The 57671-nt window shown below is 42.1% G+C and carries 45 protein-coding genes and 1 riboswitch (1 of these 46 running past the window's edge); of the genes, 23 read left to right on the top strand and 22 right to left on the bottom strand.

Annotated elements, in window-relative coordinates; translation table 11 throughout:
- The 5 genes from ACMHKH_RS05955 to ACMHKH_RS05935 form a co-directional block, all read right to left on the bottom strand.
- On the bottom strand, positions 1 to 1153 hold the 5' portion of the coding sequence (locus ACMHKH_RS05955; protein WP_413519725.1) for a flavin monoamine oxidase family protein. Its footprint begins 449 nt before the window's first position; 1153 of the gene's 1602 nt are visible here — the first part of the coding sequence; the start codon lies at positions 1151 to 1153; its stop codon lies off the left edge, out of view.
- A 224-nt stretch (positions 1154 to 1377) separates the two neighbouring features.
- Positions 1378 to 2817, bottom strand: a complete 1440-nt coding sequence (locus tag ACMHKH_RS05950) for a cytochrome c (protein ID WP_413519724.1) — start codon at positions 2815 to 2817, stop codon at positions 1378 to 1380.
- 836 nt (positions 2818 to 3653) lie between these two features.
- Entirely contained in the window at positions 3654 to 4292 is a 639-nt protein-coding gene (locus ACMHKH_RS05945) for a flavodoxin family protein (RefSeq protein ID WP_413519723.1), read from the bottom strand.
- A gap of 116 nt (positions 4293 to 4408) precedes the next feature.
- Entirely contained in the window at positions 4409 to 5371 is a 963-nt protein-coding gene (locus ACMHKH_RS05940; RefSeq protein ID WP_413519722.1) for a polyphenol oxidase family protein, read from the bottom strand.
- A 52-nt stretch (positions 5372 to 5423) separates the two neighbouring features.
- Complete coding sequence (locus ACMHKH_RS05935; protein ID WP_413519721.1) at positions 5424 to 6626, bottom strand: RluA family pseudouridine synthase; 1203 nt, start codon at positions 6624 to 6626, stop codon at positions 5424 to 5426.
- A 657-nt stretch (positions 6627 to 7283) separates the two neighbouring features.
- Here ACMHKH_RS05935 and ACMHKH_RS05930 point away from each other — a divergent pair.
- The 12 genes from ACMHKH_RS05930 (at position 7284) to yfaE (ending at position 22484) form a co-directional block, all read left to right on the top strand.
- The gene (locus tag ACMHKH_RS05930) at positions 7284 to 8366 is read left to right on the top strand and encodes an outer membrane protein assembly factor BamD (RefSeq protein WP_413519720.1); all 1083 of its coding nucleotides are present in this window, start codon (positions 7284 to 7286) and stop codon (positions 8364 to 8366) included.
- 176 nt (positions 8367 to 8542) lie between these two features.
- Complete coding sequence (locus ACMHKH_RS05925) at positions 8543 to 10696, top strand: DNA primase (RefSeq protein ID WP_413519719.1); 2154 nt, start codon at positions 8543 to 8545, stop codon at positions 10694 to 10696.
- A 546-nt stretch (positions 10697 to 11242) separates the two neighbouring features.
- Positions 11243 to 13162 carry an RNA polymerase sigma factor RpoD gene (gene rpoD, locus ACMHKH_RS05920; protein WP_413519718.1) on the top strand — a complete coding sequence of 640 codons (1920 nt, stop codon included), beginning with the start codon at positions 11243 to 11245 and terminating at the stop codon, positions 13160 to 13162.
- Between the two features lie 225 nt (positions 13163 to 13387).
- Positions 13388 to 13526: riboswitch (TPP riboswitch) on the top strand.
- Between the two features lie 134 nt (positions 13527 to 13660).
- Positions 13661 to 14308: a thiaminase II gene (tenA, locus tag ACMHKH_RS05915; RefSeq protein ID WP_413519717.1), complete on the top strand. Its 648-nt coding sequence runs from the start codon at positions 13661 to 13663 to the stop codon at positions 14306 to 14308.
- Between the two features lie 248 nt (positions 14309 to 14556).
- Positions 14557 to 15255 (top strand): class I SAM-dependent DNA methyltransferase, encoded by a 699-nt coding sequence (locus ACMHKH_RS05910; RefSeq protein ID WP_413519716.1) that lies wholly within the window; start codon positions 14557 to 14559, stop codon positions 15253 to 15255.
- A 349-nt stretch (positions 15256 to 15604) separates the two neighbouring features.
- Positions 15605 to 15925: a YbeD family protein gene (locus ACMHKH_RS05905; RefSeq protein WP_413519767.1), complete on the top strand. Its 321-nt coding sequence runs from the start codon at positions 15605 to 15607 to the stop codon at positions 15923 to 15925.
- Positions 15926 to 16482: 557 nt separating this feature from the next.
- Positions 16483 to 18759, top strand: a complete 2277-nt coding sequence (gene nrdA, locus ACMHKH_RS05900) for a class 1a ribonucleoside-diphosphate reductase subunit alpha (RefSeq protein ID WP_413519715.1) — start codon at positions 16483 to 16485, stop codon at positions 18757 to 18759.
- A 321-nt stretch (positions 18760 to 19080) separates the two neighbouring features.
- Positions 19081 to 19308, top strand: a complete 228-nt coding sequence (locus ACMHKH_RS05895) for a hypothetical protein (protein ID WP_413519714.1) — start codon at positions 19081 to 19083, stop codon at positions 19306 to 19308.
- A gap of 87 nt (positions 19309 to 19395) precedes the next feature.
- Positions 19396 to 20283: a hypothetical protein gene (locus ACMHKH_RS05890; protein WP_413519713.1), complete on the top strand. Its 888-nt coding sequence runs from the start codon at positions 19396 to 19398 to the stop codon at positions 20281 to 20283.
- Between the two features lie 153 nt (positions 20284 to 20436).
- The gene (locus tag ACMHKH_RS05885; RefSeq protein ID WP_413519712.1) at positions 20437 to 20784 is read left to right on the top strand and encodes a hypothetical protein; all 348 of its coding nucleotides are present in this window, start codon (positions 20437 to 20439) and stop codon (positions 20782 to 20784) included.
- A 103-nt stretch (positions 20785 to 20887) separates the two neighbouring features.
- Complete coding sequence (nrdB, locus tag ACMHKH_RS05880; RefSeq protein WP_413519711.1) at positions 20888 to 22021, top strand: class Ia ribonucleoside-diphosphate reductase subunit beta; 1134 nt, start codon at positions 20888 to 20890, stop codon at positions 22019 to 22021.
- 196 nt (positions 22022 to 22217) lie between these two features.
- Positions 22218 to 22484: a class I ribonucleotide reductase maintenance protein YfaE gene (gene yfaE, locus ACMHKH_RS05875; RefSeq protein WP_413519710.1), complete on the top strand. Its 267-nt coding sequence runs from the start codon at positions 22218 to 22220 to the stop codon at positions 22482 to 22484.
- Positions 22485 to 22597: 113 nt separating this feature from the next.
- Here the strand turns inward: yfaE and ACMHKH_RS05870 are convergent, their stop codons facing one another.
- Positions 22598 to 23926, bottom strand: coding sequence for a S1C family serine protease (locus ACMHKH_RS05870; protein WP_413519709.1), 1329 nt, complete (start codon positions 23924 to 23926; stop codon positions 22598 to 22600).
- A gap of 260 nt (positions 23927 to 24186) precedes the next feature.
- On the opposite strand from ACMHKH_RS05870, the gene ACMHKH_RS05865 reads away from it, so the two are divergent.
- Together ACMHKH_RS05865 and ACMHKH_RS05860 are read left to right on the top strand one after the other, a co-directional pair.
- A complete protein-coding gene (locus ACMHKH_RS05865) occupies positions 24187 to 25059 on the top strand; it encodes a Nif3-like dinuclear metal center hexameric protein (protein WP_413519708.1) in 873 nt (290 codons plus the stop codon).
- A gap of 1007 nt (positions 25060 to 26066) precedes the next feature.
- Complete coding sequence (locus ACMHKH_RS05860) at positions 26067 to 27275, top strand: transglycosylase SLT domain-containing protein (RefSeq protein ID WP_413519707.1); 1209 nt, start codon at positions 26067 to 26069, stop codon at positions 27273 to 27275.
- 92 nt (positions 27276 to 27367) lie between these two features.
- Here ACMHKH_RS05860 and ACMHKH_RS05855 read toward each other — a convergent pair whose 3' ends face one another.
- The 3 genes from ACMHKH_RS05855 to ACMHKH_RS05845 form a co-directional block, all read right to left on the bottom strand.
- Positions 27368 to 30442 (bottom strand): LysM peptidoglycan-binding domain-containing protein, encoded by a 3075-nt coding sequence (locus tag ACMHKH_RS05855; protein ID WP_413519706.1) that lies wholly within the window; start codon positions 30440 to 30442, stop codon positions 27368 to 27370.
- A gap of 181 nt (positions 30443 to 30623) precedes the next feature.
- Positions 30624 to 31118 (bottom strand): hypothetical protein, encoded by a 495-nt coding sequence (locus ACMHKH_RS05850; protein WP_413519705.1) that lies wholly within the window; start codon positions 31116 to 31118, stop codon positions 30624 to 30626.
- A 308-nt stretch (positions 31119 to 31426) separates the two neighbouring features.
- Positions 31427 to 32704 carry a CNNM domain-containing protein gene (locus tag ACMHKH_RS05845; protein WP_413519766.1) on the bottom strand — a complete coding sequence of 426 codons (1278 nt, stop codon included), beginning with the start codon at positions 32702 to 32704 and terminating at the stop codon, positions 31427 to 31429.
- Positions 32705 to 33155: 451 nt separating this feature from the next.
- Here ACMHKH_RS05845 and yajC point away from each other — a divergent pair, with 451 nt between their 5' ends.
- The 6 genes from yajC (at position 33156) to ACMHKH_RS05815 (ending at position 39704) form a co-directional block, all read left to right on the top strand.
- Positions 33156 to 33434, top strand: coding sequence for a preprotein translocase subunit YajC (gene yajC / locus ACMHKH_RS05840; protein WP_413519704.1), 279 nt, complete (start codon positions 33156 to 33158; stop codon positions 33432 to 33434).
- A gap of 305 nt (positions 33435 to 33739) precedes the next feature.
- Positions 33740 to 35617, top strand: coding sequence for a protein translocase subunit SecD (secD, locus tag ACMHKH_RS05835; protein WP_413519703.1), 1878 nt, complete (start codon positions 33740 to 33742; stop codon positions 35615 to 35617).
- A 9-nt stretch (positions 35618 to 35626) separates the two neighbouring features.
- The gene (secF, locus tag ACMHKH_RS05830) at positions 35627 to 36874 is read left to right on the top strand and encodes a protein translocase subunit SecF (protein ID WP_413519702.1); all 1248 of its coding nucleotides are present in this window, start codon (positions 35627 to 35629) and stop codon (positions 36872 to 36874) included.
- A 237-nt stretch (positions 36875 to 37111) separates the two neighbouring features.
- Positions 37112 to 38542 (top strand): MATE family efflux transporter, encoded by a 1431-nt coding sequence (locus ACMHKH_RS05825; RefSeq protein ID WP_413519701.1) that lies wholly within the window; start codon positions 37112 to 37114, stop codon positions 38540 to 38542.
- Between the two features lie 81 nt (positions 38543 to 38623).
- Positions 38624 to 39352, top strand: a complete 729-nt coding sequence (locus tag ACMHKH_RS05820) for an AzlC family ABC transporter permease (protein ID WP_413519700.1) — start codon at positions 38624 to 38626, stop codon at positions 39350 to 39352.
- On the top strand, positions 39345 to 39704 hold the full coding sequence (locus tag ACMHKH_RS05815; protein ID WP_413519699.1) for an AzlD domain-containing protein: 360 nt from the start codon (positions 39345 to 39347) through the stop codon (positions 39702 to 39704). The genes ACMHKH_RS05820 and ACMHKH_RS05815 overlap by 8 nt, the downstream gene beginning before the upstream one ends.
- A 102-nt stretch (positions 39705 to 39806) precedes the next feature.
- Here ACMHKH_RS05815 and purF read toward each other — a convergent pair whose 3' ends face one another.
- The 11 genes from purF to ACMHKH_RS05760 form a co-directional block, all read right to left on the bottom strand.
- The gene (gene purF / locus ACMHKH_RS05810; RefSeq protein ID WP_413519698.1) at positions 39807 to 41333 is read right to left on the bottom strand and encodes an amidophosphoribosyltransferase; all 1527 of its coding nucleotides are present in this window, start codon (positions 41331 to 41333) and stop codon (positions 39807 to 39809) included.
- Between the two features lie 242 nt (positions 41334 to 41575).
- Positions 41576 to 42073: a CvpA family protein gene (locus ACMHKH_RS05805; RefSeq protein ID WP_413519697.1), complete on the bottom strand. Its 498-nt coding sequence runs from the start codon at positions 42071 to 42073 to the stop codon at positions 41576 to 41578.
- Positions 42074 to 42186: 113 nt separating this feature from the next.
- The gene (locus ACMHKH_RS05800) at positions 42187 to 43221 is read right to left on the bottom strand and encodes a quinone-dependent dihydroorotate dehydrogenase (RefSeq protein ID WP_413519696.1); all 1035 of its coding nucleotides are present in this window, start codon (positions 43219 to 43221) and stop codon (positions 42187 to 42189) included.
- Between the two features lie 184 nt (positions 43222 to 43405).
- The gene (locus ACMHKH_RS05795; RefSeq protein ID WP_413519695.1) at positions 43406 to 43810 is read right to left on the bottom strand and encodes a DUF4870 family protein; all 405 of its coding nucleotides are present in this window, start codon (positions 43808 to 43810) and stop codon (positions 43406 to 43408) included.
- Between the two features lie 222 nt (positions 43811 to 44032).
- On the bottom strand, positions 44033 to 44605 hold the full coding sequence (gspM, locus tag ACMHKH_RS05790; protein ID WP_413519694.1) for a type II secretion system protein GspM: 573 nt from the start codon (positions 44603 to 44605) through the stop codon (positions 44033 to 44035).
- 2 nt (positions 44606 to 44607) lie between these two features.
- On the bottom strand, positions 44608 to 45942 hold the full coding sequence (gene gspL / locus ACMHKH_RS05785; RefSeq protein WP_413519693.1) for a type II secretion system protein GspL: 1335 nt from the start codon (positions 45940 to 45942) through the stop codon (positions 44608 to 44610).
- A 176-nt stretch (positions 45943 to 46118) separates the two neighbouring features.
- Positions 46119 to 46577 (bottom strand): phosphohistidine phosphatase SixA, encoded by a 459-nt coding sequence (sixA, locus tag ACMHKH_RS05780; protein WP_413519692.1) that lies wholly within the window; start codon positions 46575 to 46577, stop codon positions 46119 to 46121.
- A gap of 55 nt (positions 46578 to 46632) precedes the next feature.
- Positions 46633 to 47928 (bottom strand): NAD(P)H-dependent glycerol-3-phosphate dehydrogenase, encoded by a 1296-nt coding sequence (locus ACMHKH_RS05775; protein ID WP_413519691.1) that lies wholly within the window; start codon positions 47926 to 47928, stop codon positions 46633 to 46635.
- 207 nt (positions 47929 to 48135) lie between these two features.
- A complete protein-coding gene (locus ACMHKH_RS05770) occupies positions 48136 to 48795 on the bottom strand; it encodes a nitroreductase (RefSeq protein WP_413519690.1) in 660 nt (219 codons plus the stop codon).
- 233 nt (positions 48796 to 49028) lie between these two features.
- Complete coding sequence (zapE, locus tag ACMHKH_RS05765) at positions 49029 to 50135, bottom strand: cell division protein ZapE (RefSeq protein WP_413519689.1); 1107 nt, start codon at positions 50133 to 50135, stop codon at positions 49029 to 49031.
- 233 nt (positions 50136 to 50368) lie between these two features.
- The gene (locus ACMHKH_RS05760; protein ID WP_413519688.1) at positions 50369 to 51028 is read right to left on the bottom strand and encodes an alpha/beta hydrolase; all 660 of its coding nucleotides are present in this window, start codon (positions 51026 to 51028) and stop codon (positions 50369 to 50371) included.
- A 450-nt stretch (positions 51029 to 51478) separates the two neighbouring features.
- On the opposite strand from ACMHKH_RS05760, the gene ACMHKH_RS05755 reads away from it, so the two are divergent.
- The 3 genes from ACMHKH_RS05755 to xseB all read left to right on the top strand — a co-directional run bounded on the left by ACMHKH_RS05755 (position 51479) and on the right by xseB (position 53972).
- A complete protein-coding gene (locus tag ACMHKH_RS05755) occupies positions 51479 to 51847 on the top strand; it encodes a hypothetical protein (protein ID WP_413519687.1) in 369 nt (122 codons plus the stop codon).
- 237 nt (positions 51848 to 52084) lie between these two features.
- Positions 52085 to 53644 (top strand): exodeoxyribonuclease VII large subunit, encoded by a 1560-nt coding sequence (gene xseA / locus ACMHKH_RS05750; RefSeq protein ID WP_413519686.1) that lies wholly within the window; start codon positions 52085 to 52087, stop codon positions 53642 to 53644.
- Between the two features lie 82 nt (positions 53645 to 53726).
- Positions 53727 to 53972, top strand: coding sequence for an exodeoxyribonuclease VII small subunit (xseB, locus tag ACMHKH_RS05745; RefSeq protein ID WP_413519685.1), 246 nt, complete (start codon positions 53727 to 53729; stop codon positions 53970 to 53972).
- 38 nt (positions 53973 to 54010) lie between these two features.
- Here the strand turns inward: xseB and pncB are convergent, their stop codons facing one another.
- Both pncB and msrAB read right to left on the bottom strand, forming a co-directional pair.
- A complete protein-coding gene (gene pncB, locus ACMHKH_RS05740; protein ID WP_413519684.1) occupies positions 54011 to 55258 on the bottom strand; it encodes a nicotinate phosphoribosyltransferase in 1248 nt (415 codons plus the stop codon).
- 311 nt (positions 55259 to 55569) lie between these two features.
- On the bottom strand, positions 55570 to 57396 hold the full coding sequence (gene msrAB / locus ACMHKH_RS05735; protein WP_413519683.1) for a bifunctional peptide-methionine (S)-S-oxide reductase MsrA/peptide-methionine (R)-S-oxide reductase MsrB: 1827 nt from the start codon (positions 57394 to 57396) through the stop codon (positions 55570 to 55572).
- Positions 57397 to 57671: the final 275 nt, after the last annotated feature.

The raw sequence follows: 57671 nt of genomic DNA, 5'->3' as shown, positions 1-57671 counted from the left end.
CCTCTTCCCAAAAGCGGCGATTAAACTCTAAGCCCACTTTAAAGGAAGTCTCATAAGGAATTGCTGCCATGGCCTGTTTCATGGGTTTCGAGACATTAATATCTAGTTGCGTTAGTACTGACAGCGGGATGTTACACACGCACCAATCAGCACGGATAGTTTTGGTCGAGCCATCTGGGCTGTTGCTATCGACATAATTAACCGTCACACCGCTTTCATCTTGATGAATCTTAGTGACTTTGGCATTAAACTCAATCATGTCGCGGCATTCACGGGTGAAAGCATCACCGATTTTACCCATACCACCAACAGGCTGAAACATCGTTGGTTGATGGACATAAATATTATGGTTGCTATAAATATCGGACCACATACCAGAATTCAACAGCTCATTCATCGGCAAAACTTTTGAGGGTTTTGCATTGGGCATCAACCCACCCCCTGGAAGCACGCTAAAACCACGATGCCCACTGGTTTCATGACTGGTCCTATAACGATAGTCTTTATCAAGAGCACCCCAACCTTTTAAGCCTTCGAGCAGTTTTTCTTTATCTTCCTTATTAACAGAACGATCAAGACTACCGACGTTCACAGCTTTTGATAGCAGTTCTGATACATGTCCTTGAATATCGTTTTTTACATCGCCCAAGCGCTGAGGGACGCCACCGAAATGGTTGGCACGGTGCAAATATGCTCGATCATTGGTTTGAATAAACGGTTGCATCTCGACGCCGAACTGTTTGCAATAATGGAAGACAGCGTAATGATGACTTGGCAAACGCCACGGTCCACCATTGAAATAATTACCCTCTTCGAAATCACAAGTGACTTCTCCGCCACCAAGCTCGGTATATTTATCACCGCTGTTGAGCGTCCAACTACGACCGCCACCACGGTTTTGAAACTCGAGTACTTTGACATTGTAGCCGGCTTTGCGTAATTCATAAGCAGCAGTCAATCCGCCAAGACCAGCACCTAGTACAATAATGCTAGCGCCGGGAGGTGCGCCCTTAAGGTCCATAGTTTCTTTAAAACTGGATTCTGAAGCAAACCCTAACGTAGTCATTGCTTGATACATTGCGGTTGCGCCCGCTGTTTTACCAATCATGGAGAGCAGTTGACGCCGCGTAGGTGATTGAAGTATGTCTGTCATAATAATGTCCTTAAAGTAGACGTTGGTGCGCGATGGTAGACGCTTATTTTATTAACCTGCTTGGCTTGTATTCTCTATTTAGCCACCAAGCTGTCGCGCTCTACCATACTTGCCCTTAATCCTTGTCTTGTAATAAGCCTCTAAAACGTATTTATAAGAATAATAGTTCGTGGAGCAATGGCGGTTATATTGATTGTAATTAACCGCATAATCGCCAGTAGCGACTAACGACGGCGCTTAGAACGTAATATTGCTCTTATAATAAATACAATGATAATGATAGCTACGATAATGCCTATTATCGCAAGTAAGCCGGCATACTTAATTAAGAAAGGCTTCTCTACCCCTGTTGTGGCTATACGATCGACATCAGCAGCACTAACTTCACTGCTAGTAAGCCCAGCAAAATTAACACGTACGTAGTTAGTAATCCCAGCAATTTGCTCGCTATCAAGCTGATCTGAAAACCCTGGCATAATAGGTGAGGTATTAGTAGCGCCATCTACCCCATGAAGAATCATATTAACCAATGCATCTGGTTTTTCACGGCGAATACTGCTCAGTCCAACGATAGGTGCATAGCGCGCATCAGGCTGACCATAACCATTTACACCATGACAGCTACCACAAGCTGCTAAATATAGAGATTCAGGTGAGTTGCTGCCATTACTAACCCGTTTTTTCGCTTGCTCTAAAGAGTCTTTTTGGGCAATCAAATCATGAGTAATAGACTCATTGATTGGCGACGGTAAGCGCGAAACGTTGACGGCGGCTACCTTATCCTCTGTTTTTACAGCGGGTACCGCTTTTAGATAAGAGGCAATGGCATTTAAGTCCTCATTTTTTAGATAACGAGTACTGTGCGCAACTGCCTCACCCATGGGTCCACCCGCATAAGCACGCTGATCGAGCTCACCGGTACGTAGATAAGTGACAATATCTTGCTCACTCCAGCTACCGATACCGCTTGGCTCATCCGGTGTGATGTTTGGCGCGTGCCAATTTCCAAGCGGCGCACCTGATAAGTACATCTTTTTATCAAAACCCATGGTGCTGTTACGCGGTGTATGACATGTGCCACAGTGTTCTAAATTATTAACGAGATATTCACCACGTTGCTGCGTTTTAGTTAGTCCGTCACGCTTTTCTGACGACGGAATATTAATCGCATTCCAGCCCTTCATCAGAATGCGAAAATTAAAGGGAAACGGTAGTTTCGTTTCGTATTTTGCTGGCTCATCAACTGCAGGTACCGTTTGTAGATAGGCAAATAATGCGTCAATGTCTTCATCAGTCATGCCACTATAGGAAGGATATGGCATTGCAGGATAAAGCATACCCTCGGGGGCACGCCCTTTGCGAAGAACATTCTTTAGATCGTCTTTGGTATAATCACCGATACCATAGCGCTTTGATGGGGTAATATTGGTTGAATAAATATCGCCCATCGGCGTGGCAATCGGTGAATCACCTGTATAATCTTCGCCATGGCAGGCCATACAGTCAGCGGCACGAGCAATATATGCACCGCGGTTAACAAGCTCGCTATTGGCTGGACTTACATTAGGTAAGCTAGCATCGGGAAGGTTAGCACCTTCAGCCATCGCGGCGCTGGAGCTAATACCAATGGCAAGCATCGATAAAATCACAGAAAGTGGCTTCATAATATCCTCATATAGCTGGCACCTAGGGTGTTTTAATGATTGTTAAAACGTAACATTCCATGTTGAGCTAAACTTTTATGACTATCTGCTTTTACCACTCGATTTATAGGGGACTAAAGGAGCTAATAAACCTCTAGTAAAAAACACTGAATATAAATAGTTGCTAAAGAATGTCTACTCACCTCACTAATGTAAAACTATTTCGCCACTATTACTTAAATAGTAACTCATTACCCTCATTTTTTTACAAAATTTAAAGAACATGTTTACTTATACTGCTTATTAGTAATTTACTATATATTTTTATATTATAAATATCTTTAATATAATAAAATCCTTAGAAATCAATCGTTAAGAGAATAAACATCATCTATTTAGGCTTTATAATCATTATGCAGATACAGATAACTATAAAGAATTTCGCCAATTTCCTATTACGATTGCTTTCGAATGTACATAATAGATACATATTCGACTATCAGAATTTATAATTTTTCTAGCACTGTCTTTGCATTACTAGATAAAGAAGCTATTGCGCAACCTCTTAATTTGTTTATGATAGATGCTATTTTCACCTTGCTTACTGCCTTTTGAGATACCACTATGAAGTTGTTATCGCTTACTTATTTATTAACCGTTACCCTATTAATGACTGGTTGCCAATCGTTTCAATTTGTCGATAGCCCCATTCCTGTCAGAAACATACCTATTCCTGCAACAACTGTTTCAGTACAAAATAATGCCCTTTAAAATAAATAAAAAAAAGCAGATATCGGTTTGATATCTGCTTTTTGATGTTTAATAACTAACTATTAATGACTTATAAGCTACTTGTACTAGCTTTCTGAAGAGACTAGCTTATGTTGGGGCTGATGCTTAATAATGGTCTTTGCTAGATGATCACCAAACCAAATTGCTGTATTAATATCCCCTGCGCCTGGTGTTTCTTCAGGTGGACCATCTAGCGACTGGGTCATCAAGCCCAAATTACTTGATAAACGGTTTAAGTCATGTGGCTCATGGCCAGTCGGTCTAAGCGGCAATCCAATCCAGTTCATGCCATGCTGCATGCTATACAAACAAATTTGCTGTAATACGGCAAGCTTATCGCCGCTAAGCCCACCTGAATTGGCAAAGCCTGCTGCCCACTTACCTTGCCACTTAGCGTGATACCAACGCTTCGATGTCGCGTCCATAAAAGTCTTAAAGCCTGCTGTCACGCTACCCATGTACACCGCACTACCAAAAACCAAGAGATCGGCTTGATCTAAAAAATCCCAGTCGACATCATTGACATCAATGGCTCTGGCTTGTGCTTCAGGTAATTGCTGACGAGCGCCTTTCACTATTGCTTCGGCGACACGCTGGGTATGACCATAGTTACTATGGTAAATAACGGCCATTGAAACATTAGACATACTAAGAGAGGCGTCATCATGAGGTGATACGATAGACGGTGTAACAGATGTATTCATATAAACTCTAATAATAACTGTAAATAAAAAATAAGGAAGCAGATTAGGCTTATGATTATTAATGATAGGAAATTATTATGTGACAGTTGCTATTTTAAATAATCATGCTTTAGTTACTATATAGAAGCACTGCGCGTAATAATCAAGGCCATCCGCCCTGTCGCAGGCTGCTGCAAATGAGTCTGACGCCGATAAGAATAGTAACTGCCATCTGCATAACTACAAGGAATAGATGACTGATTGCAAACAACTATTCCTGCTGCTATTAATTGATCTGCCGCAATTTTTGGCAAGTTTATTTTAATTTTATTGGCATTAGCTGGCGCATTATCTGATATCGTATCTGCTGTACTAAGCGCACCTGAGTTGCTAGTAGCTGATGCTATTACATAGCGCTCATCAAAATAACTCAGAGCATCTGTCGCCAAAGAACTATTTTCAATACAACCTGCCAATAACTTATCTCGGACTTGGCTGCCCACTTCATAATTTTCCTGACTGATACAAACACCTATCCATGCCATTATTTGTCCACTATCGCTAAAGCGTTCAGCTGTCGCTTTAATCACGCCACAAGCCAACCCTTGCCAGCCTGCATGAATAGCCGCTATTTGCTCAGTTGCCGGCTGATAAAAAACTATCGGCACACAGTCTGCCGTCATTATCGCAAGCCCAACACTACCCTGATTGCTAACCATTGCATCAGCTGCCATGGGTACCATACTGAGCGCTGTTGCGTCAATATCATGGATATGATTACCATGGACTTGATTGACCCAGTGTAGTGCTTTGACAGGCACGCTATGAATAGGTAGATTTTTCTGCTCGCTCAACTGCTCATTGATAGCAGCAAGCACACGCATTCGATTGTCTAATACTGCGCTTGCATGATCATTTACATGCAAGCCTAAATTCAGCTCACCATAACTTGCCTGATGCTGCTTTTGATAAAGGAGCTGATTGCTTTCACATCCACCTTTATCAACATCTACATATTCGGACGCACAAAAAGCGGCTGTTTGAAATACAGCTATATCATCAAGCTCTACCAACAATGTCATGGGAAGCGTATTTTTCATAGCGGATTTACCGTTTTAATGAAACGTCTTTGTAGCGTTTATTTATCAGCGCTTATTCTTCGTCATAGCCATCACTCAATACTGCCATTAGCTGCTGCATATCTTCAGGCATTGGCGTAGTGACTTCAATATCTTCACCAGTCGTTGGATGAACAAAACCCAATGTATAAGCATGGAGTGCTTGACGTGGGAAGTTGTTAATCGCTTGACGCTGCGCTTCTGTTAGACCTGCACGTAGTTGACGACGACCGCCGTAGACTCTATCACCAACGATCGGATAGGTAATATGACTTAAATGTACACGAATCTGATGCGTACGCCCTGTCTCAAGCCCAATATCAAGCAAACAATAGTTACCATTAAGTGCAGTTACATTCAATAAATGAGTCACAGCTTCGCGTCCTGCCGTCATCACTGTCATTTTGGTACGCTGATTACGATGGCGTCCGATTGGGGCGTCAATACGGCGATGACGAGATAGACTCGCTGCATCCCCTGCGACCACACATTGATAATGACGATAAACTGATTTGTCTTTTAACTGCTCCATTAGGGCAAGCTGTGCGGGCTTGGTTTTGCCAATCAGCAATAGCCCTGAAGTATCTTTATCAATACGATGTACTAATCCCGCCCGCGGCAAATGGTGCTGTTGCGGATAGTGATATAGCAATGCATTGACCAAAGTGCCGGTTTGGTTGCCAGCACCCGGATGTACCACCATGCCGACTGGTTTGTTAATGACCAATACGTCATCATCTTCATAAACCACATCAATGGCGATATTTTCTGGCTGATCTTCACTATGCTGCTCTAAAGTCGTCGTTAAATGCAGCACGTCACCAGCTTTAACTCGAATTTTCGGCTTTTGGGCGCTACCGTTATAAAGCAGGCTACCATCAGTGATCCAGCCTTGTAACTGCACACGTGAAAAATCAGTAAATATTTTTGATGCTATCTTATCAATACGCAAACCAGCTTCGTCTTCTACAACCGTATGCGTCATATCAATCAAAACAGGCACAGCTTGCCCTGCAACCGAGACCTCATCATCGCCATGCTCGTCTTCATCATCAAGCAGTTCATCGTCTAACAAATCATCGGACACATGCTCGTCGTCCATGTGCTCGTCAAATTGCTCATTGGCAGTTAATAATTCATTGGGTATCGTTGATTCTGGCACAGGTGAACCTTGGGTTGATGAGTCTGTCATTAATGAATCTTCAGTAGATTGATTGGCGGATAAGTTGGTAGTCATAGCATTATGTATTCATAGCAGATTTATATATGGCAAAGCCTCTGGCGGTTTTTAGACGGAGGACTTCATAAGAAAACCGGGCGGCATTTTTTGACCATGAAAATAGTCATACTCAAAAAATGCTCATAATATCGTCTTAGTGTAACATGCTGAGCGTTTAAGCCCTATAGAAGCCGTCTGTTATCTGGCAATTTATAGTAGTCATTAACTCTCTAAAATATAACATGGCTGTAATTTACTGTATATTTGTCGCTATCGGCACGTTTGGATGTCGCCCGCAATAATTGCTCATGCTAAACTAGCGAGCGCAAAGCTTCATCTGATAAAATAAGCAAATGATGCAGCTCAGCACAAAATAGATAACTAAAAAATGGACGCAGCAGTGGTTATTCTATAAAGTAGGCCATGTTTTGCTGTATGCTATTGCACTGTATGATAAGTAGAATGCTTGCTATAGAAGCATTGTATTTAATACACGGCTTATTGCAAAACGATTTATTTATACAGCCATTTGTTATAACAACAACAAGTATGCTCAGTGATTGGCATGCAAAATGACATACCTTTATCGATGCCTTTAGCATCGTTTTAATCATCAATTTACTAAATAGTATGATAGCCTCACTGCTATTATACGTCTTGTGTCGGAGAAGAAGCATGCAAGCTGTTGGCAATACGTTTATCAAGCTGTCCTCAATCACCTTACTTGCCGTAAGTGTCAACTTAGTGGGTTGTCAAACCTTTAAAAATCTAACCGGCGGTAAAGATGTGGATACGGTTGCTACTGCTGAGAAATCAGAGCTAGCGTACTATAATGACGCCATTGCTCAGATTGACAAAGGGCGCTATACCCAAGCGGTTGAAGATTTGACCAACTTGCGTACCTTTTACCCAACTGGGCAGTATGCAGAGCAAGCATTGCTCGATATGATGTATGCACAGTATGCAAGTGGTAAATATGAGAACGCCGCTGCCAGTGCTGAGCAGTTCATTCGCCTATACCCGTCTAACCCACAGGTCAGCTATGCTTACTATGTGCGCGGCGTTGCCAATATGCAAGGCTCATCTGAAGGTATAAAACTGCTTAAGCTTAATCAAGCAGAACGCGATACTGCTTATTACCGTATTGCTTTTGCTAATTTCCAAGAGCTTCTAAACAAATATCCAAACAGCCCCTATGCTCCTGATGCCGCTCAGCGCATGACCTTTATTTATAATCAGTTTGCTGAAAGTGAAATGAGTGCGGCTAACTGGTATATCGAGCGTGAAGCTTATGTCGCGGCTGTCAACCGTGCAAAATGGGTCTTCCAATACTATCCGCTAAGCGAATCTGTGCCAGATGCGATTGCCGTCCTTACTTATAGTCATGAAAAACTGGGTCTTAATGATTTGGCAAAAGAGTATAAAACGCTATTGCAAATTAACTACCCAAACATGCTAACTGCTGATGGACGCGTGAAGCTCAACACCAAGCGTGAGCGTACCTTGTTTAATAAATTGACCTTTGGGCAGTTGAGCCGTTTTAATAAAGACACTTCAGTTGCGACAGGCGATTATAACGGTGCTACCAAAACTCAGGTTATTAATAATGCCAATCAATTAAGATTGCCAAGCGATAATGCTGCTGCCAATACAACGGCGCCAAGCAATACTTCTCCGCTACGTCTGACTGAGGAAAATCGCCGTGTACGCTTAGGTGCGGTTGAAGCAGATAGCGTTGATATGACCGATAGCAATTAATCGTATTCTGCTATAATAAATTAAGAGCGTTTATGCGCTTTTAATCGATAGCGCTGTCATGGCGATAGACGTCACTAAAAATAAGGTCAACGACATAGTTGGCCTTATTTTTTCTGTTTTGTTTTGCCTTATTTTGAGCTTCAACAATATTACACCTATGGTAAACTATTTTTCGCATGAGTATCCCAAATCACATTCTTGAGCAATTAAATAGCCAAGCTGACTTAATCAGTATCATTGGGCGTCATACCACGCTTAAACGTGCGGGCAGTGAATATAAAGGCTGCTGCCCTTTTCATGGTGAAAAGTCGCCATCTTTTTATGTCAACCCACAAAAAAATATCTACCACTGCTTTGGCTGTAGTGTCGGTGGTAATGCCATCAGTTTTTTACGTGATTATGAAAATCTCACCTTTATCGAAGCGGTCAATGAGCTGTCAAAGCAGACAGGTATTGAAGTGCCAAAAGAAGAGCAGCAAAACGTCAGCTATCAGCGTAGTAAAAAGCAGCCAACGGTCAAGCCGATAATAGCGACAACTCAAACACCAAAAAAACATTCAAACGCTGAGCAAGTAGCTGCAGATACGCCATCAGGTCATGTGCAACCGCATTATAAAGATAGTAATTATAATAATAGCAATAGCTATGAAAACTACCCGCCACTAGAGTCCTATGACTCTATACCTTATATGGCGGATGATTACGGTTCAGATGCTTATAATACAGAGTATCAAGCTGATAATGGCTATCCGCCTTCGTGGCTGATAGCCAGCGGTGACAACACACCAGTGCACGATATGAGCGGTAATGCGGATAAGGACGGCAACCTCTATGAGCTGCTAGAGCAGATACAACAGTTTTATCAGCACAATCTCACCATTCACCCTCATGCTAAGCATTACTTTTTATCACGTGGCATCACAGAAGATATTTTTGAGACCTTTGGTCTCGGTTACGCTCCCTTTGGTTGGCAACATCTTGAGCACCAGTTTCCGCAAGACATCGAAGGTCTAAAAGCACTGGGTTTAGTACGCAAATCAGAATCTGGACGCGATTATGATTTGCTTCGTGATCGGGTTATTTTCCCCATTCGTGATAATCAAGGTCGCACGATTGGCTTCGGTGGTCGGGCGCTTGACGATGAGGTAAAGCCCAAATATATCAACTCCTCTGACTCGCCCGTTTTCCATAAGCAGCACGTGCTGTACGGCTATTACGAATCACGCCAAAAACGCGCAAATGACTGGCTAGTAGTCGAAGGCTATATGGATGTCATCGCCCTTTATCAAGCGGGTATCTATGGTGCTATTGCGTCGATGGGTACAGCGATTAATGAAAGCCAAATTTCTCGACTTTTAACTTTAAATCCAACGCTGACATTGAGCTTTGATGGTGATAGTGCTGGACAAAAAGCCGCGTGGCGCACCCTTGAATTGGCTTTGCCCGTACTGGCTGATGACAAAGAATTGCGCTTTTTGACCCTGCCAAACAATCATGACCCTGATACCTTTATCAAAAGTAATGGCGCGGATGCGATGCGTGAGCAAATCGCGAATGCCATGCCGTTATCACAGTATATTTTTGCCTATTTAAGTGAGCGTTATGATTTAACCTTGGTAGAAGGTAAAGCCAAGCTCATGTCGCAAGTTCGCGCCTTGACTACTGCATTACCTAAAGGTAGTAGTTTTCGTTATCTACTCAACAATGATATCTATCAAAAGCTTGGCGGCAAACGCAATCAGAACAAAGATGCTAAAGATGCGCTGTTAGATTTTGATGGTGAGATGACCATCAGCCAGCAGCTACAACTGTGCTTTGTGTTTCAGCCCCGCGCCTTAATTGATGATCCTATCGAATCTATCTGGCAACAGGCAGGTATTAATGAGTTGCATTTGCCCGCTCATCTTAAGCAAAGAGCCTCTGTTGATATAATGCGTCCGCTTGCTTGGGAAGATATGCAGGACGGAGCTCTACTTGATGTCGTCAGCACTATCAAGCGCTGTCTTAATCATTTGCCAAAAGATGCCAATGCCGCGGCACACTTTATCTTATCTAATGTTAAGCCTTTGACTCAAGAAACACTTAGCCGTGATTGGGGCAGCTTTTATAAAGCCTTGACCAGTCGTAATATCTTGAGCCTTGATGGTTTAGTAGAAGAGTTGGTCAGCCAACTGATTGAACGTCATATAAGAAAGAAGATACAAGATTTGATTAAAAATCCTGACAATATTAAACTGGCAATTGTTCGCAAACAGTCCCAGTTATTAAATGACTGGCTACGTGCGCAGCAAGCAGAACAATCAGCTCAGATGGCAACGGTCAAATCTTAATATGCTCATTGGATTTTATTTATAAAACAGCTGCCCTTTAAAAGTGTGATGGCCATCCCCACTATTAATGATTATGCACTGTTGTCTAAGCCGACCTTAAAAGAATGTTAAACATTCAACTGATGGTAAAAAACAGTCGGTAGATATCACTAGCTCGTGCTTGATTACCATGGTCTGTGTTAAACTATGTCGCTAACTATTTATAGCATGGCTCAATGCATGAGATGCACGACAAAAAATGACCAGACGATCGCATTTTGAGCATGATTTTAACTAGCATTTCTGAGAAATTATTTTAAATAAGGTATTTTTTAAGCAGCATTTTTTAGGTAATACTATTTTGAAGTCTTTTGAGCGCGACCAATTTCCAGCAGTTTTGTAGCATTGTAATTGTAGTATTTTAGCCTTTATTCATATCCACTCATTTTTGATATTATTGACACCCTTTACGCCCTATTTTGATCAATCGATTGATAAGATCAACGCACTCAGCAAGCGATAGCGAGTCACAATATAAAAATGTCCGATGCAAGTAAGCGAGTATTTATGAACGATAAGTCAGTTTCTAAGTCCACATCTCAACTGGCCACCTTAATCCAAATGGGTAAAGAGCAAGGGTATTTAACCTATGCTGAGGTGAATGACCAACTGCCCGACTCTATTACCGAAAGCGATCAGATCGAAGATATTGTACAAATGCTAACCGACGTTGGTATCAAAATCTTTGAATCTGCGCCCGATGCCGATGACATCTTGATGAACGATGAGTCAAGTGATGATGAGTCGGCAGCCGATGAGGCAGCCGCGGTATTAGCAGCGGTTGAAACCGATCCAGGTCGCACTACTGACCCTGTGCGTATGTATATGCGTGAAATGGGTACAGTCGATTTGCTGACCCGCGAAGGCGAGATTGCCATTGCTAAGCGTATCGAAGAAGGTATTCGTGACGTGCAGCATGCTATGTCTTACTGGCCGGGTACGGTACAATTTGTCCTTGATGAGTATCAAAAAGTACAAGATGGCGAGAAAAAACTTTCTGACGTCATTACCGGTTTCTTAGATCCTGAAACCGAAGCAGACAAAATCGCCGCGCAAGAAGCCAAAGAAGCGGCAAAAGAAGAGCGTGAGCGTATTAAAGAAGAGAAAGAAAACCCGCCTGTCATCAAAGCAAAAGTCAAAGCAAAAGACGGTCTTGATGATGACGACGAGGACGAAGAAGAAGTTGAAGAGGACGCTGAAGAAGAAACTACTGGTATTGATCCAGAAGAAGTACGCTTACGTCTAGAAGAGATTGAGCATTTATTTATCAAAGCCAAACAAGCATTGCTTGATTATGGTCGTGGTAGCGCACAAGCCAATGAAGCTTATGAGCAGCTTGCCAGCCGCTTTATGATGCTAAAGCTTAACAATCGTCTATCTGACCAAGTCATGGCAATTATGCACGACGTCTATGATGACGTGCGTAAGCAAGAGCGTCAAATCATGCGTTTGGTGATTCGCCGTGGTCGTATGCCGCGTGAAGAGTTTCGTAAGACTTTTCCAAGTAATGAGACCAACGTTGATTGGTTGATTGAGCGCATTAAAGGTAAGCCTGCTTTTGCTGCGACCTTAGAGAAAGTCACCGATGATGTGATTCTTTTACAACGTGCTATCCGTGATTACGAGCATAGGCTCGAGATGGAAATCCACGATATGAAAGATGTGGCGCGCCGTATGGCTATTGGTGAAGCCAAAGCCCGCCGTGCCAAAAAAGAGATGGTTGAAGCTAACTTACGTCTCGTTATCTCTATTGCCAAAAAATATACCAACCGTGGTCTACAGTTCTTGGATTTGATTCAAGAAGGTAACATTGGCTTGATGAAAGCGGTCGATAAATTTGAATATCGCCGTGGTTATAAGTTCTCAACTTATGCCACATGGTGGATTCGTCAGGCGATTACCCGCTCTATCGCTGACCAAGCACGTACTATCCGTATTCCTGTGCATATGATTGAGACGATTAATAAAATCAACCGTGTCTCTCGTCAGTTATTACAAGAGATGGGACGCGAGCCGACGCCAGAAGAGTTAGGCGAACGCTTAGAGATGGACGAAGCCAAAGTCCGTAAAGTGCTAAAAATCGCTAAAGAGCCTATCTCGATGGAGACGCCAATCGGTGATGATGAAGACTCACACCTAGGTGACTTCATTGAAGATGGGACAATTTCAAGTCCTGTTGACGATGCGACGGCAGCTGGTCTGCGTGAAGCCACTCGTGATGTACTAGGTAACTTGACTGAACGTGAAGCACGTGTGCTTAAAATGCGTTTTGGTATCGATATGCCAACCGACCATACCTTGGAAGAAGTTGGTAAACAGTTCGATGTAACACGTGAGCGTATTCGTCAGATTGAAGCCAAAGCTTTGCGTAAATTACGTCATCCATCACGTTCTGAGCACTTGCGTTCATTCCTTGAAAATGACTAATTTTTAGCGTATAGACTGAATATATGAACTTTTAAAAAATAAAAAAAGCTGAGAGTACTCAGCTTTTTTTGTGTCTGTAAACTATACTTCTATAACTATCTTTATTTCCGTCTATTTGCTAGTCGCTTGCTAATGGTGGCTGAGTTCGTCTATGATAGAGTTCGATTGGCAACCTATCGCCTCTCATATTTATTCAGCAGAAATATTTACTGCTAAGAATACAAATAAACCTTGTCGGGGTGCTTTGATTTTATATTTTATTGACTGACTGTATTGCGTCTATTGAAATTTAACATCCTAGCTGAGAGTTACCCGCGAACCTGATGCAGTTAGCACTGACGTAGGAAACAAGCGTGGCATACAACACCCTTCTTAAGATTATGTGGTCAAGCAAACCTTGCGCATTTATTTATTTAAACGCGTAAGGTTTTTTTGTGCCTGCTCACTTATTGTTTTCTACCCTTTGCTTACTCGCCTTTTAAATAAGTAAGTGAAACTATGAATTATCAAACGCTACGTCATAACTGTCCAACATGGAACGACTATATTCAGCATGACTTTGTCAAACAGCTAGCAGCAGGTACCCTCGCAGCTGACAGCTTTCGCCACTATCTCGTACAAGATTATTTATATCTGATTCACTATACCCGCGTGATGGCATTGAGCGTGTATAAAAGCGACACGCTAGCTCAAATGCGCGTGGGTCAAGCAGGTATCAACGCCATGCTCGATATGGAAATCGGTATGTACTTGGATTTCTGTCTTGACTGGAATATACCACTTGAGCAAGTAGAAAGCGCTCCTGAATCTGCCGTAACTATCGCTTATAGCCGCTATATATTAGACGCCGCAATGTCAGGCTCGCTGGCAGAGCTATATGCGGCGATTGCCCCTTGCTTGATGGGCTATGGTGAAATTGGTCAGCGTATCAAAGAACAAGGATTTATCGCAGACAATCCGTATCAGCCATGGATTGATGTGTTTTCTAGCGATGCATTTCAAGCGATTACCGCGCAGAATGAAGCACAAATCAACGAGCTATTAGCACAAGCCAGCCCTACTCAAGCAGATAAATTCCAACGCTTATTTAATACCGCCGCACGTATGGAAGTTAATTTTTGGCAGCAAGCATTGGATTTGTCTTAGCACCTACTCTTTAGTAAACATGTTTATAGAACATCTTTCTTATAAGCAGTATTTAAATTTACCGATTTTTCAATATAGTCGATTCAATTTAAAAACAATAAAGTGTTACTGCTATAAATTTTTCGCAGCCTCTGTCACGCCTGCGAACAGCAAGCAAGAAAAAATTATAGCAGCGACGCATTAATGTGAATAAATATTTTTATGTAGAGCAAACTATACAACAACGAACGTACTCAAGGAGAGACACCATGGCAGCATTCGATGAACACGCCAGCGCATATGACAGCTGGTTCTTTGACAACCAAAACTTACTGAGCAGCGAGCTAAAATTGGTCGCGCATTTTCTGGACACAGAAAGCCAGATACTGTCTATTGGCTGTGGTAGTGGACTGTTTGAATCACTTTTAGCAAAGGATTACGATATTCATATCAAGCATGGTATTGAACCATCAAAAGACATGGCGGCAATCGCCGAAAAACGCGGTATGCAAGTCGATATCAGTCCTGCTGAAACCTGTGAGATTGAAGCTGATAAGTTTCATATCATCTTATTTAATGGTAGTGTTAGTTATATCAGTGATTTAGATGTTTGTATAAAAAAAGCATTTGACGCTCTGAAAACTGGCGGTAAACTGATTCTTATCGATGTGCCAAAAGAGAGTGGCTTTGCCAGCTTATACAATCTAGCCAGCTCATTAGATACTTGGGAGCATCCATTGCTTGAGCATATCTCCCCTGCCGACCCTTATCCTATCGAGCTGGTTAAATCCGCAAATTGGCGCACCTCCGATGAAAAGATTGCGCTGATGAAAGACAACGGCTTTGTCGATTTTGTATATGCGCAAACCTTATTGACCCATCCTATGTATGCCAATGATAAGGTACAAGAAGTCATCGAAGGCTATGACCGCGGTGATTATGTGGCAATTTGCGGTTATAAAAAGTGAGTAAGTTATTGTTTATATTGATGATTTTCCATCTCTGTCATTAGTATGGCAGAGTGTATTGAAGGCTGCACTTGCCTCCTTCAAAACCTATCAACATCTAAACGATTAATATCTATCATTAGCCGACGCCATTTAAAAAACCGTGCTAGTGCCTTAACAACCCATTTGCATAGCACTTGAATAATCAAATAGCTGCCACTATAAATAGTGAATACCAAGACTATTCTTATAAAAGCGAGACAAATCTATGAGTGATGCTGCAAAAGATACGGCTAATCAAAATTCTAGCAATCGGAACAATAGCCAAAATAAGAACCAATCAGAGCAAACGACTAAACAAGAGGTCAATATAGCCGAATTGGAGAACAGTACCGATAACTTAAAAGTCAAAAAGACCGACATTCAAAATCCTGAATTGTGGGATTTTCCGATGGATTACCCGATGAGTATCATCGGTCATGAAGGTGAGCATGAGAGCTTACTGAATGAAGTCAAACTTATTTTGGGCAGCCAGTTTCCTGATTTTGACTTAGCGTCGATGCAAGTCAAACCTTCAAAAACAGGACGCTTTCATTCGATACGGGTGAGCTTGTATTTAACGACTGCTGAGCAAGTGAATACCCTTTACGCATCATTAGACACCGCTAAAACCGTACGCCTTGTGATGTAACTCATCGTAAGGTTAGTGATATCTTGATGGTATCTATCCAGCCTTACCATTATGAGTGCAAATTCACTCAAGATAGTCCAAATCGTCACTCTTATGGGTGGCGATTTTTTGTTGTCTAGGGTACAATCATCCCCCGAAATATACCTAACACCATAGCGCTGATTTGTGATTAATCGACCAAACTATAAAAAATAAATTCATGTGATTTTTTACAAAACTTTTATTATTTTTGCTATTACTGTCTAAGCCTTACCCCATCGTCCTTTGCCCATCTTTGGACACGCTTCACCCTCTCAGCAACATAGTTTGACCCTAAAATCAATATAGCATTTTCAAAATTTTCCCGCTATATTGTGCCCATCTACTAACAAAAACGCTATATGTAGTGCTCAGTGATTTTATTCATCACCATGAGCAGCGGCATCTTTTTGCCTAAAAAAACACTCTGCCGTGACAGAATGTTATAGCGTGATAAAGAATGACTACCAGCTATATAACCGTGCAGCATCACTATAAATCATTAAATAATCACCAAGCAATCAACTTACGAGGTCAGCATGACACATATCGATAAAATCCAAGTAACCAAACGTGATGGACGTTTAGAGCCTATCGAGTTAGATAAAATTCACAAGGTTATCGAGTGGGCAGCTCACGGTTTAGATAATGTGTCGGTGTCACAAGTGGAGCTAAAGTCGCACATTCAGTTTTATGAAGGTATCAAAACTCGTGATATTCACGAAACCATCATTAAATCTGCCGCTGATCTTATTTCTGAAACCACGCCTGATTATCAGTATTTAGCCGCGCGCTTGGCGATCTTCCATTTGCGTAAGATTGCTTATAATAAATTCACCCCGCCGCACCTGTATGATCATGTTAAAAAACTGACTGATGCGGGTAAATATGACGCGCATATCCTAGCCGATTATAGCCGTGCGGAATTTGATGAATTAGAAGAGTACCTTGACCATTGGCGCGATATGAATCTTGCCTATGCTGCTGTAGAGCAAATGGCGGGTAAATATCTGGTACAAGACCGTGTCAGCAAGACCGTATTCGAGAGCCCGCAGTTCTTATATATGCTCGTTGGTATGTGTCTGTTTGCCAGCTATGACAAGTCAGAACGTCTCGACTATGTGAAGCGCTTTTATGATGCGACCTCAGAATTCAAAATCTCTCTACCTACGCCTATTATGTCAGGCGTACGTACACCATCACGTCAGTTCAGCTCATGCGTCTTGATTGAATGCGGTGACAACCTAGATTCTATCAATGCCACCACCAGCGCCATCGTCCGTTATGTGTCACAGCGTGCTGGTATCGGCATCAATGCCGGTCGTATCCGCGCCCTTGGTAGCCCTATTCGCGGCGGTGAAGCGCAACATACTGGCTGTGTACCGTTTTATAAACTCTTCCAAACGGCAGTCAAATGCTGCTCACAAGGCGGCGTCCGTGGCGGTGCCGCGACGTTATTTTACCCATTATGGCATTTAGAAGTTGAGTCGTTATTGGTTCTGAAAAACAATCGCGGCGTCGAAGACAACCGTGTCCGTCATATGGATTATGGTGTCCAGTTAAATAAAACCATGTACACGCGTCTAATTAAAGGGCAAGATATTAGCTTGTTCTCACCTTCTGATGTCCCAGGCTTATACGACGCTTTCTTCGAAGATCAAGACAAGTTTGAAGAGCTATATACTAAATACGAGAACGACCCAAGCATTCGCAGCCGTCAAATCCCAGCGACAGAATTGTTTAGCCTAATGATGCAAGAGCGTGCTAGCACCGGTCGTATTTATATCCAAAACGTCGATCATTGCAATACTCATAGTCCGTTTGACCCAAGCGTTGCGCCGATTCGTCAATCAAACCTCTGTATGGAAATTGCGCTACCGACTAAGCCACTTGATAATATCAATGACGAAGCAGGCGAGATTGCCCTTTGTACGCTATCAGCGGTCAACTTAGGTAAAGTTGAGCACGTCAGCGATATCGAAGAGCCAGCGGAACTTATCGTCCGTGCGCTTGATGCCCTGCTCGATTATCAAGACTATCCAGTCAAAGCCGCTGAAAACGGTAGTATGCGTCGCCGTACCTTAGGTGTTGGCGTGATTAACTATGCATATTACCTTGCGAAAAATGGTGTCCGCTATTCAGACGATAGTGCGCTTGGTCTAACGCATCAAACCTTTGAAGCGTTGCAATTTTATCTCTTGAAAGCCTCAAATAAATTGGCAAAAGAGCAAGGCGCGTGTCCAGCATTCAATGAAACCACCTACTCGCAAGGTATCTTGCCGATTGATACGTATAAGAAAGATTTGGATAAGATTTGCCAAGAGCCGCTACATCTCGATTGGGAAACGCTACGTACTGAAATCACCACTCACGGTCTGCGCAACTCTACCCTAACTGCTTTGATGCCGTCTGAGACCTCTAGTCAGATTGCCAATGCGACCAACGGTATCGAGCCACCACGCGGTCTGGTGTCTATCAAAGCGTCAAAGGACGGCATCTTAAAGCAAGTCGTGCCTGAGATTGATAAGCTAAAAAATCAGTATGAGCTACTATGGCAAATGCCGAACAATGACGGTTACATAAAGCTGGTCGCTATCATGCAGAAGTTCGTCGATCAAAGTATCTCTGCCAATACCAACTACGATCCTGTTCGTTATGAAGGTGGTCGTGTACCAATGAAGATATTGCTAAAAGATCTGCTAAACGCGTATAAGCTGGGCGTGAAGACGTTGTATTATCACAATACACGTGATGGTGCGAACGATGCCCAAGCGGATATGGAAGATGATTGTGCTGGCGGGGCTTGTAAGATTTAAGCTATTGATGGATGGCGGGTTTGGCTTTTGGGTTAAGCTCGTTATCCACCACTGATATATATTTGAAAAGTTTTAAAATTTGTTTGGTACTACAAGTATCAGGCAATAAAAATGGCAAAGACGATTTCTCATCTTTGCCATTAGAGATATTAAATATTGGCGTATTTAATATCAGGGAGTTAAGACTATTGACTTCCACAAGTGGTAAGAAAATAGAGTAGTACTCCACATACAGGTTGCTATTCTAATTTAAAACTTACCCCTTGTCCAAAGAAACCGTGAATTGATAGTCGCAAATGTTTCAGCTCAGGAGAAATGAGCATGGAAAAATATCGTGATATCGGTGGTAACTCTGGAATAAGCGCATATGAAGTCGGTGACGATTTCATAATTGTGCGTTTTAAGAAAGGCGGTATGTATCTGTACAACTATTCAATAACTGGTTCTAGTCATGTTAACAAAATGGTAGAGCTAGCTAGAATAGGAAATGGACTTAACGGATACATGAACTTAAACATTGAACACGCTAGTGCTAGAAAAATAGCATAGGTGTTTAGTCTGACCTAAATGGTTTAGTGTTGAGGTATTTCCGCGCCTTGACACTATTAAGTATAAGTTGGCGAGAGGAATAAAAATTTGAATACTTCAATTAGTAAAAAGCCTTTTGTGAGAATTACTACTGGGGATGATATTTTTAAAATGAGTGGATATATTGACTCATTAGATCCTAAGAAGGAAAAATTAAAGCAAGTCATTAATAGATATGAACTTCCAAACAAGGTTAGATGCGGTTTATCAAATTGTCGTATACCTCATAATATTGGATGTATTGTTGAAACTGAGTCTGGAAGACTGACTAATTTGGGAAATGACTGTGGTAGGAAGTATTTTGGAGAAAACTTCACGTCTTTGAGTAACAAACTTAGTAAAGAGATTGATTATTTTAACAAAGTCGAGAATATAAAATTAGCGAAATCGAATATTACTGATACATACAAAGAATTAAAGGAAATAGAAGCTAATTGGAAAAAGATTGAAACCGTTTATAGAACTATAAAATCTGAAGGTCTTGATGGACTGTATGGTAAATTAGAACAAATGAAGCATAGTAAGAGTTCCATCATTTCAATACAGCGCATAGCTACAGAATCTGAAATTGAATTTGAAGAGGTTAGAATAGGAAAAGACATTCAAAATCCTTTTTATATTTCTGAGGATTTAGGTAATTTGAAGGGTCTAAGCTATCTTATTGATAGAGTTAAAATTAATGCTATGCTTCAAAGCAATAGTGCAATTCTTGAAAGTTTAGATAATTTTGATGAAAGTAATACAGTATTTAAAGACCTAAATAGGATGGTAAAAGATATTGAACATTTACAAGATAGTGTTCGTGAAGCTCGTAGTATTATTATAGAAGGTTTCAAGTTATTTGAATTAGATAATATGAGACAATTTACGCCTTTGATAAGTAGTAAAAGGCATAGAAAATTGAAAAGATTTTTAAGTTATTGCTTTGAAAGCTAATTAAGCGAAGGTCATTTAGCTTCGATTCTGCTGGCGTTTTAGATATAAGCGTTAGGCAGGCTTACTACTTATAATCCTACTATTAAACGAAAACCCTTTAGCTTTACCGCTATAATTGAAACACCTAGACAGAATAAAAATGACGGAGGTCATGTGCAATATACCGCAATCATCAAAGACGGTGGTTTGTTTATCCCTAACGTATTTTCAGACCTAAACGATGGTCAATCCTACATCGTCCAAGTCACCGTTGATATCGACGACGCTCGCCAGCAGCTAAGTGGTCATAGCGCAGCAAAAAAAGAATCTATAAAGCCAGCCGTAAAAAAGACGGTGAAAAGACCGCTGAAAAAAGAAGCACTAGACGTTGATTTTGAGACACTGCGTAAGAGTGCTGTCGATGAGCTAGAAGGCTTAGACGATGTCGAGCTTAGCGAGATATTTAAAGCCTATATGAATGATGGTCACGCACCGACACAGATATCATTAGAGAATTTATGATAGAGAGCCTATAACCCAGTTTGCTGATATTTTAGAACTGTATTTTTGAAACCACATATCCAATTTTAGATTAATAATTTGCATAACTTATAAAGGTAGCACGATGACTTACTCAATTTTTTCCCAAAAGCCAAATAATGCTTTGCTCGAGCCGATGTTCTTTGGTAATCCGGTCAACGTGGCGCGTTATGATCAGCAAAAGCACCCTATCTTTGAGCAGTTAATCGAAAAGCAGTTGTCGTTCTTTTGGCGTCCAGAAGAAGTCGATGTCTCACGTGACCGTATGGATTATGGCAATCTGTCGTCACATGAGCAGCATATCTTTATCAGTAACCTAAAATATCAGACCCTGCTCGACTCTATCCAAGGTCGTAGCCCAAACGTGGTGCTGTTGCCATTAGTTTCTATTCCTGAGCTTGAGACCTGGATTGAGACCTGGACGTTTTCTGAGACCATTCACTCGCGTAGCTACACCCATATCATCCGTAATATCGTCAATGACCCTGCCATTATCTTTGATGACATCATGTACAACGAGCACATTTTAGAACGTGCCTCTGACATTGCTAAGTACTACGATGACTTATATTACAGCTCATCGCTATACAACTTGTATGGCGCAGGTACGCATATAATCAATGGTAAGGAAATTATCGTTGATTTAAAATCATTGAAAAAGCAGCTTTATTTGTGCTTGATGGCGGTCAACGTCTTAGAAGCTATTCGTTTTTATGTGTCATTTGCTTGCTCGTTTGCCTTTGCCGAGCGTAAGCTGATGGAAGGTAACGCTAAGATTATTAAATTAATCGCCCGTGATGAAGCGCTACATTTAACCGGTACGCAGCATATTTTGAATCTTATGCGTATCGGACGTGATGATCCAGAGATGGTTGATATCGCCAAAGAGTGCTATGAAGAAAGCATTGAGATATTCCGTAAAGCGGCTGAGCAAGAAAAAGAATGGGCAGGCTATTTGTTCAAAGACGGCTCAATGATTGGTCTTAATAAAGACATTCTTTGCCAATATATTGAATATATCACCAATTTACGTATGGAAGCAGTTGGCTTGCCAGTGGCATTCCCGAAATCTAAATCAAATCCTATTCCGTGGATTAATACCTGGTTGTCTTCTGACAATGTACAAGTTGCCCCACAAGAAACGGAAATCAGCTCGTATTTGGTCGGTCAGATTGACTCAGACTTATCAGACAGCGACTTTGATGACTTTGAGCTATAGAAAATAGGTTTTCAAATTGAGCTTTTAATATAGTCGATTCATCATAGAGTAAATGCCGTGCTACTGGAACAAGTTTTGCGCAGCCTCTGTCTGCGTAGGCACAGCAAGCAAGTAAAATTTGTCCCCGTAGCACGTTATAATACTTGTGCTTATTTTATTTAGGATTGAATATATTATAAAAAGGTAGGGTACAACGATGACTTGGGTAATGACGAGTAAGAAGAAATTTTACTTGCATGACGATGAAAGTCTGCTTGATGGCTTGCTACGTACCGGACATGATATCAATTATCAATGTAAGGAAGGCTACTGTGGCAGCTGCCGAATCAAGCGTATCGCCAGCTCACATGTCGTGGATTATCCGTTTGAGCCGCTTGCTATGATTGAAGAGGATGAAATCCTACCGTGTTGCTGTAGAGTGCGCGGCGTGATTTATGTCAATCATGAGCTGACAAAAAAGTAGCTGGTAAAGTTATAAATTACTTAAAAAAGTGTACTAAAAAAGCGCGCTATCTTTAAACCTTAAAGATAGCGCGCTTTTTATTAGCAGTTAATCAATAGTCTAAAATACCCTAATTATAAAGGGGCACCATCTCTATCAAACAATTTTAACAGCTCTTCACGCATACGGTCGCGCTCAGCTTCCGACATCATAGGAATATTTTCCTGTGGAGCTTCTACGCGTGGTGGCTGAGCACCGTCAAGTGTCTCATCCTGAATCACGACAGGCACAGGAACTACCTCTTCAACCGGACGTTCCTCTAACAATATCTTCACCTGTGCATTTCTACCTTTACGCAAGATTTGAGCGTGCAATGTAGTATTAGGCGCTTTACGTGCGACATACTGAATCAAGGTATTGGCATCAGTCATCTCAACACCATCAATGGTCAAGATAATATCACCAATTTTAAGACCACTCTTAGCAGCAGGGCTTTTAGGTACTACGTTCATTACTTCAACGCCTGTCGAGCTTTCAAGCTGTGTTGGATCTCGTAGCTGCGACTGTATCTCGATACCGAGCCAACCACGACTGACCTTGCCATCTTTGATAAGTGCGTTCATCACTTGCTCAACGATCGCAGTAGGGATAGCAAAACCAATACCCATAGAGCCGCCCGAGCGAGAGTAGATAGCAGTGTTGATACCAATCAGCTCACCACGTGCATCGACCAAGGCACCACCAGAGTTACCAGGGTTAATCGCAGCATCAGTTTGAATAAAGTCTTCAAACTTATTGACACCAAGCCCTGTCCGTCCGGTCGCTGAAATAATACCTTGAGTAACGGTCTGACCAACACCAAATGGATTACCAATCGCTAGCGCAACATCGCCGACAAGCGTTGGTTTTTCACGGAAACCGAGTGGTGTCAGACCAGTCATATCGACTTTAATCACCGCCAAATCACTGTCTGGATCGGTACCAATTAATTTTGCACGGCTTTTACGACCGTCATTGAAAGCAACGGTTATCTCATCAGCTTTTTCGATAACATGGGCATTGGTCACGATATAACCATCGTCTGATACGATGACGCCTGAGCCTAAGTTAGTATTACCCTGCTCTTCTGATGGTCCACCATGGAATTCAAAGAAACGGCGTAATACCGGATCGTTCATATAAGGGTGTTCTGCCATCGTTTGGGTGGTATAAATATTGACTACCGACTGTGAGGCACGAGCCACGCCATTATGATAGGAGGCGATAGGTGTTGGCGTATCTGATATCGGCTCAGAAGCCTTTTGCTCGGCTGCGGTGGTCTTTGGCGGCTCCCATTTTGCCTCTGATGCTGTCTTCATACTCGCAAATAGCCAAATAAAGGCAGCAGTAACCACCAGCAATAAAATCCAAGGCAACCATTTCACTAGACCAGCCTTGTTATTGGCATTCGGGGATGACGACATATAAAAACCTCTATAGTTTCACATAGACAATCGGTAGTAAATCATATCAGGCGCACGCCTTAATATGAGGCACTTTCACATGTGTAAATTATAACTGTCCTCATAATACAATGGTAGCGCATCGTGTACCGTTTCAGTTATTAAGCTTGTCTATTCTTTTACCGCATCATGTTAAAATGGCTATTATGCAAGAATAATCCATTATCTATAAATATTTGAGTTACTTTAACTATTAGCTGCACCTATTATAAGGAAATACCATGAGCACCCATCACGATTTAACCGATCATTCAAACCCTAATATTTTAGAAGTTGATTTCTCAGACACAGTCATTACTGCCCAAACATTAACTAAATTTTGTGACAGCTACTTATCAGCAACTGCCTTTCAAGATTATGCGCCCAATGGTCTACAAGTAGATGGTGGTCGACCTATTCAGCGTATAGTGACAGGTGTGACGGCTTGTGAAGCATTGATTGATGCTGCTATTGCTGATAACGCTGATGCAATTATCGTGCATCATGGTTATTTTTGGAAAGGTGAACCTGCGCCATTGACTGGTATGAAAGGTCAACGTATTCGTAAGCTTATGCAGCATGGTATCTCTTTGATTGGCTATCACCTACCACTCGATGCCCATCCTGTCATTGGTAATAACGCTAAATTAGCTGAATCATTAGACATGACCATCATCGGCGCACTCTATCCTGCTGAGACCCATCCCGTTGGCAATATTGCGATTTGCACAGCGCACACTGCTCAAAGCCTTATCGCGCAAATTACCCAAGCTTTGGGACGTATCCCACTGCATATTTCCGCAGAATATAACGTTGATAGCAGTGTTAATGCCAATACTAATAACAGTACAAACCATAGATTGATTGAACGGGTTGGTATCTGTACCGGCGGCGCCCAAGATATGATTGAGCAAGCGGCATTGATGGGCTGTGATGCGTTTATTTCTGGTGAAATATCGGAGCGCACTACTCATATTGCCCGTGAGCTTGGCATTGACTATTTTGCCTGTGGTCATCATGCGACAGAACGCGGCGGCATTGAAGCATTAGGTCATACCATTGCTCAGCAGTTTGGCTTGCCAGTGACGTTTATTGATATCGATAACCCCGCTTAAGCAGTAAAACTTAAGGAGTAAAAACAGTATTCTTTATTTGAAAGGCGGTTAAACCAATCAATAAATAGTTGAATAATTGCTTTTCTAGTATTAACATAACGAAATTATATTCATATAAAAGAATATATTACAGGAAATTGGCTCAATTATTACCGTCTATAGTGCTATTGTTAAGTTTTATCGTAGTTTTCTTAACCACACTTGAATAATCCCATCAATATCTTCATATTAGCACCTGAAGAAAGAATGTCTTGTCATGAGACTCCCCATTACTATAGCTTCCGGTTATGGCGCTAAAATCATGTTTACTATCCGCAATCCTGTCATATTTACTTTTTTGATAAAGTTCTAGGCAGTAAGCAATGCAATATCAGTGCTGCTTATAAGTTTTCAAGCAATGCGATATTCTCTATTTTAGAGTCGCAGTAACGATACAGCACATTGGCTTAATGGTTTTTAACTATTGCCTTTGATTAATATGTTTTATCTATTCGACAGATTAACTTGCTTATCCTTATTGCTGGAAAAACGGTATGACATATTATTTACTTTAAAAACAAAGAGTATTTAACTATCTATACCAGCGTAGTGATTCTTGAGCATATTCATATATTGCTCCTTGCTCACGCCATGTTTTTCCAATAATTTATTCATGACCTTACCGATTTTTATAAGATCGTTTAAATATTTTAAGTTAACAACCAAGTCTATCATTGATGAAGGAATCATCTGATTAAGCACCTTCACGGTGTTTTGCAGCTTTTTTTAGCAATGATGTTTTGAGTGCTATTTTATGCCCTCAAACTTTATGCTCTCAAACCATGAGCTATAAGATTACAGACTGAAATTGTACGGCTATATTTAAACGAGATATTGTGACTTTTATGCGATTAATAGCTGTGTAAATATTATAATATTTAAAATGTACAACTCTTTATGCTACTGATATTGGCATAAATGAGCATGCATTTTATGGTAAGTAGGATGGCTGAAATCAGGAGACATCCATGCAGCGAATTACTTATCGTGCGAAAGCATCTGCGCGCGAGGCTAAACGCCGTATATCATATGTACTGCGTCCCTCTAAACGCTTGCTCAGCACCGAAAGTAACATCGTTCCAGTTATTGTGCCCATCAAAATTACACGTTTCGCCAAAACCAAGAAGTTGGCGCAAATATCTAGCATAGCTCTACTCTCACTGCCTGCTGAGAGTCTGACAACCATGAACACCCAAATACCAGCTTATGACCATGTCATGCTGCAGAAGACTTTAACTATCGCTGCGGTGCCAGGTGATAGTACCTATTTTGCGACAGATGGTTTCCAACATGGCTTTGGCTACGATTTAGTGCGTAACTATGCCGATGAGCTTGGGGTAAAAGTGACGCTCAAAGCCTACGCGGATGAAGAAGCAGCACTTAGAGCGTTACAGTCAGGCGATGCTGATATGGCATTGACCACCGCCAGCACTCAATTAAAGAGCCAGCTTAACCTATCGTCTATCAACATCAGCTGCGGCTATGATGCCAGCTTAACCAAAAATGGCTTACATCCTAAAGTAAGTTGGACGTTTAATTCTGCTAACGATCCATTATCACAAAAAGCCAGCTATTTTTTATGTGATAGTATCAAGCTTGATAATACCCAAAAGCTCGCCGCCTTTTATAATCAGGACTTGTTAAAAGACGCTTACAGTCAAGACCACTTTAAAAAGACCCTGACAGAAAAGCTACCTGATTATCGCTCTTCGTTTGAACAGCAGGCGCGTCACTATAACCATGATTGGGAGCTGTTGGTGGCGATGGGCTATCAAGAGTCACATTTGGATGCTAATGCTGTCTCTCCGACAGGTGTTCGCGGTCTTATGATGCTAACCAATAGTACTGCAAAAGCTATGGGGGTCTCAGACCGTGTTGACCCTTATCAAAGTATCGGTGGCGGCGCGCGTTACTTAGAGCAGATGAAAGATGATTTTGCTGATGTACCAAAAACAGATCGTATTTGGTTTGCGCTTGCCGCTTATAACATGGGTCCAAATGCCGTTAAAGGTATTCAGCGCAAATTAAGCAGCCAAGGTATTGACGATAAAAGCTGGGCAAATATTTATGCCTATTTATCTGATAATCAAGCGTCAAATAGCCGTTATGGTCAAGCGATGCATTATGTGAGTAATATCAGAAGCTATCTTGAAACGATAAAAACTACCACGGTTTAATCAGATTCAGATATTGATACTGACATAAAAAAAGCTGCTCTTATTTAAAGAGCAGCTTTTTTATTATCATTCCTAACGTAAAAGCTGTTAGATTAGCGATTAGGCACTGTTAAACGTTGACCACGTTGTAGCATAGTATTTTCTGCAATATTATTCATATCAGCAAGCTCTTTGGTTGAAACACCATATTTACGTGCCAAGCCAATCAAGCTATCGCCTGAGCCAACCGTATAGCTGACCGTTGCTTTTGGTACTTTAATGGTTTGTCCACGCTGTAGCTGGGCATTGGTTGCAATATCATTAGTAGCAGCCAAATCTTCAACTGAAATACCAAACTGACGTGCTAACGCAATCAGACCATCGCCAGATTTGACTTTGTAGCTCTCAGTATTACCAAGCTTTTTACCACTGCTAGTACTACTAGCTGCTGGTGTCTCAACTTTGGCAGACGTTTCTTTAACAACTGCAGGGCTGGTTTTACTGGTATTTGCTGTACTGCTCGTAGTAGAGACACTGACGCTGCCTTTGGCAGGAATGGTAATCGTACGACCCAGTATCAAATTAGCATTGGTCGTGAGATTGTTGGCTGCTGCCAAATCACTCAAGCCAATATTGTAACGCTGAGCAACACCTGTCAAAGTATCTCCTGATTTTACCTTATAGCTAATAGCTTCATCGTTTAGCTTACGATTAACCAACTCTTTTGATACCGGTACTTTTATAGTTTGACCACGTTGCAGACGCACTTTGGCATCGAAGTTGCTATTTACCGCGGCAATATCTTCAGCACTAACGCCAATACTATTAGCAATACCAATCAAGGTATCACCTGATTTGACTTTATAATTGGTCGTCGGTACAGAGCTTGAGCTACTGGTTTTAGTAGACGTGCTACTAGCGGTAACCGCTTGCGTACTAGGCGCACTGCTCACAGGCGTAAAGTCTACGCTAGAAGGTACTTTTAAGGTTTGTCCGACATATAGTGAATCTGTTGTACCTATATTGTTGAGGCTCGCCAATGTCTCAGTCGTTATATTAAATTGGCGGGCAAGCGCAATCAAACCATCACCCGCTTTTACTTTATAGTTTTTGGTCGCAGTCGATGACTTACTTGGTTTGGTCGATGGCGCAGCAGGTGTGCTGACTGGCGCTATTACTTTACCAGGAATAAGCCAGAGCTTTTGACCTCTCAATAAGTCAGCACGGCTACTTAAATTATTATAAGTTGCCAGCTGAGTGACTGATAAACCAAAGCGATTGGCAGTTCCTATTAAGGTATCACCACCTTGTACCACATAGCTTTCTGGCTGACTTGCTGCTATATTACTGGCGTTATTTAGTGGCTCAATAGATTTGGCGTTATATAAATATAAAGTACTGCCGGCTAACAGATTAGCACTAGCATCTATCTGGTTCCATTCAGCAATATCACGCCAGCTTACACCAGAGCGACTGGCAATATTAGCTAACGTATCGCCACGTTTTACCGTATAAGTAGTACGTGTGCCTTGTGGTTTTGGCTTACTAACTGAGGTTTTCGGAAAACTTAGTTTTTTCTCTTTTCCCGTCGCTTCTAAGACAGACTGCTGCGTCTGTACAGCGGACAGATTGATATTACCATCGGCATTAATAACATTGGTTTCAGGCGTATTAATACGAATTTGACTGGCAATAAAATCACGCTCCGCTTTACTTAGCGGCGGCTCTTGAATGATGGTATTATTTTGAGTAATTTGCGCCGAGGTAGTCGGTAAACTGTTACTACTCTTTAGCTCCGCATTGATTTTATTGGTTTCTGCTGAGCTTAAAGGTGGTTCCGTACGTACTGAGGCACTGCCACTATAAACTGAGCTGCTGGTCGTTGATGACGATGGCGGAATGTAGCTGGTAGTTTGCTGCGGTACACTAGCACTTGCTGCATAATCAGCAAGACCTTTACCAGTAGAGGGCAATGTGGTGCTACCAGTATAAGGCTTATTGTTATAACTCGGTGTCGTCGAGCCAGAATAGCTTGGCGTAGTGCTAATGCTTGTATTGCTAGAAGCTAAGATGTTACTACTGCCGTTACCTCTGAGGGCGCTAAGCTTAGTATCAGTCGTGAGACTGACATCATTAGGAATGATAATACGCTGCGGACCTGATGAATCGATACGTGCTGATGTCAGCGCTGTATTTAGTCTTTCTAGCTCATCGTAGCTAACGCCAGTGACTTGTGATACTTCGGCTAAGCTAACGCCATAATTCACTGGCACACTACGGAAATGTTGGCGGTTAGCGATAGCAGGTAGATAAACGCCATATTGCTCAGGCTTGGCGACGATTTCGGCAACGGCTAAAAAGCGCGGCACATAGTTCATGGTCTCAGTCGGCAATCTTAGTGACCAGTAATCGGTAGGTAAACCTTGGGCTCTATTTGCATCAATGGCTTTTTGCACACGACCAGGACCGGCGTTATAAGCTGCCAATGCCAGCTCCCATGAGCCAAACTGATTATGCAGAGCGGTCAAAAAGTCATAAGCGGCACGGGTTGACTCGATGACATCACGGCGACCGTCGTAAGTGCTGCTTTGATTAAGACCGTAGATACGACCGGTACTTGGGATAAATTGCCATAAACCCGCCGCCGCTGCACTACTGGTACCACTTGGATCGTAAGAGCTCTCAATCACAGGTAGCAAGGCAAGCTCGGTTGGAATATTACGACGTTCAGCTTCTCGTACTGTATGGTAAATATAGCGACTGGCACGCGCGGTTAAACGATTTAGATAGTCTTGACGACTGGTAAACCAGCCTTTTTGTGCTTCAATACGCTGATTATAAACTGCTTGTCCACCGTTCATACGATAACCGGCACGCAAGCGATTCCATAAATCACCATATTGTTGAATGGCAAGCTGATTGCCTTCAACCATGGTCATGTCAGTGGCTTCTAATAAGTCAGCAAGCTCATCCAAGCTTTCAGCATCCAAAAATGCAGTTGAATAGTCTGCATTTCCCGCCGGCTGCACTTGGGTTGTCGGGCGTTTAGTAACCACAGCTGTGCTACCAGTCGTACCCGTCTTCTTCACCGCTGATGTATTACTACAAGCACTGATAAGTAGAGTCGACACCGCAAGCGTCAGTGGTAAAGCGATAAATGAGCGATAGTTTGATGACACAGTAGACATGATAGTAAACGTTTCCTAACAACAAGAAGTGATAAAATAAAGTTGATTGACAGTATAGTACGCAATATCAAACAAAGACCAGCTCAATATAAAAGATAATGCCCAAAATCTAAGCTAATTTATCTTTTACCAGCCTTATAAGCGCAGCATTTGATTAAGCGGGTGTGTTTATTTTCAGCGATTAATTAATAGCAACTTGTGACACAGCACGCAAAAGCACCGCATTACCAGTAGATAAAGTCAGCGTTACCCTTGATGTGGTAACAAATGAGACTCTCTGACCATCTTTGACCCAACTCTCATTGGTAGTCACATTGGCTTTTGCTTGCCCACCGGTAATGACAACATTATCGACATTGATATCGTAGCGATAATTTGAGGTATTACTCCAACTATTCTGCAGTAGCTTTAGATAAGCGTCTTTGTCTAAGCTAGTAGACTTACCCTTTCTTGACATTGAAATTAGCGCATCATCAGAAACCAAGCGCGCCACCTGATTAATATTTTGGCTATTAGCAGAGGCTTTCATGGCAGCAGCATAATTCTGTACCAATGCTTCCGTCATATCTGCAGCTTGCGCACTGATACTTACAGTACTAGCAGTCGCCACGACTGCCGTTATGCCAACGCTCTTTAGCAATAGAGCCAATAGCCCTGTTCCCCAAAATTGTTTCATGATATTCCTTAGTGATAGCACATTATTGTCATGGATTCACAATAGTCTGCTACTAGTAAATTATAAAATGCTGCTTATATTTTATTAACGTCATGTCTATCAAAATATTAATAGTTTGTTAGCTACTTATGTTTTTAATATGATTTTGAATGTATGCCGTTTTAATCAATATGTCTAACAAGTGCTTTATATTAGAATTTTAGCAGCCTTTTGTTAGGATAGTTTTAGCCTATCACTTAATTCTCACAGCCATGTGACACCCTGTGTAATTATTGCGATAAATACAACAGGGCATACTTTTAAGTTAACTATGACTCATTATTATCAGATGTATACTCTTCATAGTGCTCATCATCACTTAGCTTCATGCCCAAACGCTCTACGCGTTTGTCCATCATTTGCCGCGCAAGTGCCTGCATGTCTTCAACACGGTCTATCTCATCAACAATCTCAAGACCCAACAGTGTCTCAAACACATCTTCTAAAGTAACTAAGCCTTTGACTTCACCATACTCACCGACCGTAATCGCAATATGGAGACGGTTTTTGAGCATCAGCTCCAGCAAATCAAACAGTTTCATCTTTGAAAATACAAAGGTGATGTCGCGTTTAAACTCCGTCAACGGCTTATCAACAGCATTATTCACTTTTGCTAGTAGCATGTCTGTTTTTAATACAAAGCCTGTAATATTATCTAAATCACCATCATAAATCGGTAATCTTGAAAAGGTTAGCTTTGGGCGATCAACCAATAACTCTGCTACGGTTTTATTTTCCTCAAAAGCCAACATCACTGAGCGCGGGGTCATAATATCTTCAACCTTAATGGCACCAAATGCCAATAAGTTGCGGATAATACGTGACTCTAATGGATCAATCTGCCCTGCCTCTTCACCAATACTGGCAAGCGCTGCAAACTCACGACGACTGAAGGTTTGCGGCTCTTTACCACGTACCAGTAGCTTAGTGAGCTTCTCTGATATCCAAATGAGTGGATAAAGCAGTAAAATAATACCTCGTACAAAATAGGCGACCATGCCACTGAGCTGACGCCAATACATGGTACCGAGTGTTTTTGGCATGATTTCGGACAAGAACAAAATAGCCAATGTCATGACCGCAGAAAATAGACCAAACCAAGCACTACCAAATACAATCGTTGCCTGTGCACCAGCACCGATAGAGCCCAAGGTATGCGCCACTGTGTTTAGTGTCAAGATAGCGGCCAAAGACTGATCAATATTATCAATCTTTAAACGTCTTAGCATGGCTGCTTTTTTGGGATTACGCTCTTGAAGATCCGCGATATAAGACGGTGTCATCGTTAGGAGTGCTGACTCTGCTAATGAACAGATAAATGAGATACCAATCGCCACTACGACAAATAAGATGAGCAGTAGGACGCTGGTTGCGCTTGGGTCCGCCAATGCTTCAGCTGCCCAAACCGTTTGCGGCAATAGTATTATTCCAAATAACACCAAAAATGATGTGATACTCAATCGAGTATCGCCACGCATCGTCGGGGGAGGTTTAGCAGAGGCGTCTTTACGACAAGCACGCGAACGATGCAAACGAGGTACAGACATAAAAGAGGTGAGCAAGTTAGGTAACCTAAATAAAAAAGTAAAAGGAGGTCACAATATATCATGAGCAGGCGTCAGCAGATACAAAATAATAGCCACTAAACACTGAGCTTTTGATATATCAATGAGCAAATAGCACTTATTACAGTCCAGAAAACTAAGGTAAAGACTGATGATCATTGGCTTTGAATAGTAGCATTGATGGGTTTATTTCACAATAAAGCGCTTTTATTTCAATAAGCATAATACATTTAATATAAGTCTTGTTTTATCGGTTACTAGCTTCCATCTATCCTAGGTAGTTTAAAAAGATGCATATAGGCAATAGTACGCTATTAACTTGTATATAAGGTAATAAAAACTCAACCAGCTTATGATTAACAGTTACCAAGTCTGGGATTTTTTGCTACTATGCGTCTAAATTTAATATTATCTATAATTTATTGAGAGAGATATGGAACAGTTCGGTCAATTTTTATTACCAGTTGCGTTTTTTGCGATTTTTTACTTCTTAGTGATTCGCCCACAATCAAAACGTACCAAAGAGCATCGCGCGATGGTTAATGCGTTGAGCGTTGGTAGTGAAATCATATTTGCTGGTGGTTTGATGGGTCGTATCAAACATTTAGAAGGCGATTATGCAGTGGTCAGCTTAAATAACAATACTGATATTAAGGTACAACGTGCCTCTGTTATTTCAGTATTACCAGCTGGTACCATCGAAAGCGTATAATTATCATTGACAGCTTTGATAATTGATTACTGTGACGGTTAATAATAGTCAACAAGATAATAACTGGCTATTACTGTTTCGGTATCAATTAACAGTTGTAATGATTACAAAATGACCGTACATTATTTACGGTCATTTTTGACTTTACCGTTTTATGTTTTACTATCATCGCGGATGATCGCAGTGGTGTACTATTATGGCTGCTATAGCAGCTTCATGAGCACTTCACCATTGTTATCGCTAACTTCCCATCGGCTAACTTGTGACCTGCGTCGCCAGTAGTTTATCAACTTAAAGAAGTGATTATGCAATATCCCGCTTGGAAATACCTACTCATCATCGTCGTACTAATCATTGCCGGTCTATACGCTGCTCCTAACTTATATCCTGACGAACCTGCCGTACAGATCACCAGTGCCGCAGCAGGCACGCAGTTGTCTGAAGGCATCTTGACCGAGTCGCAAGGCTTGTTAAAAGAAGCCGGTCTAAAATACCATGATGGTACTTTTATAGGCAACAGTGCGCTAGTACGTCTGGACAATCCAGTCGATCAGCTCAAAGCTCAGGAAGTATTGAGAAAAAACTTGGGCGAGAACTATGTAGTCGCACTGAACTTAGCACAGACGACGCCGCAGTGGTTACGTGATATCGGTGCCAAACCGATGAAGCTTGGTCTTGATTTACGTGGTGGCGTACGTTTTGTCTTAGAAGTGGATATGGACAAGGCGCTCGAGCAACGCTTGAGCAGTGCCAGTCGTGATATCCGCCGTGACCTAAGAGCTGAGCGTATTGCTATTAAAGGGATCAAAAACGACAAACGTAGCGTGGTATTGCATTTTTCTGATACGGATGCTCGTAACCGTGCACAAAACGTGTTGCAAAACTCAATGGGTAACACGTTTGCCCTGCAATCTTCTATCGATGAGCAAGGCCCTGCCCTAATTCTGGCATATAACGATGCAACGCTTGATGAAATCAATAGCTATGCGGTCAATCAGAACTTAAATACCCTACGCAATCGTATTGCTGAGCTTGGGGTAACAGAAGCCTTGGTACAATCGCAAGGTGCTAGCCGTATCGTCGTTGAGCTACCTGGCGTACAAGATACTGCTGAGGCAAAACGTGTTCTTGGTCGTACTGCCAATCTCGAATTCCGTATGGTCGCTGAAGGTGCAGAAAACTATACAGGCGGTATCCCACCTGCTGGTACTGAAGCGTTCCCATTCAATACCCTTGATGGTCCGCCAGTACTATTAGAGCGTCAAGCAATTGTCACCGGTGATAAAGTTACCAATGCTCAAACCGGTATTGATGAAAGCGGTTCACCTGAAGTTAGTATTACCTTAGACAGCGCTGGCGGTAAGCTGATGCAAAACGCTACCCGTACAGCAGTTGGCAAACAAATGGCAGTATTGTTTATCGAAAATAAACAACGCATTGCTTATGAAGAAGATCCAGTAACTGGCGAGACGGTAGAAGTACGCACGCCTTACGCTGAAACAAAAGTCATTAACCGTGCCAATATTCAAGCGGTACTTGGCTCATCATTCCGTATTACCGGTCTTGATAGTAGTGCTGAAGCGGCTGAGCTTGCGCTGTTACTACGCTCAGGTGCATTAGCAGCTCCGATGTATTTTGTGGAAGAACGCACCATTGGTCCGTCACTGGGTCAAGAAAACATCGATAAAGGCTTATTCTCTACGCAGGTTGGTTATTTATTAGTCTTTGCGTTTATGATTATCTTCTATCGCTTATTTGGGGTGATTGCGAATATCGCTCTAGCGGTTAACGTTGTTATTATCATCTCTGTTATGTCAATTCTAGGCTCATCACTGACCTTGCCTGGTATTGCCGGTATCGTCTTGACTATTGGTATGGCAGTCGATGCCAACGTGCTGATTTTTGAGCGTATCCGTGAAGAGCTAGCGAACGGCGTCAGACCAAAATCCGCTATCGTGGCAGGTTTTGACCGCGCTTATAGTAGTATTTTCGATGCCAATATCACCACTTTACTGGTCGCCTTTATCTTGTTTGCGATTGGTACAGGTCCGATTAAAGGCTTTGCGATTACCTTAGCTATTGGTATTGTCAGCTCGCTATTTACCGCCATTTTGGTAACGCGTGCGCTGATACAAATTGCTTACGGTAAGCGTAAATCTATCAAACGTCTGAGCATCGGTTAGGAGAAAACTATGGCCATCGATAATAACAACCCTTTAGAACAACAGAATAATCCTGAACCGAACGGCTCAAATGGCGAAGCTAATACACGTCGCCGTAAGAAACCGCGCCGTGATGGTAAAGGTAGCAATACCCAAACCAATCATACTACTACCAAGACATCAGGAAGCAAGACTCGGCGTGGTGGCAAAGGCGCTGATAAAGGTAATCAAGCACTTGCTACTCAAGCGACTGATCCTAACTTAGCATTAGGTGACTTAGGCGATGCTGCTGATGATGCAGCGGCCTATGCTGAAGGCGGCATTAAAGCCATTGGTGATCAGCGCATCATTCCTTTTATGAAAATAGAAAAGCCAATGGCCATTCTATCCATCCTTTTAGTGATTGGTAGTATTATTGCCATTGCGATCAATGGTCTAAATCTTGGTCTTGATTTCACCGGTGGTGTTTCAGCTGATGTGCGTTATGAGCAATCGGTTGAGCAAACTGATGTGGTCAATGCCTTAGCTGAAAATGGCTTTAATGATGCAGTCGTACAGTATTTAGGCACCTCTCAAGAGCTGCTAATACGCTTACCGCCACAGTCTGACAACGTTGATGGCTTGAACGCCAGTCTGAGTGAAGCTTTGGCACTGCCTAATAACAATGTTGAAATCAGCAACGTTAATATTATTGGTAGTCAAGTTGGTAATGAAATCTATTTAAGTTCAGTCATGTCGATTGTGCTTGCACTAGCCTGTATGCTTGGCTATGTCGCTCTACGCTTCCAATTCAAATTGGCGCTTGGTGCAGTATTATCCTTGTTCCATGATGCTATCGTAACCATCGGTGTTTTTGCTTTATTTGGCTTCCCGTTTGATTTAACAGTACTGGCGGCTATCTTGGCATTGATCGGTTATTCATTGAACGATACGATCGTTGTCTATGACCGTATTCGTGAAAACTTCCGCCGTGTTCGTGGTATCACGCCTGTACAGACGATTGATTTGTCATTAACAGAGACACTACGCCGTACCATTATGACTATCTCAACCGTGCTCTTAGTAGTATTAGCAATGCTGTTCTTGGGCGGCGATGGCTTATTCTGGTTCTCGGCTGCGCTCTTCATCGGCTTAATTGCTGGTACTTACTCATCTACCTATATCGCCAGCTCGATTCCTCTAGCGATGGGTCTGTCACGTGATGACTTTATCGTTAAGGTAAAACCTGAGTTTGAAGAAGAAATCGTAACCTTTAATGACCCAAAGATGTTTGAATAAGATTAATAATGGCTCCTCTGCTTATCTATTAAGTTCTTTAATGAATGAGTAAATCAGCGTTATTATGACAAAAGCACCTAGACTCTAGGTGCTTTTGTCTATGCATTAGGGTGAAAATCAAACCTATCCTTAAATCGGTACTTAAATAAGTGTCTAAAAAATCGAATGCGGCTATAAAACCTTATCATTAATATTATCTACAAATATGCTTAACCTGCCTATCTAAGCGATTGCCTTATGTCATCTACCCTACCGTCAAGTGCTATGCCGCCTATTGATACTCGCTATGCCCGTATTATCGCTATTGCCTTGCCGGTATTATTGGCAAATCTTGCTATGCCGCTGCAAAGTGTGATTGATACGGCGATTATTGGCAATATGAATGACACCGCTAAGCTTGCCGGCATAGGTCTCGCCGTCCAATTACTGTCTTTGTTGCTCGTCAGTTTTAACTTTTTGCAATACGCCTCCTCTGGACTTTCGGCTCAGGCTTTAGGGCAATTAGACAATAAAAGTATTACTCATAACGATACGCTAAAAGATAGCCATAGTAGCAACCGTAATCAGCAATCACCGCTACTATCTATTTTACAGCGTGCTTTGGTTTTAGCGTTTGTCATCGGTGAAATTTTACTACTGGCAAAACCTTGGCTGATTGATTTTGGTCTGCAAGCGCTCTCCGCCAATCCTGCTAGCGGCGCTGCGGCAAAGACCTATTTGGATGTGCGCTTTTGGGGGGTGATAGCTGAGCTGATGAATTTTGCCTTTATTGGCTGGTTTGCTGGTCAAGGTAAGACCCGCTATATGCTATATCAGCAAGGCTTTATCGCCATACTCAATATTATTCTAACGCTGTTCTTTGTTTTTGCCATGGATATGGGTTTGGTCGGTGTTGCACTAGGTACGGCGATTGCCTTTTGGCTTGGCGTGGTATTGGCTTTATGGCTCAGTCGTCAGCATTTAAAAATCTCTTGGCTTGCGTTATTTACTGCTGATCCGCAGCATTTTAGTAAAGATAAGATGCTTAGGCTATTTTCCTTAAATAAAGATATTTTTATCCGTACACTTATCTTAACCTTAAGCTTTGCTTGGATTACGCGCCTCTCTGCCCAAAGCGGCGACGTCATCCTGGCAGCCAACGCTATTTTATTACAAGTACTAAGCATTTCAGCCTTTGCCCTTGACGGCGTTGCGGTATCCGCTGAAACCTTAAGCGGACAAGCAGCGGGACGGCGCGATTGGACAAGATTCCGTATTATTGTCAAGCGTACTGCGGTGGTAAGCTATGGTCTTGCTATCATGCTAAGCGCAATATGGTGGCTGGCAATGCCTACTTATTTGCAATTTATGACCAATATTGAACCTGTCTTTACCCTTGCCTACAACTATCATCTATACGCTGTTTTGCTGCCACTTGTCGGAGTTGGCGCTTATTGGTTGGATGGGATATTTTTTGGTTTAACGGCAGGCAGTGTCATTCGTAATGCTGCTCTTATATTAGCAGCTGTCTTTTTTCCACTCAGCTGGCTGTTTTATCAGCAGTGGGATATGACCGGTATCTGGCTTAGCGTGTGGTGCTTGTTATTATTAAGATTGATTATTCTTGGTGGATTTTTATACCGTGCTTATCAAACCGGTAATTATGAAAAACTACAACTTGAGCACTGATAATGAGTAAGTAAGTATCAGGCGATGCAGCCACTTATAGTTTTTAATGACAGTCAAAAACAGTAAACACTAGGACGTTACGTGAATAGCCAATCAAAAGAGATTCATCAAAATCATACACAGGGCTATGACTGGGCAGAAGGCTTTAGAAAGAGTCTGCCAGTCGCCATGGGTTATCTGCCAGCAGGCATCGCCTTTGGTGTGCTTGCACAAGTTGCTGGTATACCAGTATGGGCAACGATTATGCTTAGCATCGTCTTATATGCAGGCGCGGCGCAATATGCCTGTCTACCCATGTTAAGTGCTGGATTACCTATTAGTAGTATCGCGACTAACATCGCTGCGATTAACTTGCGTCATGTATTTTATGGTATGCCATTATTGCAATCTCTACCAAAAAATAAAATAGCTAAAACTTATTGTTTATTCGCCCTCACCGATGAGACTTTTTCGGTAATGACCAGTTTACCTAATGAATCAAGGCAGGCACTGATACTGCCCATCAGTCTATTCAACCAAAGCTGGTGGGTCCTTGCTAGTGCCATTGGCGTCTTTATCGGTAGTGCGCTGAGTGATTTGATACCGCATTTAGACTTCGCCTTGGTTTGTTTATTTGCAATTTTGGCGTATGAGCAATTTCAAAGCATTAAACGTTATTTCCCGATTGGTATCGCTATTATTGCTTTGCTTATCGCCTCGATGTTTACCAGTGATTGGTTATTACTGGTAGCCATTACTATCTGTATGCTGATGATTTTAGCACGGGGTTTTTGGACAAAACCGAGCACGGTAGGAGGTAACCATGAATAGTAGTTATCTAATTATGGCAACGTTTGCGATGGCAGCGGTGACCTTTGTAACGCGCGCCCTACCGGCTTTGATACCCAAAAAATTGCTGGATACACCGTGGCTACACAGGCTAAATGAAAGTTTACCGCTGTCTGTGATGGTACTATTAATTTTGACCAGTTTATCCTATCAAGGAATGTCACAAAATATAGCTTTGAGCAGCCCAGCGCTGCATTTATTAATGGCACAAATTGGCGCCTTATTATTGGTGTTGCTTATCTATCATATTAGCCGTCAATTACTGGTTAGCATGGTGGTCGGTATCGCGGCGATTAATGGCTTTTTATGGTTATTTAATACGTTTTTAATTTAATACACTTTTAAAAACACATATTTCGATTATAAAAAAGGCTGAATTCTTAATGAATCCAGCCTTTTTATTTTTTAATGACTTTATTTTAAAATATTGAAACGCTTATAGTTCTTCTACACCCATCATATCTACTGGCGTATCAGCTACTACTTGCACGTTTTTTTTAGCAGTGTCATTACGCTGCTCTTGCAGATGTTCAAGATAGGCTTCGTTGATTTGTCCGGTGATATAACAGCCATTAAATACGGCGCAATCAAAACCTTCAACCTTACTGTGCTTAGTATCTTTTACCGCTTCAATCAAATCATCTAAATCTTGGAAAATTAAGCGGTCCGCACCGATGATTTCACGCACTTCTTCGACGCTATGACCTGACGCGATAAGCTCACTACGCACTGGCATATCAATACCATAAACGTTTGGATACTTAACCGGTGGCGCTGCACTAGCGAAGAATACTTTACGCGCGCCTGCATCACGTGCCATTTGGATAATCTCGTGGCAAGTGGTACCGCGAACGATAGAGTCATCGACCAATAACACATTCTTACCTTTGAACTCTAACGGTACTGCACTTAGCTTTTGACGGACTGATTTTTTACGCTGCTGCTGACCTGGCATGATAAAGGTACGACCGATATAGCGGTTTTTCATAAAGCCTTCACGGTACTTGATATTCATCTTTAGCGCCAACTCCATCGCTGAGGTACGTGAGGTATCAGGGATAGGAATGACCACATCGATATCGTGATCCTCACCCCATTCAGCAAGGATTTTATCAGCCAATTTTTCGCCCATACGTAAGCGCGATTTATAGACAGAGATATTATCCATAATAGAATCTGGACGGGCAAAATAGACGTACTCAAAGATACAAGGCGTGTATTCTTTTGGCTCGACACACTGATGAGTGTGTAGCTTATGGTCTAAATCAATAAAGATAGCTTCACCGGGCTTCACATCACGAACGATACTGAAACCTGAACCGGTTAAAGCGACTGATTCCGAAGCTACCATGTATTCTGTACCGCCATTAGGCGCCATACGCTTACCAAAGATAAGCGGGCGAATACCGTTTGGATCGCGAAATGCTAGCAAACCATTACCGGTAATTAAAGCGACTACTCCATAAGCGCCTTCAATACGGCTATAAACTGCTGTTACTGCCTCAAATATATCGGCAGGCGTTGGATGGGTTTTGTCGATGCTTTGCATCTCATGTGCCAACACATTGAGTAAAACCTCAGAATCTGAGTCAGTATTTAGATGACGACGATCTTCTTGATAAAGCGTCTTTGCTAAGCTCTCAGCATTGGTCAAATTGCCATTATGTGCCAGCGTAATACCATAAGGCGAGTTGACATAAAAAGGCTGTGCTTCGGCGCTGCTTGACGTTCCGGCGGTTGGATAACGTACATGACCGATACCAAATTTACCGACCAGCTTCAACATATGGCGATTCATAAAAACGTCACGAACCATGCCGTTTTCTTTACGTAAGTATAAACGTCCATCTTGTAAAGTCACAATACCTGCCGCATCTTGCCCGCGATGCTGCAACATGGTTAAAGCATCATACAAAATTTGGTTGACCGGCTCATGAGCTGCGACCCCAACGACTCCACACATAGTTATATCCTATTTTGAATTTGAACCACACATTGAAAACACAATAACGGCATCGGTATTGATAGGCTAGTATTGAACTAATGCCTATCATATGCCATAAAGCTGATGATGTTTGCTGAGACTAAAATCTTAACGATAACAAGCGCTATCGATAAGCAAAACGATTGAGGATTGAACATCAATAATTGATGGATGGTATTTTACGAATATTAGATGCGGTTGGATAGCTTTTTATTCAAGCTTTACGATTGATTGACTTGATCCCAAGCCATCCCGAACATATCTGAGACTAACGCTTTGCCAACGGGCGCATAAGGTAACAGCTCAGGTGCCAGTACGGATGTCTGCCACTGCGGCATTTGTACCAATAGTGGCGCACTAATGCTAAGAATCACCAGCACCATCAGCACATTTTTAGCAGCACCTAATATGCCACCTGCCATCTTATCAAGCACGCCCAAACGCAAGGTTTTTAGAACACCTGAAAACACAAAAGCAACCAAATGCATGATAGCCAATATGGCAATCACTACTAATAAAAAAGCACCCGCCATCTGCAACACAGGGTTCTCGATAATACCTGATAGCTGCGGTGCTACTGAAGCGGCCAATCGACTTGCTGCAATAAGCGCGATAAACCAACCGACCAAACCAACTGCCGTCTTAATTAAACCTACTTGAAAGCCGCGCCATAAGCCTATGAGCACCACAACAGCAATCACAATGTCTAAACCACTCATGTCTACCGCCTCGTTACTTTATCTCTGTCGTATCAAATGCTGGATTAAGTATTAAATAAAAATGCATTACATTTTTAACTTAATCCACATAGCTTAACTTAGTTCAGTTTAGCTTAACTTTCCATGGCGTCATAATAGCCGCCAATGGATTGAATGCAAGACTGTACAAGCCCAGGTCCTTTATAAATAAGCCCTGAATAAAGCTGAATCATATCTGCGCCTGCTTCGATTTTTTTGACTGCTTTGGCACCGCTATCGATACCACCTACTCCAATCAACGCTACTTTATCATCTAGCTGATCAGAGAATTGTTGTAAAATCTGCGTACTAATGTGGCTGACTGGTCGACCTGATAAACCGCCTGCTTGGTCACCATCAGGTAAGTCTTCAACGCCAACTCGGCTCAACGTGGTATTGGTCGCAATCAAACCGTCAATTTCGAAATCAAGTAGTTGCTGAGAGATATAATCCACCTGTAACGGGTCTAAATCAGGCGCAACTTTTAGCACTAGTGGCACATAAAAGCCGTATTCTGTCGCTAACTGACTATGACGGTTTTTGATTGCATCTAACAAATGGGTTAACGCTTCCCCGCTCTGCAGGTCACGTAAATTTGCGGTATTTGGTGAGGAAATATTAACAGTAATATAAGAGGCATGCGGATAGACACGCTCTAAGCAATAGACATAGTCGTCAGCTGCCTGTTCAACTGGCGTCGCAGCATTTTTACCGATATTAATACCGATATTGCCTTTATATTTACAGCGCTTCACGTTTTCAATCAGGTAATCGACCCCTTCGTTATTAAAACCCATTCGGTTAATAATGGCGTCTGCTTGCTTGATTCTAAACATGCGCGGTTTGTCATTACCAGCTTGCGGCTTGGGCGTCACCGTTCCTACTTCTATAAAACCAAAACCAAGCTCTGCTAAAGCATCAATATAATCGCCGTTTTTATCCAGTCCGGCTGCGAGCCCAACAGGGTTAGAAAACTGCAAACCCATGCAATCGGTCGGCTGCATAGATTGACCATAAACCAAACCTAAAACACGCGCTTTATGAGCTTTATCCAATAACGATAAGGTCATCTCGTGCGCGTGTTCAGGGTCCATATTAAACAAAAAAGGGCGAAGTAAGGCGTAAGACATAGTAATGACAGACCCTGCTTGAAAGTGAAAATGAATAGAAAAACCAATATGGTCAAGCGCAGCGATTATATCAGCTTAGTCGAAATAAGACCAAAGTTTCATCAGCCAATTTTGACTATAAAATCTCGATAGAAAAGCCTAAACCACAGCTTAGTTAAGATAATACCACTGTCTATTTGCTATCTTAAGGAACAGGTCGCCCATCCGCCAAAGCAATCCAACCACGCACAATACGGTATAAATGCCAAATAAAAGTCACACCCATAATGATAAAACCAAGGCTTGCTAGTAATACTGAACCAACAGCAATATTGCCACTGTCCGCCATCATACTGACGCCAAAGCTACCAAGCGCAAAGGTGATGATACCAACGCCAACGACGAACCATACAATACTGTACCAAAATGTTTTAATCTGCCAGTCAAAATGCGTAGCAAGCCACGTTCCATCAGCTTCACGGCGTTTGGCATAATTCATAAAAATAGGCACAATCCACAATAAGCCCGCCGTAAAATAACTGAGTACATATAATAAATAGGTGATGTGATTATAAGTCACTAAAGAACTGCGCTGATTATTGTTATTCATATTGTCACCCATGCGTTATTTTTCCAATCATCTCTTATAGGCTATGACCATTATTCTGGTACTCTATCCATAGATGAGGTATTTTTAAAGGGTAGTGTTTGTTATAGCTATTTTATTTATTGTGTCTAACAAACACTTTTTCAATAAATATTGCTTTGCATGCCTTTTAATTCATATAAAAGCTATCGATTACCTTTGAGCCAATCTCATATCAAAATAATTTTATGACGAAGTAACGGTCGCCTGTACTTGAATCGCTTTACTGACCATATCTTGTTGCATAGACAACTGGGTGAACTGCCAACCTTGTTGTTCAAGTTTACCAAGCGCACCGCTCACCACTGCTTGACTGGCGTGATTAAAGCTCAGTTGTACCGCATCGCCAGCTGCTATGACTTGCGCATCTATAATACCTGAGTTATTGAGCAAGTCATTAATACGACTAGCAGACGGCAGCGTAGCAGCGCCATCAGCAGTATTAACTGCTAAAGCATTGGTATCGATATTACCTGCTTGGGCACGTAGCCAAAAATAATCAGCAACCTGCTCTTGATACTCGCTTTTACTCTTATTGGCTGCCTGATGAACACTATAGCCGCCATAACCTCCAATAAACAATAGTAAAAAAGCGGACAATAATAGCAAAGCCAGCTGGTCGCGCGGCGATAATGCTTGCCAACGGGCAGACAGCAGGTTTTGATAGCGTAGCATTTGCCCTGATAATGGTTTTGGTGGCAGTATAGCGTTGCTAGTTTTGACTAGATTTAGCTTGGCGCGGCGCTGTAGTATTTTCATAGTTACCCTTTATTGCCTACGCTACTGTTGTTTTCTATCACATCGACCGTAATTTGACCGCTAAACTGCCCTTGCTCATTACCATTTACTTGCTCAAGCTTTGCAGCCAAGCCTTGGGCGACAAGCGTACTGGTAAATTGATCAAGGCTGCCGCGGTCTGGCGCTATTAAGGTAAAGCTAAGCGCTGACGGCTGCATGACCAATGCTTGCGCCTTTAACGACGACTGCTTAATCAAAGGTGATATCCGCGAAAGTACTGCCATATGTGACGATGATGCTTGACCATCGCTACGAAGTTTTGGTTGTAATTGCACTTGTAGCTTGGTGCGTGTACTGATCGGCTCATTTGGAAACCAAGACTGATATTGGGTGGCAATTTCAGTCTTGGTCTGAGCTGTTGCTTCATTATATTGATACCACTGCACCGCATTGGTCGCCATTTGTAATACCAGTGCTGATAACGCTACCATCATTGCTACGCGAAGATAAGGCGATAATTGCGAATCTGTTGACTTCACAAAAAAATTCAGCGCATGACGCTCAGGATTATCTAATGGCAGTGGCGTAGCAGCAAGTGTTGTGAGTAACAGTTGCTGCTCCGCTATCATTGCTGCTGTGATAGCAGTAAAACTGGTATCTGCTGTCGGCGCTGCTACATTGATATTATCAGCAAGCGTTATATCATCTATGATTTCAGTATCAAGGCTCTCAGTATGAAGAACATCCCTAGCTAAATCATTATTAACTGAACTATCACTAAGCTCATCGATAGCAGGTAATAGCAGAACTTCGCTTAAATGCGGGAAACGCTCAAATATTAGTGGCAAATAGCTGACTGCCATCCCTTGATACAGCGATTGGCGAAGTAGCATGGTATGTGTGTCTTGGTATAGCATGATTTGCTGCCCAGCACCTTCTTCGGGTATGGGTAACAATAGAAAATCAGGTAATAGAGCGACGATATTCATGCCAGCAAGCTTAGCGCTTTGTTGCCATAACTCAATATCACTTTGCGCGAGTGCATAGAGATGATAAGTGTTATCATGACTCATCTGCCGAATAGTCAATTGCTCAACAGGCGTCAAAGACATCTCTTCAAACAAGTACTGCTTACCGCTAGCGCCCAACTGTTTAAGTTGCGTGCTATTCAACTCTGTATCGACCTGCAATACATGAGTGGATGGAAAATAAAGACAAATAGCTTTTTGGCTATTTGCTTTATAGCGGCTATAGATATCTTGTAGCTGCTGCCAGCCGTCTACCAATTGCCAGTGTCGACTGTCTTCATGCCAGACCGCTAATGGACTGTGCTGCGCTCTCAACCAAACGTGTAACACCAAATGTGTCCTTAATTATCAAAGCGGTAGTTTATTAAAGCCATCATTTGGCTAAAGTTTACTGACTAAAATACAGATGATTTATAAGCGCTAATGTTAACGCTAGCATTGATTGTCATAGTATTGATTGTCATAGTATTGATTGTCATAGTATTGATTGGCCATAGCAGCGGATGTTAATAGGGCTGATCCGGTACAAAACGCGCAATCTCACGTGCCATCCCCATCATCACAAAATCCATTTCAAATACACGTGCTTCTGCTAAAGAAAAAGACTCAGGATAATCATCCGTCAGCAGCGCTGCGATATGGGCAATGATAGACATATGACACACTACTACCAAACACTCCACTTCGATATGAGCGATATCTGCTAAAGCAAGACGTGCATCGTCAGATGGCGTTATATTCTGCTGTATATTTGATGGGACATTAGACATAAGGGCTTGTAACTCTGCTAGCGTCTGCTGTGCTCTCACATAAGGACTAACCAAAAAATAATCCGGCTGATAGCGGTTGCTGATATATTCTGCCGTTTGCTTTGCTTGCTCACAACCTAAATCAGTGAGCTTTCGTGCGCTATCCGGACGCGTCTCATCTTCCGCTTGACCATGGCGCATCAAAATGATTTTCATAATTTATTAGCCTTTTTTATTATTGATGCTATCAAGCTTAGTCAACCATTAGACGTTACTGATTATCTTGCTTACTCTTATCGTCTTTTGCCTGAGCACTTGCCGTTTGCATTTGCGCGGTTAGTGCCGCATTGCTGTGGTCATGCTCCATGACAAACTCAACATCGCTACGGAAACCCGCTTCCATCAAGTGTAAAGCGACGCCGAGCGCCGCTTTATCTTCATAAATGACGGCATGTAGCGCATGAGTAATAGGCATATAGATGCCTTCTTTGGTGGCTTTTTCGTGTACTTGCTGAATGGTATTTACCCCCTCAGCAGTTTGCCCCAGTTTTTTGACTGCCGCATCAATGCTCATACCGCGACCAAGCATATTACCGATACGGTAGTTACGGCTGAGCTCTGAGCTACAGGTAGCATATAAATCTCCGACACCCGATAGACCTAAAAAGGTCAATGGGTTGGCACCGGCATGCACCCCAAAACGACTCATTTCTGCCAGACCGCGGGTCAATATCATCGCTTTGGTGTTTTCACCGACCTCGTAAGCCGCTGCCATACCCATGGCAATAGCATAGATATTCTTTAGTGCGCCACCAAGCTCAACGCCCCGAATATCATCACTAGCGAATACTCTAAAGAACGCACTATGCAGTGCCGCTTGTACTGCATGACGGAGTGGCTCAGATTCACTAGCGATGACCGTCGCTGACGGCATATTTTTCATGATTTCTATGGCAAGATTTGGACCCGACATCACCCCAAAATTCACTTCAGGCAGCTCGTCTTTAATGATGTCACTCATGAGAGCAAAGGTATCTTTTTCCATACCTTTAGTCAAAGAAACAATAGATTGTCCACTGATAAAGGGGGCAATATTTTTAAGTGTTTCACGAAATGCTAATCCCGGTACGGCAATAAAGATGATATCTGTGTCTTTTACCGCTGCTTGCAAATCGTGACTGTATTTTAGACGGTCATCAAGCTTGTGCCCTGGCAGATATTTTTTATTCATTTGCGATTTTGCCATCGCTTTGACCGTACGCTTGTTGCGTACCCATAGCGTGGTATCACAACCATTGCGCGCCGCTAAGCTTGCCATCGCTGTACCAAAACTACCGCCGCCTAATACTGCCAGACGCAGCTTGGTTGGATTATTATGAATCTCTGCCATGTTCTTTGCCACAGCAGACTCCACCGCACTTGGGTTTAATTTTTTACGTCCAATGCCAGATTTGGTCGCACGCTCGATGATGCCAGACAACAGAGTGTTTTGTTTTTCAACCAATTTTTCCTCGGCTTGAGCATAATCTGTCTTCGTCTGTGTGTTTTTATCATGCGCACTTGTCATATGTTTTATCCGTATTGACTGACTTTATTATCTATGTTGTTAACTAATTTACGCTGAGTATACAGTGAGAGGCGCAATATGTATCAACAATTATTTGTATAAATTCGCCGTCTTCTCAATATCACTCTCTTTATTACAAAGTCGTTTTTGTTTAATTATAATTTCACCGTTATTTTTATCATTGAGTAGTATGCTATAGCATGCGACTTATTGCTCAAAGCGCATCAAAGGCTCGATGTCGATATGTTTGCGTGTTGGCATATCACATGGGCTGCTGCCAGTATAAACAAAAGCCGTGACATAATCATCTGCACCCACATCAAAATATGCTTTCACTGCAGGCTCATTACAAAGTAAACCTGTACGCCAAACCGTGCTGAATCCTTGTGCTTTTAGCGCCAAGATAAGGTTTTGAACCGCTGCACCCGCACTGAGTATTTGCTCAAAGGGTGGTACTTTTTTGTGTTCTTGCATCTGTGTGACGACAGTAATTATGACGGGCGCACGTAATGGCATATTATAAGTTTTCTGCCGTGCTTTTTCAGACAGTGTCTCGCCCTCAGCTGCCGCTTGGGCTTCAGCTGCCGCCAAAAATGCACGACCCAATTCATGACGAGCATTACCTTGGGTGACGATAAAACGCCACGGGCGCAGTTTTTTATGATCAGGAGCGGTCACTGCGCAATCAATAGCCGCTTTTATCTGCTCCTCTGTTGGTGCAGGTATACTAAGATTACCGATACTGCGTCTCGATTTAATCCAGTTAATCAATTGCTCATCGGTTACTTGTGAGTTAGTTACTATTGGGCTTTCGCTATTGATTGGTTCGTCATTTTTCTGCTTATGACTCTCTTCAGAGATACTCATGTTTTATCCTTATTCATTATTATAGGTATTTAATGGTTGGGTTTACTCGCCCCATTTTAACGGCTTAAATGGGCGCTATTATTATAATTGTATGAGATATTGTAAAAGCCAGCCTTTACTTGCTGGTATCAAGCGCTGACTGGTTTTAAGTAATGACAGAATTAATTATAGCTCGCTGTTGATAGTTAGCAGCGTCAATAAAAACAATGATAATTCAGTAAAAACAATGAAAATTAGGCCGCATCAGAATCTTCAGTACGATGCTCCATTTTCAGATAATCCTCTGACTGCATCTCAAGCAGGCGCGAACGGGTACGCTCAATCTCAAACGCCAGCTTTTGTCCTTGATATAGCTCAAGAATCGGCTGCTGCGCTCGAACCAATAATTTAACACGGCGATCATAAAACTCATCGACTAAATAAATAAAGCGTCGCGTTGGGTCACGCATTTCATCATTTAAGGCGGGTACGGCATTGATAAGTACCGTGCTGAACTGTTTGGCGATTTCAATAAAATCCGATGCCGAACGTGGCTCCATACATAAATGGCGGAAATCACAAAATAAGATATCTTCGGTACGCGCATTAATTTTGATTTCACGACCATTAATAGTGATAGGCTCGCTACTGAATTTTTGATTATTAGACAAGCTGGCAAAACGGTTGGCAAGCCAGTGATGATTGGCTTTGGTCATAGGCGACTCGTATAGCTCGGCTTGCTGCAAGACACGCAAGCGATAATCAATACCAGAATCGATATTCATAACAGTGGTATGACGCTCAACTTCAGCGATAGCCGGCATAAAGCGATCACGGTGTAAACCGTCTCTATAGAGCCCTGATGGTTCAATATTTGACGTTGCCACTAAGGTAATACCACGATTGAATAGCATGGTAAATAAATCACCCAAAATCATCGCATCGGAGACATTAGAGACAAAAAACTCATCAAAACAAATAATGACGGCTTCGGCATAAATAATGTCAGCAACTTTTTCTAACGGGTCACTCTCACCTTGTATTTTATTTAACTCTTGATGGACGCGCTGCATAAAATGATGGAAATGTTGGCGCATTTTGCGCTCAATGGTCAATGAGTCATAAAACATGTCCATCATCCATGTTTTACCACGTCCTACCCCGCCCCACATATACAAGCCTTTGGGTGCAACAGGCTTCGCCTTTAAAAAACTAAAAAAGCCCTTTTTTTGTACCGCGCTATTGTTGAGCTGATGGTACAGATCGTCTAAATAGCTCATCGCCAGATATTGCTGCTCATCTCGAGTAAACTCATCAGTACTGATAAATTGCTCATAACGTTGCAAGGGAGATAAACTCATAATTTGACTCATTAATAAACAAAATAACCATTAGAATAAAGTGTTGATACCAACAATCGCTACTAACTTATGATTTTTACACTGAGATAGTAACAACTGCTTTATCAGAATGGCCAATCACTACCATTCTTTAGGTTAACACGGCTTAAGGTGACACAAATAACCGTTTACATTTAACGCCAGATATATCTATATTTATTAGCACAAACTTCATGTAAACCATATAACACTTATTAAGTACTGTTGTTTTGCGTGTGCTGCTCTAACAGTTTTTTTAGCTCGGACAAGCGTCCGTGAAAGAAATGCCCTGCACCATCAACGATACTTACATCAATCCCTAAGCGCTCAGCAAATACTTGCATGTTGCTTGGGTCAATAACCTCATCCGCATTACCATAAATCTCAAAGGTTTTTTCAGTCGGTAAGGTGATATCACTGCTGTCATTTTTTTCGACTGACGGCGCGATAAGTGCAACATTTGTTATCTCAAAGTCATCTAAACCCCATATGTGCGGCGATAGCAATATTTGCTCAGCCATTCGTGCAGTCACATAACCACCAAATGAGAACCCACCAAGCCATAATTTGCGCGCATCGGTTTGCTCAGCAATCCATTGTAGCACGGTCAATGCATCGACTACTTCCCCATCAGCATAATCATGCTCACCTGTCGATTGACCAACACCGCGAAAGTTAAAACGTACTACGTGCATACCGCTATCACGCGCAAAACGGTACATAGTGGTCACCACTTTATTATTCATCGTACCTTCAAACAAAGGATTGGGATGACAAAGCAGCGCCACTGTATCGGTATTTATATCATGAGGGTTATCTTGTTGCCATAACGCATCAACTTGTAACAGGCCAGCAGGAGCGGGAATTAATTGCATAAAACACTTATCAGTTAAGAATGAATGACACAATTATCCTAGATATGGTTTATATTTCAAGTGATTTGCTGTGTATTGCTACGGCTCAGCGCTTTTTCTACCTAATAATAGTACTTTACTACAACATAATAGGGACTCGGAACAAAATTATACTGAGTAATTGTCTCAACCTATAATCAGTGAAAGTTAATATAGATACATCCGCTACGACTGCTATTTATTTTTTATGCAATATGAGCGCAATATCAAACACAATAACCGCCTAGACACTTAACATAGGATTGGGGTAAATTCACTCTGTCCGCTTATGCGTTGATTTAGCGTATGCGTTGATTAACTACTCTTTTTTTATTATAACCACGTCATATTAGGCGATATTTTCTCCTGTAGGATGTCCTCTCTTTTAGACTGTTGCTGTTATTGTTAACTTATGAGGCTTAGGAATTACTTATGAATATTTTTAATAAAACCGCGGCTTTAACCGCTACTTTGGCTGCTGCAATGGCTCTAAGCGCTTGTCAAACCACTCCATCTTCTCCGGTTATTCAGCGTGCTGATTCTCTTTATGAGACAACAGGTATCGCCAAAACAAAAGTACAAGCGCAAAAAAATGCACTTGATAGCGCGAAGACTACTTGCCGGAGTAAGCAGGTTATCATCGTTGAAGATACGGTTAAATATAACGGCATTTTAAATGAAAACACCGGTCGTATGATTGGGCAAGCTAGTGCGGTACTTGGTACCATCCTTGGTACTGGTTCGCCAAACTTGTCACGTGATGACGACTATGAATATCTGATTAGTTTCCGTTGCCAATGATTGAGTAAATAAAATAGTAACGCTGCCTTTTTATTATTGAATAAATAGTCAGCCCGTTAACAGTAAATTTACAGCCAACAAGTTTGCGAGAGATCTTATATTAATCGCTGCTTGTTGGCTTTGCTTTTTGTGTGTGTCAATTTGAGTTACACTACTCTATTCACTATTTTACCCTTTGTCGTTATTTTTTATCTTATCTAGCCAGTTTTTAAGCCCTCATTACCTTTGGTCACTATTATGCGTAAACCTAATCTATCATCTATCCAAAAAGCGAGCACTGGAAAATCTAAGGTGTTAGCGCCTGCCAAAGATTTAGCGACGTTAGAGGCGGAGCTAGCAGCGCAAGAAAACAGTCTAGAAGTCAATTTGGAAGATACGGTTCTGCGCCTCAGTGACTATTTATCAGCGGTTGACATGGTCATTAAGCAAACCTTTGATCATCGCGTATGGGTCAGAGCCGAGATTCGCAATTTATCTAGCAAAGGTGGGCATTATTACTTTGAATTGGCAGAAAAAGATGATGACGGTAAGGTCATCGCCAGCTGCCGCGGTAATCTTTGGCGCTTTAAAGCAGCACGAGTCTTAGCAAAATTTGAGCGCGCAACAGGTATGCCGCTTGACCGTAACTTGACTGTTTTACTCAAAGTATCAGCAGGTTTCCATGCACAATATGGCTTTTCGCTGACGATTGAAGATATTGACCCTAGCTATACCTTGGGCGATTTAGCACGTCAATATGCAGAAATGGTTGACCGCTTGACAGGTGAAGGGTTATTGAACCTTAATCAGCAATTGCCAGCCCCATTTGATATCGAGCATGTGCTGGTTATCGCCCCTGAAAAAGCCGCAGGATTGGGCGACTTTCAAGCGGATGCTGATCGCCTAGCTCGCACAGGTGCTTGTCATTTTCATTATTATAACGCTACTTTTCAAGGTAATCATGCGCCAGCGGAAATACGCCAAGCTATTATCAGTGCTCAGCAGCAATTTGCAGATACTTATCAGCGCCTGCCAGATTTGTTAGTGATTATTCGTGGTGGTGGCGCTGTTGGCGATTTAGCGTACCTAAATGATTACGAGCTTGCCGCCCTCGTCGCTGAGCAGCCTGTGCCGGTTTGGATAGGCATTGGGCATGAGCGTGATAAAGTTATCTTAGATGAAGTAGCGCATACTAGCTTTGATACCCCGTCAAAAGTCATTGCGGCTATCATGGCGCATTTAGCGCAATTGGTGACTCAGACACTGCAATATCAAGCACAAATTAAACAAGCGGCGCGGCGTCAATTAAACAGCGCTGAACAGCAAACCGCACGTCAATTAAACCAAATACAGTCGCAAACCATTGGTAAATTAACGGCACTACAAAAAGACAGTGATTATGCGTGGCGTAGTATTCAGCAAAGCGCCCAGCGCCAAGTAAAGCAAGCAGAAAGACAAACAATCGATATACGCACCCAAGTTCAAGCCACTGCTTATCAGCAATTAACCATCGCTGCTAACGCTAGTCAAAAGCACCAACGAACCATCATGCATTCGGCACAGCAGCAGCTTATACAAGCGCAGCGTGATAGTGAACATCTGCGTGATATCGTACTGTTACATCGACCATCTCGCGTGCTTAAGCAGGGCTATACGATGCTCACTGATGAAAAAGATAAATGCATACTGACCAGTAGCAGCAAGCTGCATCCTGAGCAAACCATTCATATTATCTTGAAAGACGGTAAGGCAAAAGCGCGTATTATCGATGTTAATATTGATAAAAAAACGACTGAATCTACAAACACATCTGCCTAATTACCTAAAAATATTGAATATCCACAACCCTAAACTATCTACTTACTTTAATACTGAACAATTTTTAACACTAGGAAACCTTATGAGCACCCCTACTCGCAAACGCAAAAAAGCTGCCCCAAAAACCTTTAAGGCGGCTTACGATATTCTAAAAACCAATGCTGCCGAATTACAGCAGCAAGACGAGCCTGATATTGATAATCTAATGACCACCGTTGAAGAGTCTATTGCCGCTTATCGCGTTTGTGAGACTCGCATCCATGCGGTACAACAAGCGTTAGATGCTGCATTTTCTGAAGAAGATAAAACGGCAGCAAGCGAAAGCTAAATCACCGTTTTCACTGCCTGAATAGTTTTTAATAATAGCTATTCAGGCGCATCAACTTCAAATACTTGGCGTAAATAGGCAAGATAGGTGTCATTATTGATCATGGTCTTGCCTGGGCTATCAGACAGTTTTGCGACTGGCTGACCATTACATTCAACCAATTTTAGAACGATATTTAACGGTGTTATACCCATATCGTTAGTCAAATTGGTGCCGATACCAAAGCTGGTTTTTATCTGAGTTTTAAAATATTGATGTAAATCCCACGCTTTATTTAGATCTAAGCCATCACTAAAGGTTAAAATTTTAGTTCTAGGGTCTATTTTTAGCTTTTTATAATGGGCAATCGCCTTATCGCCCCATGCGTATGGGTCGCCACTGTCATGACGCAGACCATCAAAGAGCTTGGCAAAATACAAATCAAAATCCCTTAAGAATGCATCCATCCCAACGACATCAGTTAAGGCAATACCCAAATCACCGCGGTACTCATGTACCCACGACTCTAAAGCGGCTTTTTGGGAGTCACGTAAACGCACATCTAATGCCTGAAACGCCTGCATAAACTCATGCGCCATCGTACCAATTGGGGTCATGCCAAGCTTTTTTGCTAAATAAACGTTAGAAGTACCGCTGACTATCTTTGGTTGAGCCTTATGTAATGTCTCAACCACATGCGCTTGCCAGTCTTTATTGAAGCGTCTACGTGTACCAAAATCAGCGACGATAAATGGTGGAATATCACGCCCATCTTTCGACTGTGCCGCGGCATACTGATGCAACAATTCAATCTTTTTATCTAAACGGCGCTGTCCTTCTTCAAGCACACTGGCATCTGATAAAGCATCAAAATATAGCTCGTTGACAATAGCGAGGACAAATACCTCAAAGAACATCGCTTGAATCATTGGACCTTCGATGTCGATAAACAAGCGACCTTGTTCATCGGTAGTAACCGCAATAAAACGACGCTTTAGCTTAAACAGCTCCAAATAATCAACGAAGTCAGAGCGCATAAAGCGCAAACCACGCAAGTACTCTAGCTCATCTTCTAAAAATCGTAATTCACATAAGCTGTCTAACTGCTGCTCTAATTGTTCTTTGATATCAGACAATGGATAAATAGTATCTTCATTGTTACGACAGCGAAAACGGTAGACACCATGGGTCTGTGGAAACTGATGCAACATGGCTTGCAACATGGTGAATTTATACAAATCATTATCCAGTAACGAGGTGATAATAGGTTCGAAATGGGTGGTATTCGGATTATGGGTAACGGTCATGTTACGGCCTTAAATGCAAAAATGAGAAGTCGCCAAAGCTCTTAAGCGACAAAATAAGTAAAGGTGGCTATACAGATTCCACTAATAGATAAATTATAAGTTTTTGAGTATAACGAAGTTTGGCGGGTTTTTCATAATTCAGTATCGATAACAGCAAAACTACAACGATAATAAGAGGATTCAACACGCTTTCAAAGCATAAATTAGACAGTATAAGCTATAAAAAAAGACGCTAAGCCTGTGCTTAGCGTCTTTTTACAAATTAAACCGCATCCTTATAGTAGCTATTAATCGCGACTAACAACCGATAATTAAGGTTTTGCCGGTTTAACCAATTTTACTAATGGTGCATAGCCTGACTGCGGCATCACATCAACTGGGATAAACTGTAAAGCACCACCATTGATACAATAACGGAGACCACCACGGTCTTTTGGACCATCAGGGAATACGTGACCTAGGTGCGAATCAGCGACTCGTGAGCGAATCTCAGTACGCACCATGTTAAATGCCGTATCATCACGCTGGGTAATTACTTGCTTATCAATCGGCTTAGTAAAGCTTGGCCAACCGCACCCTGAGGCGTATTTATCAGTCGATAAGAATAACGGCTCACCGCTCACAACGTCTACATAGACACCAGGTGCAAACAACTCATCATATTCGTGACTAAACGCGCGCTCAGTGCCAGCATCTTGAGTGATGTTGTACTGGGCTTTGGTCAGTGTATTTTTCAATGCACCTTTATCAAACCCAGCATAGCGCTTAGGATCTAAGGTTTCAGCAACCGTGCTCACAGGCGCAAGCTTGGTTCGTGCTGACCCTTCAGGCTTATCATCCGCAAGACTTAAATCAACATGACAATAGCCATTTGGATTTTTCGCTAGATAATCTTGATGATACATCTCAGCCAAGTAAAAATTGTCTAATGCTTTGTTTTCAACCACAACTTTTTGCTTGGTTTGGCTTTGAACGCGTTTAAGTGCCGCATCTATCACCGCTTTATCGGCTTTATCCGTATAGTAAACGCCTGAACGATACTGTACACCGCGATCATTGCCTTGCTTATTGAGACTGGTTGGATCAATGACGCGGAAATAATATTTTAAAATGGTATCAAGATCGGTTTTATCGGCATCGTATGTAACCTTAACGGCTTCGGCATGCCCTGAGCCACGAATAACTTGCTCATAACTAGGATTGGCAGTATCGCCATTGGCATAGCCTGATACTGCATCTACGACACCTTCGACGCGCTCCATGTAAGCTTCGACGCCCCAGAAACAACCACCCGCCAGATAGATTGAGCGCGTATTAATCGCTTTACCTTTGTCATTATAGTAAACGCCATCTTTTTGTTTGATAGTCTCAATCTTACTGTTGTTATCCAATGCTTGCGAGTTAGCAGGTTTAGCACTGCCGGCTTTTAACTCAGCAAAATCATTACCGGCATTTTCAGCAAGGGCATAGGCTTGCTCTGCTGACATATTACCCTTCACTAAGTGCACCAAATTGCCTTTCTTATCCAGTATCGCCCAGCTTGGATAAACTTGCACGCCAAGCTTATTAATTAACTCACCTGAAGCATCAACTAATACCGGCAATTTTGGATAATCGGCTTGCACGCCTGCATACCAAGTGCTGAAGTCTTTATCGGCTTTTTCGTTTAGATGACCAGGGCTTGCTACTGTGACGACATTTAAGTCAGCAAACTTGGGATCAGTACGCCATTTTTCTGTCTCTTCAAGGGTCCCTAAACAAAGCGGACACCAGCTTGCCCAAAACTTAACCAAGGTCGGTTTATTGGGGTCAATCACTGCTGCGCCAGTATTACCCAACCCTTTGGTCAGCTGCGGCAATGCTTGCATTTGCTTAAGCATATCTGATGGCAACATATCACGTGAGCTTTTCACCCCACTGTTTTGCGTGCTCTTGCTGGCGTTACTGCTGGCATTATTTTCTGCACTGCTCATCTGCCCACAAGCGACCAATATTCCTGCACTCAAGACTGTCGTGACACCAAAGGCGCTGACATTCTTTAACCAGCGCGATGAGGCAGATGGTATGGCTGTCGCTAAATCATCAGCCTGCTGACGGCTCTTGTCGTGATTATAATTATGAGGTTTTTTATGTGACATGATAGATCCTTTTTACGAAGTCTTACGGCCGTGAGCTAGTAATGGTAGAGCGGCTCATGGTTTTCTTACGCTGTTGATTAGAATGAGTGAGATAAGATTTTTAGAGAAGATAAAGGTGCTGTATAGCTACTGACTGCTTTTAAATAAAGAAAGGTAAAACCAGATGCTGGAATAGAATTTTATCTGCATTAGATTATCTTAATAGTATACATCGATATTGGAGTTTACTTTAAGAGTAAACTATGTATTGCTACACTTTTTTAACAACGTAGTAA

This window comes from Psychrobacter glacincola, assembly GCF_965118485.1.
GTDB lineage: Bacteria > Pseudomonadota > Gammaproteobacteria > Pseudomonadales > Moraxellaceae > Psychrobacter > Psychrobacter glacincola_D.
The sequence above is the reverse complement of the archived record's forward strand: the minus strand, read 5'-3'. Positions and strand labels throughout refer to the sequence as shown.

Excerpts from the sequence above, each read along its gene's own strand:
- ACMHKH_RS05770 (WP_413519690.1), bottom strand. The coding sequence starts at position 48,795 with ATGAGTATCTCTGAAGAGAGTCATAAGCAGAAAAATGACGAACCAATC.
- tenA (WP_413519717.1), top strand. The coding sequence starts at position 13,661 with ATGAATTATCAAACGCTACGTCATAACTGTCCAACATGGAACGACTAT.
- nrdA (WP_413519715.1), top strand. The coding sequence starts at position 16,483 with ATGACACATATCGATAAAATCCAAGTAACCAAACGTGATGGACGTTTA.
- ACMHKH_RS05755 (WP_413519687.1), top strand. The coding sequence starts at position 51,479 with ATGAATATTTTTAATAAAACCGCGGCTTTAACCGCTACTTTGGCTGCT.
- ACMHKH_RS05825 (WP_413519701.1), top strand. The coding sequence starts at position 37,112 with ATGTCATCTACCCTACCGTCAAGTGCTATGCCGCCTATTGATACTCGC.
- ACMHKH_RS05815 (WP_413519699.1), top strand. The coding sequence starts at position 39,345 with ATGAATAGTAGTTATCTAATTATGGCAACGTTTGCGATGGCAGCGGTG.
- ACMHKH_RS05760 (WP_413519688.1), bottom strand. The coding sequence starts at position 51,028 with ATGCAATTAATTCCCGCTCCTGCTGGCCTGTTACAAGTTGATGCGTTA.
- ACMHKH_RS05775 (WP_413519691.1), bottom strand. The coding sequence starts at position 47,928 with ATGACAAGTGCGCATGATAAAAACACACAGACGAAGACAGATTATGCT.
- yfaE (WP_413519710.1), top strand. The coding sequence starts at position 22,218 with ATGACTTGGGTAATGACGAGTAAGAAGAAATTTTACTTGCATGACGAT.
- yajC (WP_413519704.1), top strand. The coding sequence starts at position 33,156 with ATGGAACAGTTCGGTCAATTTTTATTACCAGTTGCGTTTTTTGCGATT.
- ACMHKH_RS05805 (WP_413519697.1), bottom strand. The coding sequence starts at position 42,073 with ATGAGTGGTTTAGACATTGTGATTGCTGTTGTGGTGCTCATAGGCTTA.
- xseB (WP_413519685.1), top strand. The coding sequence starts at position 53,727 with ATGAGCACCCCTACTCGCAAACGCAAAAAAGCTGCCCCAAAAACCTTT.
- ACMHKH_RS05940 (WP_413519722.1), bottom strand. The coding sequence starts at position 5,371 with ATGAAAAATACGCTTCCCATGACATTGTTGGTAGAGCTTGATGATATA.
- purF (WP_413519698.1), bottom strand. The coding sequence starts at position 41,333 with ATGTGTGGAGTCGTTGGGGTCGCAGCTCATGAGCCGGTCAACCAAATT.
- nrdB (WP_413519711.1), top strand. The coding sequence starts at position 20,888 with ATGACTTACTCAATTTTTTCCCAAAAGCCAAATAATGCTTTGCTCGAG.
- msrAB (WP_413519683.1), bottom strand. The coding sequence starts at position 57,396 with ATGTCACATAAAAAACCTCATAATTATAATCACGACAAGAGCCGTCAG.
- secF (WP_413519702.1), top strand. The coding sequence starts at position 35,627 with ATGGCCATCGATAATAACAACCCTTTAGAACAACAGAATAATCCTGAA.
- ACMHKH_RS05850 (WP_413519705.1), bottom strand. The coding sequence starts at position 31,118 with ATGAAACAATTTTGGGGAACAGGGCTATTGGCTCTATTGCTAAAGAGC.
- ACMHKH_RS05795 (WP_413519695.1), bottom strand. The coding sequence starts at position 43,810 with ATGAATAACAATAATCAGCGCAGTTCTTTAGTGACTTATAATCACATC.
- ACMHKH_RS05845 (WP_413519766.1), bottom strand. The coding sequence starts at position 32,704 with ATGTCTGTACCTCGTTTGCATCGTTCGCGTGCTTGTCGTAAAGACGCC.
- ACMHKH_RS05910 (WP_413519716.1), top strand. The coding sequence starts at position 14,557 with ATGGCAGCATTCGATGAACACGCCAGCGCATATGACAGCTGGTTCTTT.
- ACMHKH_RS05895 (WP_413519714.1), top strand. The coding sequence starts at position 19,081 with ATGGAAAAATATCGTGATATCGGTGGTAACTCTGGAATAAGCGCATAT.
- secD (WP_413519703.1), top strand. The coding sequence starts at position 33,740 with ATGCAATATCCCGCTTGGAAATACCTACTCATCATCGTCGTACTAATC.
- ACMHKH_RS05925 (WP_413519719.1), top strand. The coding sequence starts at position 8,543 with ATGAGTATCCCAAATCACATTCTTGAGCAATTAAATAGCCAAGCTGAC.
- ACMHKH_RS05855 (WP_413519706.1), bottom strand. The coding sequence starts at position 30,442 with ATGTCTACTGTGTCATCAAACTATCGCTCATTTATCGCTTTACCACTG.
- ACMHKH_RS05865 (WP_413519708.1), top strand. The coding sequence starts at position 24,187 with ATGAGCACCCATCACGATTTAACCGATCATTCAAACCCTAATATTTTA.
- ACMHKH_RS05870 (WP_413519709.1), bottom strand. The coding sequence starts at position 23,926 with ATGTCGTCATCCCCGAATGCCAATAACAAGGCTGGTCTAGTGAAATGG.
- gspM (WP_413519694.1), bottom strand. The coding sequence starts at position 44,605 with ATGAAAATACTACAGCGCCGCGCCAAGCTAAATCTAGTCAAAACTAGC.
- ACMHKH_RS05935 (WP_413519721.1), bottom strand. The coding sequence starts at position 6,626 with ATGACTACCAACTTATCCGCCAATCAATCTACTGAAGATTCATTAATG.
- ACMHKH_RS05950 (WP_413519724.1), bottom strand. The coding sequence starts at position 2,817 with ATGAAGCCACTTTCTGTGATTTTATCGATGCTTGCCATTGGTATTAGC.
- sixA (WP_413519692.1), bottom strand. The coding sequence starts at position 46,577 with ATGAAAATCATTTTGATGCGCCATGGTCAAGCGGAAGATGAGACGCGT.
- xseA (WP_413519686.1), top strand. The coding sequence starts at position 52,085 with ATGCGTAAACCTAATCTATCATCTATCCAAAAAGCGAGCACTGGAAAA.
- ACMHKH_RS05930 (WP_413519720.1), top strand. The coding sequence starts at position 7,284 with ATGCAAGCTGTTGGCAATACGTTTATCAAGCTGTCCTCAATCACCTTA.
- ACMHKH_RS05800 (WP_413519696.1), bottom strand. The coding sequence starts at position 43,221 with ATGTCTTACGCCTTACTTCGCCCTTTTTTGTTTAATATGGACCCTGAA.
- ACMHKH_RS05945 (WP_413519723.1), bottom strand. The coding sequence starts at position 4,292 with ATGAATACATCTGTTACACCGTCTATCGTATCACCTCATGATGACGCC.
- rpoD (WP_413519718.1), top strand. The coding sequence starts at position 11,243 with ATGAACGATAAGTCAGTTTCTAAGTCCACATCTCAACTGGCCACCTTA.
- ACMHKH_RS05860 (WP_413519707.1), top strand. The coding sequence starts at position 26,067 with ATGCAGCGAATTACTTATCGTGCGAAAGCATCTGCGCGCGAGGCTAAA.
- zapE (WP_413519689.1), bottom strand. The coding sequence starts at position 50,135 with ATGAGTTTATCTCCCTTGCAACGTTATGAGCAATTTATCAGTACTGAT.
- pncB (WP_413519684.1), bottom strand. The coding sequence starts at position 55,258 with ATGACCGTTACCCATAATCCGAATACCACCCATTTCGAACCTATTATC.